Origin of the sequence: Arsukibacterium sp. (assembly GCF_033721375.1) — a bacterium.
GTDB lineage: Bacteria > Pseudomonadota > Gammaproteobacteria > Enterobacterales > Alteromonadaceae > Alishewanella.
This window is the reverse complement of sequence record NZ_JAWWAP010000004.1, coordinates 115,343-172,199: the sequence shown is the minus strand read 5'-3', so window position 1 is coordinate 172,199 and position 56,857 is coordinate 115,343. Positions and strand designations below refer to the sequence as shown.

Genomic DNA, 56,857 nt, shown 5'->3' with positions numbered 1-56,857 from the left:
ATTCATATGATTGACGAGAAAAAGCTTAATGAGCTGGACAATGAAGTGTTTCTTGAGCTTAGAAAGCTGGGCTTCCTGACCGCTATCTACGCTCATCTGATGTCACTGCAACATACCCAGAAACTGGTGCAAAAGCTGGCTAAACCAGCCTGATAGCCGCCTGTTGATAAAAAACGGCACCTACACAGGTGCCGTTTTTGTTTGTTCTGAAGCGTGGCCGGGCGATACCCGGTCTTTCGCCGGTTCAGAGCTTAATTATTCTGCTGCTGACTTTGCCAAGCCTGCTGCGCAACCATATTTGCTGTGCCGTGACTGGCAGTGGTTGTTGATAATGCTGCCAGCTTTGGCCCTGATTGACACTGTACTCGATGGTTAAACCTGGCCAGGCTGCGTTAGCCATTATTTTGCCTTGGTTGCGGATGGCTCCGGGAGGCGGCAAATAATGACCGCTATTGCTTCGTTGTAACCTGGGTAGTTCATAACTGACTAAACGTTGACTGAAATGTTGCCAGTCAGCGCGAGCTGCAGTGCTGGCTTTATCCGGCTCCCAGCCGGCTTTATGCCAGGCCCGCTCTGCCAGGGCAATCAGCCGCGGATAAAGCATCTGCTCCAGTTGCGCCGGGGTACGAATGGTTTCACTCCATAATTGCCCCTGAATACCCAGCATATTTTCCGGTTTTTCCAGCTGCGGTAATTCGCGGCCAAGCAGCGCTGCTAAGTCAGTAATAGCGGTGCCATCGCGGGTAAAGTCAGCATTGTGATACAAATGATCCGGCCGGTAGAAAAATACTTTCTCGGTGTCGGTGGAACGCGCTGCCCAGTAGTAGCCACGCTCGGCCGGGTGTGCTTCCTGTGGGTGATCAAAATACAGATTAGTGCCAGGCGATTGCACTACGTCATAACCGGCATTAGCAAACAGATAAGCTCTGTCACCATAGCCCCATTCCCAGATATTATCCCAGGCATTGACCACTATCTGAGGATTCTGAAATTGCTTGCGGGCAAAAGGCTGGGCTGCGGTTGCCATTAAGCCATCTTCCCAGGCGGCCAGTGCCAGGCCACGCTTAGCAGTCAGCTGTGCGACCCGGTTAATAAAATAGGGCTTTAAATTATCAATGCTGTTAATGTCGTTGTCTGGCATGGCAATCAGCTGCTGGCAAGCCGGTGACCCCTGCCATGAACCTTTCGCCACTTCATCACCGCCCATATGAAACAGCGTTAACTCAGTGCCGGCATCAAGATACATTTGCTGCAGTTCGCTGATTACTTTGTCAATAAACTGATAGCTTGATTCCAGACAAACATTTACTGAGTTGTCGTTATAATTCTGCACGGTCAGATATTCGGACAGATCGTGATCTTCTGTCAGCCGGTAGTGTGCCGCCTGCTCTGGCTGTTCGGCCAGATTCAGCCGCTGATACCGTGCTTCCATTGCTTTAATGGCAGCACGGGCATGGCCGGGCAGGTCAATCTCCGGGATCACGTCAATATGATGAGCCTTCGCATAGCGTAGTAGCTGGATAAACTGCTGACGGCTGTAATAGCCGTTACCTGAACCTGACGTATGCGGGCCGGTGCCAAGCTGGGTCAGCAGACAGCGCTGCTCGGTTAAATCAAAGCAGCGATATGCGCCCAGCTCTGTCAATTCCGGTAAGCCCGGAATTTCCAGGCGCCAGCCTTCATCCTCTGTCAGGTGAAGATGCAGCTTATTCAGCTTATAGCGGGCCATTTGTTCAATCAGCCGCAGGGTAACTTCAATACCATGAAAATTACGCCCCATATCGTAGTGCATACCACGCCAGCGATAGCGGGGCTGGTCGCTGATTAACAGCTGTGGCAACTGGACGCCGCTAGTTGCCTCTTCTTTGACGGGAAGCAGCGCCAGCAAACTCTGAATGCCGTAAAACACGCCCGCTTTGTCAGTACCGGTAATCTCGATGACATCCTGGCTAATCTGTAGCTGATAGCTTTCAGCCCCGTGGGATGCCTGGCTATCCGTTAATTTCAGCCGGATTTGTTGGCTGCCCGTTGCCGTGGCAAGCGCGATATCAGTTCCAAAATATTGCTGTAGTTGTTGCTGCAGATATTGTCCTTCCTGCTGCAGTTCAGCACTGATATTCAGTTGCCATTTGTCGCTTAATGCCGCGCTGCCTTTACCTGGCTGCAGCTTGGCTGGCGATGGTACAATACGTTGTTGCAGCAGAGAACTGGTTAGCGGCGGGCCGTTAGCTGCCTGATTATCCCGGTAGCGCTGCTCATTGGTCATAGTGGTAAATTTATCGCCAGCGCCAATATTGCGCAGCAATTGCCGGGGTTCGGTCATTGGCCGGACAAAGTGGCTGAATTCTTCAGTATCGGTATTGGCGAATATTTCGGGCATTAAACCGGCTGCAACAATAAATGCCCGTGGCATAAAATCACTGTAGCTGATGATCCAGGGTGCAGACTGAAAATTCAGTTGTAACGTCTGACCTGCTGCCAACCCTTTAAAGTCGGTGGTAGGTGCAATGCGATGCAAATCGCCCTGAATATGCTGTAATGTCAGGCCAGCCTGCTCAGTGCTGTTAAGCCGCCGTACCATATGCAGATATATCTGCCAGTCAGCCTTACCGGCCGGCAATGCCTGTGCTGACTTGTTGATAAGCTCGATGCTACCGCTAAAGCTAGAGGGTTCGGCCAGTAAGTTTGATTCAACGGCAAACCAGAGCTCAGCGCCCTGGGCAAAGTCAGCCAGTTCACTTTGGCTGCTAATGGCTGCTTTGCCATACCAGCTGACAAACCCCAAAAAAAACAATATGTAAATGTAACGCATGCAGCTGCCTCCGGCGGCGCCGGAAAAATTCCGGCTGAAATATAAACAAGCCTCTTGTTATTTGTCAGATTTATTATATGCTGAAAAACAAAATGACAACGCTGTCAATTTGGCAAAGACTTATGCTAAAGTCAAGTTTTAGCCAATTACACCGCTTACTTTACAGCACAGCTTGCTGAGTGAACCACGCCGACTCAGAAAAGAGGATGTAGGATGACGACTGAGGTACTAACACAACAACCCCTGTATTTGGGCGTCGATGGCGGCGGTAGCAAATGCCGGGTTGTGCTGATGACGGCTGATAATAAGCTGCTGGGTGAGGGATTATCTGGCCCGGGCAATCCGCTGCGCGGTATGCAACTGGCTACGGCCTCAATTCTGGATGCTACCGCTCAGGCGTTAACCAGTGCCGGCTTACCGCAGAGCACCATGTCGCAGCTTATAGTAGGTGCAGGTCTGGCAGGGGTGAACTTGCCAGAGTATTATCAGTTATTCTCAGCCTGGCAGCACCCGTTTGCCAGCTTACATCTGACCAGCGATTTACACATTGCCTGTATTGGGGCGCATAACGGCCAGGACGGCGCCGTGCTTATCTGTGGCACCGGTTCCTGTGGGCTGGCAGCGGTGAAAGGCCAGCTGCTGGAAGTGGGGGGCCATGGTTTTCCCTATGGTGACAATGGCAGTGGGGCCTGGTTCGGCTTGCAGGTATTGCAGCAGGTACTGCGCAGCCTCGATAAACTGATTGAGCCAACGATACTGACAGAGTTATTGCAGACAGAAGTGCCGTTCAGCAATACCCTGCAACTGGTATCGCATTTTATGAATGCCAGCCCTACCGACTATGCCGGGCTGGCACCATTGGTGTTTTTAGCAGCGGAGCAGGGCGATTCGGTTGCCCGGCAAATTGTTGAGCAGGGGGCAGGTCACATTAATGCCATTGCTGAGCGGCTAATGACTATTCAGCCTGCAGCCTTGTGTTTAATCGGTGGTCTGGCATATAAAGTAGAACCTTATCTGACATCGGCAGTGCGCCAGTTAGTAGTACCGGCGTCTCAACCGCCTGAATATGGCGCGGTGTGGTTTGCCAGGCAAGCTGCTGCAAACCGTATTGCAACCGGAACAATATGATGAATACCGATACAAAACATGACAGCAACTCCGGCAGCATTGCGGTTGCCTCGCTGTTTGATGGCAGCCACTGGCACAGCAATGTGGAACTAAGCTGGCAGCACGGAAGGATTTCCGCTATCAGGCCGGCAACCGGCGCGGTTCAGGCCGGTACGCTGGTACCGGGTTTTATTGATTTACAGGTTAATGGCGGCGGTGGAGTGTTATTTAATACTGCTCCATCGTTAGCAACGTTACGCCAGATGATGCAAGCCCACGCCCGTTTTGGCACCAGTGCTATGTTACCCACTGTTATTACTGATTCTGTTGCGACAATGCAACAAACAGCCGATGTCGTAGCGCAGGCTATTGCTGCAAAGCAACCGGGAATAATTGGCTTGCACTTTGAAGGGCCGCATTTATCGGTACCGAAAAAAGGGGTACATCCGGCGGAGCATATCCGGCCGCTGTCAGCAGCAGAGCTGGCACTTTATCAGCGCACTGATATCGGCATCAAGTTGATTACCGTGGCACCGGAAAACGTCACACCGGATCAAATAAAGCAATTAATCACGGCGGGCATGCAGGTCTGGCTGGGGCACTCAAATGCCGATGCTGCAACCGTGCAACAGGCACTGGCCGCCGGGGCTAAAGGATTTACGCACTTATATAATGCCATGTCGCCACTGACCTCGCGCGAACCGGGAATGGTCGGGGTGGCGCTGACCGATGCTGACAGCTGGTGCGGGATTATTCTGGATGGTCTGCATTTGCATCCCACTGCTGCCAGGCTGGCATTAGCTGCCAAACCCAGAGGTAAACTGCTACTGGTAACCGACGCCATGTCGCCGGTTGGCACGGATGACACTGAATTTGCTTTTTTCAGCGGTAAAGTGGTGCGTGACGGCAATAAACTGACTAATGAAGCCGGTGCACTGGCGGGCTCGGTGCTGGATATGGCCAGCGCGGTACGATATGCCATACAAACCCTTGCTGTTGAGCCGGGCGAAGCATTACGGATGGCATCACTTTATCCGGCCGAGGCATTGGGCTGCGCTGATAACCGTGGCCGGCTGGGCCAGGGATATCTGGCCGATATGCTATTGCTGGATGCGCAGTATCAGGTGCAGCAAAACTGGGTTGCTGGCAGCAGTATTTATCAGATAAAACAGCACAAATAACTCATATGATGATAATAACAGAGGAATAAAAAAACATGGATACATCCCTTGCCCGGCCGGCAGGTCACAGCAGTGTGCTGCCAATGATCATTATCGGTATTTTATTTTTTATTTTTGGTTTCGTAACCTGGTTAAATGGATCTTTGATCCCGTTTTTAAAAATTGTTTGTGAGCTGAATGAGTTTCAGGCGCTGCTGGTTACTTTTGCGTTCTATATTGCCTATGTGGTGATGGCGCTGCCGATGTCGTTTGTGTTGAACAAAGTAGGCTATAAAAATGGCATGGTACTGGGGTTATTAATTATGGCCATTGGCGCCATCCTGTTTATTCCCGCGGCGCAGACTTCTCACTATGCAATGTTTCTGGCGGCCTTGTTTATTCTCGGCACCGGCCTGACCATTTTGCAAACGGCGTCAAATCCTTACATTGTCTGCATTGGTCCGCGCGAAAGTGCGGCGATGCGGATCAGTATCATGGGGCTGGTGAATAAGGGCGCTGGCTTTGTAGTGCCTATTATTTTCACTGCCTGGGTATTAACCGGTATGGAACAGTTTTCAGCAGAGGCCCTGGCTGTGCTGACAGCAGCTGAGCGGACGGTACAACTTGCCGAGTTATCTAACCGGCTGGTTACGCCTTATATTTATATGACGGTTGCACTGTTGCTGTTGGCGGCATTTGTTAAATTTTCACCTTTGCCCGAATTGAATTTAAACGACAGCGACGAAACCCATACTGCCAACACGTCCTGGACAGCCGTTTTCAGCCACCCGCAACTGATTTTGGGGGTGTTAGCGCTGTTTGTGTATGTCGGGGTTGAGGTTATTGCCGGTGACACCATTGGTTTATATGGCCAGGGGCTGGGTGTAGCCCACTTCGGTGCCTTAACCTCTTATACGATGGCGTTTATGGTATTGGGTTATCTGGTGGGGGTATTCTGTATTCCTAAGTATTTATCGCAGGATCGTGCCTTGCAGGGATCGGCGGTGTTTGGTTTATTATTTACCCTGGGCGTGATGTTTGGCAGCACTGACAGTAGTCTTATAGCGGATATACTGTTCGGCTGGAGTGGTATTCCGGTCGTGCCGGATACGGTAATGTTTCTGGCATTGCTGGGTTTTGCTAATGCCTTGGTATGGCCGGCGGTATGGCCCCTGGCATTGCAAGGGCTGGGTAAGCTCACCAGCACCGGCTCGGCTTTGTTGATTATGGGCATTGCCGGAGGCGCTATTTTACCTATGGTTTATGGTTACCTGGCTCATGACTCAGGCAATAGCCAGTTTGCTTACTGGATAATGTTGCCTTGCTACGGCTATATCCTGTTCTATGCGTTTAAAGGCCATAAACTCCGGCAATGGCGCTGATTGATTTCAGGTTTTACTGAACTTAGCTTGTAACGCCTGCTCAACATGAGCGGGCACAAAGCTACTAATATCACCGCCATGCCGGCACACTTCTTTGACTAAAGTTGACGAAATAAAGGTGTTTTTCTCTGACGGTGTCATAAACAGGCTGTCCAGCTCCGGATTTAACTGCCGGTTCATGCTGGCCAGCTGGAACTCATATTCGTAGTCGGCAACAGCGCGCACCCCCCGCAGCAGTACCTGGGCATGCTGCTCTTTGGCAAACTGCGCCAGCAGGCCGGAAAAACCGATGACCTGCACATTGGCGCAACCGACGAATGCCTGCTCAGCCAATTGTACCCGTTCCTCCAGGCTGAATAGCGGCTGCTTACTGGGATTTGATGCTACCCCCACGACTACCGAGTCAAACAACCGGGCGGCCCGCAAAACTAAATCGCTGTGACCATTGGTTAACGGGTCAAAGGTGCCGGGATAAATGGCTTTTATTTTCATATGGCTGTTCTTTTAATTAGTATGTTTATGTTATCGCCATCTGCCACCATGCCGGCGCAAGCGACTAGAGTTTTTAGTCAGTTTGGCGTTACTATAGCAAACTACTATACCAACAAAGAAGCTTAGCTGCCGCCATGGAAAAAAAGCTCAGAACCAAAGATAAAATTTTGCAGGCCAGTATCGCCTTGTTTAATGAAGTAGGCGAGCGTCAGGTTACTACCAACCATATTGCCGCCCATCTGGGGATCAGCCCGGGCAATTTGTACTATCATTTTCGTAATAAAGAAGACATTGTCCGCCAGATATTTAAAGAATATGCCAAGTTACTGGAAACCAGAATTAAACCGCCTTCAGCTCAAACTGAGGCGCTGGATGCGCTGGCCGAATATCTGGATGTGGTGTTTGAGCTGATGTGGCGGTTTCACTTTTTCTACGCTAACCTGCCGGATATTCTGGCTCGCGACAGTGCATTACAGCAGGATTATGCCCGGGTACAGCAGGGCGTGCTGGATCGGGTGATCTCAGTGTTAAAGGCGCTGAAAGCGAAAGCCGTGATTGAAATTGCTGACGAAGATATCAGCGGTTTTGCTCACAATATTAAGCTGTTAGTGACATTCTGGATTAGTTATCTGAAAACGCAGGCGCCAGAGAAAGCGATAAATCAGGCCAGTGTGTATCAGGGCGTATTAAAAGTATTATTGCTGTTTAAACCGTATGCTACCGCTCAGGCGTTACCGCGGATCAGCAAGTTGCAACAGCACTATGCCTCTTTGGCCGGTGCAGATCAGACCAGCTACTAAAAATCAGCCAGCTTGTATCTGATTATTTACAGCTACCAGACTGCCAGCCACGATACTTAGTGACGAAACGCTGCATGGCAGCGCCTTAACCTTTACAATGTACATCTTTAAAATTCGCTCAGACCATCGCCAACCAGGAGGCCGCATGCGCAACAGCGCTTTTCTGCAACATCTACAGCATCAAATCGAAGACGTAACCGCCGAGGGGTTATTTAAAGCAGAGCGGATTATCTCCTCTCAGCAACAAGCTGATGTGACTGTGGGCGGTACTCAGGTACTGAATTTCTGTGCTAACAATTATCTTGGTTTAGCCAATCACCCGGATTTGATTGCAGCGGCAAAACAGGGCCTGGATAGTCATGGCTTCGGCGTGGCATCGGTACGTTTTATTTGTGGTACCCAGGATATTCATAAAACCCTTGAAGCGAAAATCAGCGAGTTTTTGGGCACCGAAGATACTATTCTGTATTCCTCCTGTTTCGATGCTAACGGTGGTTTGTTCGAAACCATTTTAAGCGCTGAAGACGCGGTTATTTCTGATGCGTTAAATCATGCTTCAATTATTGATGGTGTCAGGTTATGTAAGGCGAAGCGCTATCGTTACGCCAACAACGATATGGCTGATTTAGAGGCCCAGTTAAAGCAAGCCGATGCTGACGGCGCCCGGTTTAAACTGATTGCCACCGACGGTGTGTTTTCAATGGACGGCGTCATTGCGGATTTAAAAGCGGTTTGCGATCTGGCAGATAAATACAATGCACTGGTGATGGTGGATGACAGTCACGCGGTCGGTTTTGTTGGTGAAAACGGCCGTGGTACGCATGAATATTGTGATGTGCTGGAGCGGGTAGACATTATCACCGGCACGCTGGGCAAAGCTTTAGGTGGGGCGTCAGGTGGTTATACCTCGGGCAAAAAAGAAGTGATTGCCTGGCTGCGCCAGCGCTCGCGGCCCTACTTGTTTTCCAATTCATTGGCGCCGTCCATAGTTACCGCATCGATTAAAGTACTGGAGATGCTGGCTTCAGGCGCTGAACTGCGGGCGCGGTTATGGGAAAATGCCAATTATTTTCGCGAAAAAATGTCTGCGGCCGGCTTTACCCTGGCAGGAAAAGACCATGCCATTATTCCGGTGATGCTGGGCGACGCTAAAGTTGCCGCCGAGATGGCGAAACGGATGCTGGCCGAGGGCATTTATGTAGTGGGCTTCTCCTTTCCGGTAGTGCCCAAAGGTCAGGCCCGGATCCGCACCCAGATTTCGGCAGCACACAACAAAGCACAGCTGGATAAAGCGATCGATGCGTTTATCCGGATAGGTAAAGACATGGGCGTGATCGCATAAGGGCGGGACGTAGAATGAAAGCATTAGCAAAGTTAAAAGCAGAACCGGGCATTTGGCAGACCGAGGTGGATAAGCCGGAAGTTGGTCCGAATGACGTGTTGATTAAGATTAAAAAAACCGCGATTTGTGGCACCGACGTCCATATCTACAAATGGGATGAATGGGCGCAGAATACCATTCCGCACGGTATGGTGGTAGGCCATGAGTATGTTGGTGTTATTGAAGGGATGGGCTCTGAAGTCCGCGGCTTTAAAATAGGCGACAGGGTGTCCGGGGAAGGTCATATTACCTGCGGTCACTGCCGTAACTGCCGGGCGGGCCGGGTGCATTTATGCCGTAATACGACTGGCGTTGGGGTGAACCGGCCGGGCTCTTTTGCTGAGTACCTGGTTATTCCGGCGTTTAATGCTTTTAAATTACCGGACAATATTCCGGATAATATTGCTGCTATTTTTGATCCCTTTGGTAATGCGGTACACACCGCGCTGTCGTTTGACCTGGTTGGTGAAGACGTGTTAATTACCGGTGCCGGCCCTATCGGTATTATGGCGGCGGCAGTGGCACGCCACGTCGGTGCCCGCCATGTGGTGATTACTGATGTTAATCAGTACCGGCTCGACTTAGCGCTGAAAATGGGCGCCACTAAAGCAGTTGATGTCAGCAAGCAAAATTTAAAAGACGTAATGCAAGAGCTTGGCATGACAGAAGGCTTTGATGTCGGGCTGGAAATGTCCGGCGTGCCATCTGCGTTTCGGAGCATGCTTGATACGATGAACCATGGCGGTAAAATTGCCATGTTAGGCATTCCGCCGTCTGATATGGCGGTAGACTGGAACAAAGTTATCTTTAAAGGCCTGGTAATCAAGGGTATTTATGGCCGCGAAATGTTTGAAACCTGGTATAAAATGGCCAGTTTAATTCAGTCTGGTTTGGATCTGACCCCGATGGTAACCCATGAAATGCCGATGGCGCGTTTTCAGGAAGGGTTTGACATTATGTGTTCCGGTCAGTCAGGTAAAGTGGTGCTTAACTGGTAAGGCTGATTTACATCAAGCTATTCGGAGCAGGTATGACAGCTTATGCCTGCTTCGACAAAATATCTGATTTGGCGAGTTCCGCTAGTAGTAATGCCAGAATATCGCTGCTGGTTCGCAGCAACCGCAGTTGCTGAAATAAGTATGCGGCTTGCGGGTACTGCAGTTTTAAGTAACTGAACCACTGTTTAACCCGGTTCGCATAGTATTTGCCCTTATCACCGGCCATTTCAAACTCTGAATAGCGCATCAGCAGCTCAAGCACCTGCTGCCATGGCATTATTGGGTATTGTCGCTTAATTGTCTGCGCCAGGTTTGGCATGGCCAGCGCGCCGCGGCCAAGCATAATGTCCTGGCAACCGCTTTGCTGCTGGCAGAGCAGAGCATCGCTGGCCGTCCAAATTTCGCCATTGGCAATCAGCGGAATAGTGACATGTTGTTTAATCCGGGCAATCCAAGGCCAGTAGGCAGGTGGCCGGTAACCATCGCTTTTAGTCCGGGCATGCACTGCCAGGCTGCTGGCGCCGGCAGCACAAATGGCTTCGGCATTCGCCAGGGTCAGGCTGGTGTCATCATAGCCAAGCCGGATTTTGGCACTGACTGGAAAGGCCGGAGGCACAGCGTCCCGCACCGCTTTAACGATCCGGTACAGCTGCTCTGTTTCTTTTAGCAGTACTGCACCACCACGGCTTTTGTTCACAGCTTTCGCCGGGCAGCCGAAATTTAAGTCGACCCCTGGCGAGCCAAGCTCAACCGCCCGCACCGCGTTCTCTGCCAGCCAATGGGGTTCCTGCCCCAGCAACTGGACCCGCACCGGGGTTCCTGCCGCCGTTTTACCGCCTTGAAGCAGCTCTGGACAAAGCCGGTAAAATACCCGGGCAGGTAAACGCTGATCGACCACCCGGATAAACTCGGTGATACATAAATCATAGCCACCAATTTGGGTTAACATCTCCCGCATCAGATGGTCTACCACACCTTCCATCGGTGCCAGTACAATTTGCATATCCCGGTCCTACTTTAAGCTGCAGCTGAGTTGCCATGATTTCAGGGCGCTATTGTAGCCGGAACGGAGGGTATTGGATATTACTGGCCGGATAAACGTTTCAGTAACGCCTGATTTTCCCGCTCAATATGCCGGTAAAACTCAATATCAGCCAGCTCTGCCGCTGCCGCATCATCCAGTACCACAACAGCCTGCTGATGCAATTGCAAAGCAGAGGCCGGACAGGCGGCAGTAAGCGGACCTTCAATCATCGCCTTTACGGCACTGGCCTTACTGGTTCCGGTTGCCAGTAACAATACTTTACCGGCATCCAGAATAGTGCCTATGCCCATGGTGATTGATAAATGAGGTTGATATTCACCGGGTTGAAAAAACCGGGCATTGTCAGCGATAGTAGCCGGAGTCAGAGTTTTAATTCTGGTACGGGAACGCAGTCCGGACGAGGGTTCATTAAAACCGATATGGCCGTTGCGGCCAAGCCCCAGCAATTGTAAATCAATACCACCGGCATCGGCTATTTGCCGTTCATACTGCTGACATGCTGCAACGGGATCAGTGGCGGTCCCGTCAGGAACCGCGGTATTCTCTGGCAAAATATCGATAGCATTAAACAAATGCTGCTGCATAAAATAGCGATAGCTTTGCGGATGATCGCCAGCTAAACCGAGATATTCATCAAGATTAAACGTTTTGGCTCTGGCAAAAGAAACCTGTTGCTGCCGACAGGCGTTTACCAGCAGCTGATACAAGGCAAGAGGGGTGGAACCCGTGGCCAGACCCAGCACAGATCCCGGCTTATCGGTAAGCTGCCGGATGAAAAGGTTTGCGCCATACTCTGCGACAGCGTCTGCTGAGGGTAAGATAACAATTTGCATTGGGGCAGCCCTGATTTAATTAATGCGATACATTATTTTGCTTTATTGCTAATGCAGTAAAGGTAGCAGATAAAAGCGTTAATGACAACGCTGTCATTTGCTGTGGTAAAGTGCATGTCGTTGCTTCAGATCCCGGTTACAGTATTTGTTGAACCCGCTTTAGTGCGGCGGCAGCGTTCAGAGCAATAGACAACCTCGGGCCAGTTCAGTTGCCATTTTTTGCGCCAGCTGAAAGGTCGCTGGCAACGAGGACATATTTTTTGTGGTAAAAGCGGTTTACGATGAACCACTGCTCAGCCTCAGCTACGGTTAGTTAAGGCTGTATACGGTATGAATATTCTGACGGTGCAATAGTTCGGCAAAATCCGGCAGACTCAGACTGTCCAGCTCCAGTACATCCAGGATTGCGCCGCTGTAATTCTGCCATTCGGGGTCGACGTTGACGTTATATAACAAGCGGCTTTCACCACTGAAAAACTCAGCCAGTTTAAGCAAGGCAAATAACTGTTGCTCGTAGTCGTTATCGGATTGCAGAATAAGCGCCGGGCTGTGATGGTAGGCGATAACATTACAGAGCTCTGCTGTCAGTCCCCAGGACTGGGCAATTAAATAGCCCAATACTTCATGGCAGGTCTGAAAATGCTGCTCTTCAATTTCGCTGTAGCCCCGGCCAAGTTGCAGGCCTTGTTGCATAATGGCAGCATATTGGGGTGCCTGCTCGCTAATCAGTGCTATGCCAGCATTATGGAATAAGCCAAGGCTATAGCAGTCGTCCTGCGCCGCCTGGTTAAGATTAAACTGTTTTGCCAGTGCCATCGCGATAGTGGCAGTATGCAGGGCGCTGCTCCATAAACGCTGGCTAAAAGGATCCTGCCTCCCCTCGGCCAGGGTAAAACGCAGCAAGATGCTGCGAACCAGCGCAATGACCCGGTTCAGGCCAAGATATTTGCAGGCATGTTCTATTGAAGTGATTTTCTGGCGCAGACCAAAAAAAGCGGAATTGACGACCTTTAAGGTAAAACCGGCGATGCCAACATCCAGATTAATCAATGCCGCTATCCGGCTGATGTTAGGTTCGCCATTAGCCAGTTGTTGCTGAATATGTTGCAGGATCTCTGGTCGCGGCGGAATAGTAAAACCGCTTAAAGCCCGCTCAATCATCGCCATATCTAAGGCAGTTGTCATCACGGTTTCTCCACCTGCTGGGCCATATATTTACCGATATTCGCTATAGTAAAAGATCAGCAATAAATTGCAATCAGCGATATTGGCCCGATCAGTTCAATAATTTTATGAATCCAGATAGGGCCGGCCGGCCATCAGCTGCTGAGCCAGCATTAATTCACTCTGCTTATCTTTAAGCTGCAAATCATTAAACTGGACATCAAACTGAATAAGATCCTCATCAGGCAGGTTTAATGCCACCAACTTGTCTGGCACCTGGCCTACCTGGCGAAAGGCATTTACCGCAACCTGAGCGGCTTGCTCCATCAGGGTTAGAAACTGACCCAGCGGATATTGCTGGAACACGTCTGCGTCTAAATGCGCCCAACCCAGCAGATCGCCACTGATGCTGCCATCGGCATGGTCGGTAAATAGCATCGATACTGCAGGGCAAGCTGGGTTCTCACCGGCAGTAAACTGACCCACATCGGCTTCATTAAACAACAACACGAAGCCAAAGCCCGGGCAGCCCTCCGCATCCATATCGTCGAACGAGGAATCGTACAATAAAAATAAGCGATTATCTGACGGATTATCGGACACAGAGCCTCCGGTATTAAATATGAACCGGCTATTTTACCTGAGCTGACGCCCGGGCTAAAGCCCTAAAAGCAAATTTTAACGCGGTGCGGCAACGACCAGCGGTTTAACTACTGGCCAGGTCAGGCTGCCAGGGCATTTCCAGCAACAGCGCCAGGGCGGATAGCAGTGCCAGCTCAGTGTCTGTCTCAAGTTTATCTGCTGCCACAGCAGCCAGAATTGCCTGCCAGATATGCTGTTTCAATAGTGGTGCAGCGCCCAGCAGCTGGTCCAGGTGCTGAGCTAAGCCGGTTAAATCACTGGCAGGCATCGGGGTATGGTCTGCCAGTCCCAGCGTTTTTATGCCGGCCTGCCATGCCTGCTGACAGGCTTCGTGATCACCCGCTGCATATGCGACGGTAGCGAGTAGTTGTAAAACCGGGGTTTGTACAGCGGTAAAATCCGTTTGCCTGCTGCCGCGAATGTGTGGTTTTGGTTGAAAGTGGCTGGCAACAGTATGCTCAATAAAGTTGATTATGATCCACTCCGGCAATGACAATTGTTTATCAGCAGCGGACAGTGCCAGAATTAACTGTTCAAAGCTGCGAAACTGAGCCTGACTCAGCGCTTTTAACGCCGGCACGGTACGCTGCAATAATTGCACTTGTGACGGCAGACTCAGAGCCTGCACCGCATCAATTAGTTGATCTACCTGCTGCAATAACTCCAGCGAGCCTTGTTCTTTTATCAGTTTTATTTGTTGCGCTTCATAATCAGGATGCTGTAATAACAAGGCACAAACAATTGCCTGAGCCTGCAGTGGCTGGCGACTATTTTGCACCAGCAGTGCTGGCAAAACGGCCACAGTCTGAATAACCGCCAGCTTATCTGGCATGGCGGAACCGGCAGCTGTTTTCTCTGTGTCGGGCGGTGCGGCTTCTGCCTGGCTTACCGGGCTGGGGAATTTACCATTCCAGTGGGGTTCCAGGCGCTTAATTCGTTTGGAAAGCGGTGGGTGGGTGGCAAAAATACTGGCCCAGCGGGAAATCGCCTCGCCAAAAAACAAGTGACTGTTCTCATCGGCATTCTGGTTTTTAACGCGGCTACCGGCACTGTGAGCGCCGATCCGTTTTAACGCGCCGGCAATACCTCTGGGGTTGCGGCTGAACTGCACCGCAGAAGCATCGGCCAGATATTCGCGTTGCCGGCTGACGGCCGCCTTAATCAGATTACCAAAGAAAGACCCTACATAGCCAATTACCACCAGACCAAGGGCAATTGCCAGGATACCGCCGGCATTTTTATTTTTACCACTGCTGCTGCGGCCGACAGTGCCTCTGGCAGTGCTGCCGGATCGCAGCATGTAGTAGCCGATATGCCCTAAAAACAGAATGCCGTTTAAGACAGCAATCATCCGGATATTCATCCGCATATCACCGTTCAGAATATGGCTGAATTCATGGGCGACTACCCCTTGCAGTTCGTCCCGGTTTAATTGCTCAATGCAGCCCCGGGTGACGCCGATTACGGCATCACCCGGACTGTAACCAGCAGCAAAAGCATTAATGCCCTGTTCGGGTAACAGATAAACCGGAGGTACCGGAACATTTGCTGCTATCGCCATCTCCTCGACTACATTCAGCAAGCGCCGCTCGTGCGGATCGTCGCTGGCAGCATCAATGCGGCTACCGCCCAGACTGGTTGCCACGACTTTGCCGCCGCCTTTCAGCTGCTGCCATTTTACCAGTACAGCAATGCCAACGGCGGCAATTACGGCTAGACTAATAAATGAAACGGTTTGCCAGGGCAGCCCCCGTTCAGCCACGGTCTGTAACTGGACGCTTTGCATATCGACAAATCCCAGCCCGACCAGCACCAGCGCGTTGGTCATTACCAGCAGCAGGATAACGGCCAGGCTGAACAGCGAGATCAGAATGCGGGTATTTCGGCGGGCCAAATCCTGTTGGCTGAAAAAGTTAGTTGCCATGGTTTATCAGAAGCTGACTTTAGGTGCAGCCTGAATTAACTGACTGTCTTCAAATTCCAGCAGGGCGGCATCGTTGGCATGGCCAAAGGTGGCCGCTACCAGTACCGGCGGGAAGCTTTGTTTATAAGTGTTGTATTCAGTAACGGCATCATTGAATGCCTGTCGGGCAAAGGCAACCCGGTTTTCAGTGCTGGTCAGTTCTTCAGACAATTGCATCATGTTCTGATTGGCTTTCAGATCAGGGTATGCTTCCATCACCATATTCAGCCGACCCATTGCACTTTGCAATGCGCCTTCAGCGCCGGCAAGCTGGCTGATAGCACCGGCATCGCCAGGGTTGTTCGCAGCCACTTTCAATCCGGCCATCGCGGCGTTACGGGCACTAATGACTGCTTCCAGGGTTTCCCGTTCATGCGACATATAAGCTTTGGCAGTTTCAACCAGATTAGGGATCAGGTCGTAGCGACGCTTTAACTGCACTTCAATTTGCGCAAAAGCATTCTGAAATCGATTTTTTAATTTTACCAGCTGATTAAAAATGCTGATGACATAAAAAATGATGACTGCAAATATGACTAGAACAATAAGTAGATTCATGGCAAATTCCCGGCGCGCTGTTTGGATGGCGATATTGTTAACAATAGTTTAATTGAATGTCCAGCCTTTATTGTTCAGTCACCGCTGAAACACGCTAAATACCGACAGCTGCTATTTGCGCAGTGCTGCGGTATCATACCGCAATAGTTCAGCAGTAAGATGACAGAGGGTGAACATGACCGATTTTCAACATATTTCAGTTGCGGATACCGCGGCAATGCTAAGCAAGCAACAAGTAATTATTGCCGACATCCGGGATGAGCAAAGTTTTGCTAATGGCCATATTGTCGGCGCTTATCATCTGAATAATGGCAGTTTAAGCCAGTTTATGCAGCAGGTTGAATTTGATCAGCCGGTAATCGTGGTTTGTTATCATGGCAATTCCAGTCAGGGCGCAGCGCAATATCTGGCGCAGCAAGGGTTTGAAATGGTTTACAGCATGGATGGTGGCTTTAGCGAGTGGCAACAATCACAGCCATTTGAGCGCGATAGCGATGCGTAAGCTGGCTGAAGTTAATAACTCTGCTGCTGCGTTGCTGTTTGCAGACTACTGTCAAAGTCAGGGATTGCAGGTAAGTGTAGAGCTGGCAACAAATGGGCCGGCAATACTGTATTGCGATGAGCGTTGTTATCAGCAGGCCACAGCCTTACTGACAGAGTTTATTGAGCAGCCGCAACATCCTCGTTATCAGGCTGCCGCCTGGCAGCGCAGTAAACCTGTTACGGATAGCGGACAGCAAAGCACAGTCACTATTCCGTGGGCGAAAATTGGCAATTGTCCGGTTACCTCGCTTGTGCTGCTGCTATGCCTGCTGGTTTATGGTTGGCAGCAGGTTGACTTTCAAAGTGCAGTAACCGGCTTGCAGTTAACCGAGCCTCATCAGCTTTGGCGATGGTTTACGCCTGCTTTGTTACATTTTTCTGTTACTCATCTGGTGTTCAATTTATTGTGGTGGTTGCTGCTGGGCGCTGCAGTCGAGCGGCGGTTCGGCAGTATTTCGTTATTAAACTTTACCGTATTAACAGCGGTGCTTTCTAATGCCGCACAGTACTTTATGGTTGGCACCAATTTTGGTGGTTTATCTGGTGTGGTCTATGCGTTATTTGGCTTTTGCTGGCTGAATCATAAGCGTTATCCAGAGTCACGGCCGCTGATCAGCGATCCGCTGGCCATGTTTATGCTGGTGTGGCTGATATTAGGCTTTGCCGATGTACTTTGGGTAAGCATGGCAAACTGGGCCCATTTAGCCGGCTTACTGGCAGGGCTGATGATGGCTCTGCTGATTAAGCCGCCTCGCAATGCCAGCAGTCATTGATATAAATATTTGGTAAATAATAGATCTTTAATAATAGCGTTACCGGTTTCTCTTTTCAGTACTTCCTGGAGCTTTGTTAAAATTGCGGTCCGGATTTGTTCTCTGCCGGTCAGCGATTTGACATTATCTTCAGTTTGTTTGCTCAGAATACCAATGATGGTATCGAGGATTAATGGCTCATGATGCTCAATCGCCGGCAGGAAACTTTTGTCGGTAACCATCAATTCAACGGTGACTCTGACATAGCCAAGGCTACGACGGTTGCCGGATACATAGTTGGTAACGATATCAGGATCGAAACCATAATAAACAAACTCCGCTTCCTGCTGCCTGGCACTGGCAGGTGCCATTGTCAGCACTAATGTACAAAGAATAAAAACGAAAAGTTTCATGTTACCAAGCCTTTTGGGTATATCGGGAATACTCTGTTAACCTTAGTGTTTTCCCCGGTTTATTACCAGTTTAATTCTGCGGTAGCCAGTAGTATTTTCAGCTGAAAAGGCCCGCTGTTCTTGTTATCATTCAGCCACATTTTCATTATCTGAGCGTTTTAGTGGCCAAACCTGCTATTTCTTTAGCTGCGACCTGGCAATCTGCCAGCGCTGTAACCCTGCCTCCTCTGCTAAGGGCATGGCTGCTGGAACCCGGCTCATTGACAGCGCGCCTGAAGCAGCGCGCCGATGATTTTCAGTTGCAGGTGTTGCAGCAACAGCAGTTAGATTTACCGGCCTTTTTGCAGCCTCAGCTGCCCGGTATCTCTATCGCCCAGTGTCGTGAAGTGCTGATGTCCTGTAATGCACTACCCTGCGTTTATGCGCAGAGTTGGCTGCCTTTGCCAACATTAGCGGCCTTACAACCGCTTGCCGAACTGGGCGAGCAGCCGCTGGGCGAAATCATATTTCAGCAACCAAATGTTAAGCGCAGTGCGGTTGAGGTCGCCAGAGTGCAATTGCAGCAACCGCTGGCGGCTACCGTAGCAGCAGGTGAATACTGGGCCCGTCGTTCGGTATTCACTCTGGCAGGGCAACCATTACTGGTAGCCGAAGTGTTTTTAGATGGCGTTCTTGCGCTGTGAGCTGGCAACTGAGCTGGCAACACTGGCCTGAGTACCGGCTGTTAATGCGGCTGGATAAACCTATCGGCATTTATTTATTACTCTGGCCAACCTGGTGGGCATTATGGCTGGCTGCAGAGGGTGTACCTGATCTTACTATGCTGCTGGTGTTCAGCCTGGGCGTGATCCTGATGCGTTCAGCGGGCTGCGTAATTAATGATTATGCTGACCGCAACTTTGATGGACTGGTAGAGCGGACCGCTCAGCGGCCGTTGGCACAGGGCAGGGTATCGGCAACTGAGGCACTGCAGTTATTTACCCTTCTGGTCGCGCTGAGCGCCAGCCTGTTGTTTTGGCTGAACTGGCAGACGGTGTTGTTATCCGTTGTTGCGCTGCTACTGGCCGCCGTTTATCCTTTTATGAAACGGTATACCCATCTCCCTCAGCTGGTGCTGGGGGCCGCATTCAGCTGGGGCATGCCGATGGCATTTATGGCTATCCAACTGCAGTTGCCGCCACTGGTCTGGTACTTATATCTGGCTAACTTATGCTGGACCGTCGCTTACGATACCTATTATGCAATGGTAGATAAGACTGATGATCTGGCCGCGGGCATTAAATCTACCGCCATTTTGTTTGGGCGGCATGCCCTGTTAATCATTATCCTGTTGCAGCTGAATACCCTGCTATTGCTGGGCTATGTTGGCGTGCTGGCGCAGTTAACCGCAGTGTATTATATTGCGTTGGCATGCTGTGCAGTGGCGTTTATTTACCAATACCGACTGGCAGTCAGCAGCAGGGCAGGGTGTTTTCAGGCTTTTTTACATAATCATTATGTCGGGCTGTTGATATTCTCTGGTATCGCGCTCCATTATTTCTTTTTCAGTGTCTAGCCGGAAAACCGTGCTGTGACGCATTGCAGGTAGTTATTATGAAAAACCGGATATTTGCGTTGTTTTTGTCACTGGTTGTGGTCAGTGCCTGTGCTGCGCCAGAGCAGGAGCAATTGGTAACCTTCCCGCAGGCAACAATTCAGTTAGCGGACGTGAAAAGAGCGGTACAGCTGGCTGATACCCCGCAATTGCGCGAGCGCGGCCTGATGTTTCAGCAAAGTGCAGATGCTGGCATGTTATTGCTTTACCCTGAGCCCCGGCTGATTAGCTTATGGATGCGCAATACTGACTTAGCGCTGGATGTGGCGTTTATTGATCCGCAATGGCGGGTGATGGTGATAAAGCAGCTGCATCCGCTGGATGAAACGCCGGTATCAGCGCCCTCTGCCGCTCTGGCAGCACTGGAAATGCCAAGAGGCTGGTTTGCTGAGCATAATATTCAGGCTGGTGACAAACTGACCTTACTGCGCTAAGGCTGCAATAAACTGCTGCTTACCCCGGCAACTCAGCGGCTGGGGTCGATGGCACCATTGATACTGTTATTGTGCCGGAACCAGCCGGCGATGCTGTACCTGTCGTCCACCGCCATCAGCACTTCATGGGCAAAGCGTTCGCTTTCAAACAGTACCAGGCTGCCAGCCTGAGGCGTTATCCGGCTTAAAATGCTGTCATCAGCGTCATATAGTACCAGCTCACCGCCCGCGTTGACCTTATTCAGATAACTGACGGTAGTCAGTACCCGGTTGGAGCGGCCACTGAAAGCGTCAAAGTGTTTCTGGTAAAAATCTCCTTGCTGATAGCAGGCATAATGGCACTCGAAATCGAACAACCCCAGAAAAAACTGCCGGTTCAGCTGTTGCTGTAACTGTTGCATCAGCCTAAGGTAGTGTTGCTGGGCATCTGTTTTACCATCAAACCACTGAGTTTTGTCCCGGCGCACTTGCCGGTTCAGAGTATGGTCACGGGCCCGGCCAACACCGGCAGGGGTTAAATTAGCGTCAAAACGGGCTTCATCAAGCAGTTGCCGGTTTAAACTTTCAGGCAGAAAATCGGGTATGACAGTCCAGCCCTGCTGGTAAAATTGGGTCAGCATGACGACATCGCTGATAACAGCGCGGCTATCGTCCAAAGCGATAATATCCGGCATCAAATGCGCCATATATGGTTCCTAACATTAAAGTGGTGCTTTTACGGGGTTAAGGGCAGCTTGTCTAACAAGAAAAACTTGTCTTCAGGATAAGTGATGCTGCAGCCACAGCTTATCCTGACTGAGCTAAAACCTTGCTGACTACGTAGCATCTGCCAAGGTTGAATTAAAAGGAGATTGTTATGCGAAAGTCATTATGGCAGATAGCTGCTATTACAACCAGTCTTGTCCTGATTGCTGGCTGCAGTCAGTCAATATCGGACTACACTGAGCTGAAACCTGAATTGAAACTCGATCGTTTTTTTCTGGGATCCGGTCGGGCCTACGGAGTAATGCACAACTGGCGTGGTCAGCAGGGCGATCGCTTTGTCGCCGATCTATGTGGTGAGTGGCAGCAGGGCCAGGGCGATTTATACGAAGTGTTTTACTTCAGTGATGGCCGGGTAGAGCAGCGCCACTGGCAACTGACACAGACTGCAGAAGGTAAAGTCAGTGGCACGGCCGGGGATGTTGTCGGTGAAGCAAGCGGTCAGCTGGCAGGCAACAGCCTTTATTGGCAGTATGTATTGCGGATCCCTTATGACGGCGATACCCTGGATGTTACCGTTAAGGACTGGCTGCATCTGGTTGATGAAAAAAATGTGATCAACCGAACGACGCTTCACAAATTCGGATTCAAAGTTGCAGAGCTGACGTTATCCATCCAGCAACTTGATGCTAATGCTGACTGCTCAGCGTTAAAGCAACAAGTTGCCGAAATCGCCGCAGATTAACTGCCAGAAACCGGGAACTGTTCAAAAATAAGACCAACTGTGCGTGCGGCGGCCTCGCGCGGTTGCTCCAGATCTTTTTGCTTCAACGTGCCTTCGGCAATACCTTCCCAGACCAACTGACGCTTTTCTGCATCTATAATATCAATATTTACGGTGCCTACCTTGTAGTGAACGGTCGTTACTTCATTGCTGTAAACCGGAAAGCCTGCATAAACAATACCCCGGCGATAGTGATAGTAGCCATAATGATAGCTGGTTGTCGGAACGCTGCGGGTATCGGAACGGGTAGCAACGTTTGAATTGAAGTTAACCAGCAACTGCGGGTCAGACTCAACGAAGCGATACCCTCTTGCAGTAAGCTCTGCCGTGATGGCATTTTTAAAATGCTGGGTCACCAGGGTGGTATACCCGGCACGATCTGTCGCCAAATCTGAAACGAAAGAAAAGGTCTGATAGTTACCTAAGTTAACATCAGGGGCTTGATCAGAGCGAACATTGGGTCCACTGCTGCAAGCAGTCAAAACAAGTGCTAACACTGCGGTGATTATAATTTTACTGTTGTGGATTAATTTCGGTAGCGTCATCATATCTGTCCTCCGGTTACTGCCTGCGTTATCAGACAGGCTGTTTGTCATTAAGTTGCGATAAGTAAAAAGCAGGCCTGCTGGCAATTCGTTTCGGATGTAACTTTTATTTGCCAACTCTGATATTTATTATGGCATGCTAAGTGTGATAAAACAGGTGCTGACAAAATACACAATAGCGTTAGCTATCAGTCTCAAGTCATATTACACTTAATGATAAAGTGCGACAGGGATCTCGGCACAACGATGATAGTATGCAGCCAGGGCGGCTGTTCAATTCGAGACCAGAACATGAATGCAGTGAAAAAAAATAATAATAACAACGAGCAACAACTTGCTGCTGAGCTGGAAAACCAAGCTCAGCAGCAACTTGCTTCCAGTCTGGCTGACTTTGGTAAGCAGCTGATGAATGAACAGCAGCAATTGTTGCAAGGTTACAGCGCCCAAATCCTGGCTAAATCGCAAAGCCAGTGGCAACAAAGACTGATCGAACAGGAACAGGCTTACCAGAAACTGTTTAAAGACTGGCAACAGACCAAACAGCAACTTGATTTAGCGGTACCTGTTGCCAGCGCCGATACTCAGGAGCTGGCTGTTCTGAAACAAAAAACCGGTGAATCCACTAAACAATTGGCGGCACTCGCCGCCGAGTTAAAAAAGGCTCAGCAACATAATTCCGTGCTGAGCGAGCGAGAAATTAATCTGGAACAGCAGCTTGCTGAAGTAGTTAAACAACTGGAGCTTGAACAGCATAAAGCCAGGCATTTTGAACAGGCCCTGCATGAAGCACAGCAGAGCGCCGCAGATCCTGAGCAGCTTAATCAGCTTCGTGCTGAGCTGGAGCAGGCCAGGGCGCAGACCCATGAGAGCAAGTTGGCTTTACAGCAACTGAAGGCTAATGCGCAACAGCAGCAAAACGAGCAACAGCAGACTGAGCAACAACTTGCCGAGCTGAAGGAACGGTATCAGACGTTACAGCAAGATACCGCACAACAAATGCAGGCCCAGCAGGACAAACTGCAGGCACTGGCGAAAAGTCAGCAACAAGTCAGAGATTTAGAGCAACAGCTTGCTGAACGCGACCAGCAGTTAAGTGAGCAGCAACAGGAGCATAGTCAGCTTAAAGAGCAACTGGCTGAGTTGGATGCACATAGTGAGGCATTACAAGCCCAAATTACTGAATTTGAGCAACACCGCAATGAACTGGCCGACAGCAGCGCCGAGCTGGGTTCAGAGCTAACCCGGCTGCAGGCTGAATTCGTTAATATAAATGAAGTATTAGGCCAGAGCCAAAGCCGCGGTAAGAAGCTGGAGTCCCAATTAGAGCATGCGGTGAACCGCCAACATGCTGCAGAGCAGAAACAGCAATCTGAAGCTGATCAGAGTCGTGAAATGATTCGGCAACTCAGGTCGCAACTTGCAGAGCAGGAAGAGGTCAATCAGCAGCATATCAGCGAGCTGGAACAAAAAATTATGGAGTATAAACTTAAGTTTGAATATGCTCAGAAACAACTGGCCGTATCGGGTTAACAGCGGACGTTAATTCGTTCAGGAGTGCTATGAAAGAAAAGGCAAATAACTTCCAGCTAATGCGTGAGCTGGGGTTTTATCAACAGGCTGCAATTGCAGCCTGTTTGCTTGAGCGCATGTTACCTAATTATCAGTTGTTCAGCGAAGTCAGTGAATTTGGTGATGCTGCCGCGTTGCGGCATATGCTGGATTTAAGCTGGGAGTGGCTGACTGTCAAAAAAGCAAAAATTAACTTCCCGCGGCTGGCAGAAGAATTAGAACCGCTGATCCCGGAAGTGAACCACTTCGAAATGTTCGGGGTTTATCCGGCGGTAGATTGTGCTACGGCACTGGATGCCATGTTTAATGGCATCAGTCAGCAGGACAGTAGTGAATTTATTAATGTCGCCAAGATATCTCAGGCTACCGTTGCCCGTTTGATCGAGCATCAAGCTGCAGATGAAGATATAACTTCAGAAAATCAGTTGAAAAAGCACGTCAGAGAACATCCGCTGATGGCTTACGAAATGGAATGTCTGGCCGAACTTATTGAGCTCATCAGCCCGATGAAACAGATAGAGCGTGAGCAAATGCTGCTGTTAAAAGCCTGGGTTCGGGACCAGGGGCTGACCAATCTGGGTATGGAGTATTAATCAGGCAAGGTGAGAATGGCGATTTAAAAACAAAGTACAAGGCCTGCATTAGTTGCAGGCCTTTTGCTATCCGCGGTTAAATTAACGGTTTTGTCTGCGACGCACGGCCATGATCAACATCAAGCCTAAACCAAATATGGCAAATGCATGAGCTTCAGGCACGCTGGTAGGAGGGACAACTATGGTACCACTGCGTGCATTAAAAATATAACGTCCATCAAAATCGCTGTTTAAGCGATTACTGACTAACGAATTACTGCCGCCATCTAACAGCGCACCGTTCACAGCTGAACCTGCCAACTCAAAAAAGCTGCCGCTATCACCGGTACCATTAGAGTAACCTACGCGGGCAGAATTTCCACCAAGGCCGTTAGCATCACCACCGCTTGCTGTACCGGTTTCCCACTGGATTTGATCATAGTTGAAGATAATATCAAAATCGCCGGTGGCGACGTCTGAACGGTCTACCAGTATTAGCTGAAAACTATTGCGGTTAGTATGTTCTGTGTTGCTGGAAAAGTAATCAACGTTCAACCAGTTTACCCCAAAAGCCATCATCCCGGCAAAAGAACCCATACCATAAGTGACCGTGTCGCCAGCATTTCTGGTATCAACATCAGCAAAAAAAGGTGCGATAATTTGTCTACCTGTTGACGTCAAGTCAAACGGAGTAAATGAACTGAGAGTACTATCGAACGTGACATTGCCGTTGTTATTTACGAATAACTGGCTAAATGTAAGACCAAAGAAGTTAACATCAAATCCTATATTAACAGCACCCGTTGAACCATCATCATTCGGTGCCAGAGTTGAGCCATTGAAGCCTGGTTCAATAATACTTGCGTGGCTGGCAAAAGCGGTTGTCAACGTGAACACTGCAGCTAACGCAACATTTTTAATTCTCATTATAAGTAAGTCCTTTTTTACAAATTGGTACAATATTGGAGACTTGCCGCAGCAAATATCAGGCCATATTATAACCATTTGAAAAATATGGATAATTACAGTTTACCGGTAGTTTGGTGTAAGAAAAGTTGACAGTTAGGTCGATTTTAACCATAACCGGTATGCCAGCTGGCCTGCTACTTTTTCTTTCAGTAGCTTCCAGTTGGCAGGCACGCCGGATAGTGGTAATTCTTTTTCAGTTTCAAGATAAATTAACGCATTGTCGCTAAGCCAGCCGTGTTGCTCCAGCAGTTGACAGCAGGGCAGTGCCAGATTTTGCCGGAAGGGAGGGTCTATCAGCACGATTTGATACTGCCGGTTTGCCGGCTGTGCCAGATAACGCAAACAGTCATTGGCAATGACTTCAGCCTGACTTGCCTGAAAAGTGGCCAGTAACGCATGCAGGCGTCTGGCTTGTGCCGGGTCTTTTTCTATAAGGGTGACAAAACCGGCATAACGCGACAGCGCTTCAAAGCCAAGTGAGCCGGAACCGCTGAAACAGTCCAGTACCGCGCTGTCACTGATGTCATGCATTAACCAGTTAAATAAGGTTTCTTTAACCCGATCCGTTGTTGGCCGCAGACCGGCTACGTCGGCAACAGGCAGGCGACGGCCCCGCCACTGACCGCTGATAATCCGGACAAAGCCGGGTTGGCCGGTTTTGCTGCTGGCGGTTTTAGCTTGTTTCATCGTTTCCGTTTTGCCTGTGAGTTAAAGGTGATAGTATTAGCAGCAATTTTATCCTGAATATTGCCTTCGACACAAAAGCTTATGACAAAACAGAAAAATCTTTTCTCCTGGCTTGGCCTGGGTAAAAAAACAGCAGAATCCCAACCTGAGCAGACTAAACCGGCTGAAACGCCAGAGAAAGACGCTGAGATAAAGCCGGATGATCCGCTAGCGCAACAATCAGCAGAGCCAGAAACGGCGGCTGAAGCGCCGGTACTGTCAGAAAAACAGCAGGCTGAACAGGCCGGCACGCCGGTTGCTGCGCCGAATTCGGCAGATGCTGGTGGTTCTGCAGGCAGCACTGAAGTGGTCAGTCAAACGCCCGCCGATGTCGTTAGCCATCAGCCGCCGGCAGCGACGCCCGCTAAAAAAGCCGGTTTTTTTACCCGGTTGAAACAAGGTTTGTCGAAAACAAGCCAGAATCTGGGCGATGGCCTGGCTGGGTTGTTCAGTGGCAAGAAAATTGATGACGAACTGTATGAAGAACTTGAAACCCAGCTACTGATGGCAGATGTGGGTATGGATACCACTCAGAAGCTAATTACTGATCTGACCCAGCATGCCAATCGCAAAGCCTTAAAAGATGCCGGTTTATTGTTTAACCAGTTGCAACAGGATATGGCAGCCTTATTAGCTAAAGTTGAGCAACCACTGGTAGCCAGTAATCCGGCTGGTCCCTTTGTTATTTTAATGGTCGGGGTCAACGGTGTTGGTAAAACTACCACTATCGGCAAAATGGCCCAACAGTTCCGCCAGCAGGGTAAATCAGTGATGCTGGCCGCAGGAGACACCTTCCGGGCTGCTGCTGTAGAGCAACTGCAGGTTTGGGGCGAGCGCAATATGATACCGGTTATCGCCCAGCATACCGGTGCAGACAGCGCTTCAGTTATTTTTGATGCCTATCAGGCAGCGAAGGCCCGTAAAGTAGATATTTTAATTGCCGATACGGCTGGTCGTTTGCAAAATAAAGCTCATTTAATGGAAGAACTGAAAAAAATTGTCCGGGTGCTGCAGAAAATTGACAGTGCGGCACCGCATGAGGTGATGCTGACCCTTGATGCCGGCACCGGTCAGAATGCCCTGAGCCAGGCAAAGTTGTTTAATGAGGCCGTGCCGCTGACCGGTATCACCCTGACTAAACTGGATGGCACTGCCAAAGGTGGGGTTATTTTCGCAATAGCCAATCAGTTCGCGGTACCTATCCGTTATATTGCTGTCGGAGAGGCAATAGATGATTTACGCCAATTCAACAGTCAGGACTTTATTAAAGCCTTGTTTAGTAAGGATCACTAATCATGCTGCAGTTTGATCAGGTCAGTAAGAGCTATCCCGGTGGTTTTGTGGCGCTGGACCGCATCAGTTTCCGGCTGGAGAAAGGCGAAATGGCCTTTCTGACCGGCCACTCTGGCGCGGGCAAAAGTACGTTGTTAAAACTGATCAGCCTGATTGAACGTCCCAGTGCTGGCCGGGTGTTAATTAATGATATTGAGTTAAGCCGGATTAAACGCAGCCAGATCCCCTATGTGCGACGTGATGTCGGGATTATTTTTCAGAACCACCGGCTGCTGATGAACCATACAGTATTTGATAATGTTGCCTTGCCTTTAGTGATAGAGGGCTTTACTGGCAAAGAGATGGTAAAACGGGTACATGCTGCGCTGGACAAAGTGGGTTTGCTGGATAAAGTTCGTTGTTTACCGGCCACCTTATCGGGCGGGGAGCAACAGCGGGTGGGTATTGCCCGGGCGGTGGTTAATAAGCCGCCGCTGTTATTAGCGGATGAGCCTACCGGTAACCTGGATCCGGATTTATCAAAAGACACGATGCGGGTTTTTGAAGCTTTTAATCAGGTAGGGGTATCGGTATTGGTTGCTACCCATGATCTGGGACTGGTCGCAAGAATGAAATACCGCACACTGACGTTGAAGCATGGCCGGATGATTAACGACGGTTTGTTACAATATCAGGAGCCGGTATGAGTATTTTGTTTACCGGCAGAGCAACCGGGGCTGCGGCCAAAAAAATTGGCTTACTGCGTCGCTTTATCATGTTCTGGCTTAATCATGCCCGGCAGGCGGTGGCCAGTCTGGGTGAGTTATGGCGAACCCCTTCTGCTTCGATCTTAACCATTGCCGTGCTGGGCGTCAGTTTAACCTTACCGGCAACGCTGCATTTGCTGGTAAAAAATATGCAGCAAATCAGCAGTAGCTTTACCCAGGCAGCAGAAATCAGTTTGTATATTCGTGAGCAAACTCCGGCTAATCAGGTGCAAAGCCTGGTCGCTATTTTGCAGGCCGATCGCGACATTGCTCAGGTTATTTTTATCAGCAAACAACAGGCTATGACAGAGTTTCAGGAAATATCGGGGTTTGGTGCAGCGCTGAATTATCTGGATACTAATCCGCTGCCTGATGTCATCCGGGTGTTACCCAAAAACACAGCGCCTGATGCAGCTCAGACCCTGTTGCAGCGGCTAAGCAATGAGCGGATAGTAGACTTTGCCAAGCTGGATATTGACTGGTTAACCCGGCTGAACGCTATTGTCAGTATGTTGCAGCAGGCGGTGGCCATTATCGCCCTGCTGCTGTTAAGTGCGGTGCTGCTGATTGTTGGCAACACTATCCGGTTGTCGATTATGAATAAAAAAGATGAGATTGAGGTAATGAAGCTGGTTGGGGCTACTGATGCCTTTATTCAGCGGCCTTTCTTATATACCGGTGTCTGGTTCGGTGTTTTTGGCGGATTGCTGGCATTTCTGGTTGTCGAGTTAATGTTGTGGTGGCTGCAAAGTGCAATCAGCAACGTAACCGCGCTATATCAAAGTGATTTCAGATTAATGGCAATGAGTTTCAATGAGTTTATTGGTTTACTACTGATCGCTATATTCCTCGGCCTGGCAGGGTCCTATTTGTCAGTGCGCCGTCATATCAGCGCGATAGAGCCTACCGGGCCTTAAATAACAATTACATATTAGAGAGTCGTTTTTAGAATAACCCGGTCTGAAAAACTTTTAGTCCACAATTAGCACTCTAGCGTAAAGAGTGCTAATATGGTGGCATTCGATTGAAACAGGATTGGCAAAACATGACAATGAAAGCAGATAAAACAGAATTTATGCCGCTTACCGTCGCTGCCAGCGGCAGTCTTGAGGCTTATACTCATGCTGTTAGCACCATTCCGATGTTAACTGCTGAGCAGGAACGCAGCCTGGCGGAGCGCTTGCAGCAGGATGGTGATTTATCAGCTGCCCGCCAGCTTATTATGTCTCACCTGCGTTTTGTGGTGCACATTGCCCGCAGTTATTCAGGTTATGGTCTGCCTATCAGTGATTTAGTGCAGGAAGGCAATATTGGTCTGATGAAAGCTGTGAAACGCTTTGACCCGACAGTCGGAGTGAGACTGGTGTCTTTTGCGGTACACTGGATTAAAGCTGAAATCCATGAGTATGTGCTGAAAAACTGGCGAATTGTTAAAATTGCCACCACTAAAGCACAGCGAAAGTTATTCTTTAATCTGCGCAAAGCGAAAAAGCATTTAGGCTGGTTTAATCAGGACGAAGTCAGACATGTTGCCGAGTCACTTGGCGTGGCAGAGCATGAAGTGCGGGAAATGGAATCCCGGATGAGTAATTATGACATGCCTTATGATGCGCCGGACGAAGATGACGACGCTGCGTTTACCGCACCTGTTTATTATCTGCAGGACAAAGCATCCGATCTGGCCGTCCAGGTTGAAGATGAGCAGTGGGATAGTGCCGCCGCAGATCGTCTGCAGGCAGCCATGCGAACGCTGGATGACCGCAGTCAGGATATCGTTCGGGCCCGCTGGCTGGACAATAACAAGTTAACCTTGCAGGAGCTGGCCGAGCGTTATCAGGTGTCTGCAGAGCGGGTGCGTCAGCTTGAAAAAAACGCGATGAAGAAATTGCATTCAGCTTTAAGCTGATTAATGCAAAAACCAGATAAAAAAACCTGCCGTGGCAGGTTTTTTTATAGAAATATAACAGGAAATTATTGTGGTGCAGAGATAGCCGGTGCAGTAAAGCCGGCAGCAACAACATCATGCTCCCGTGGCAACAATGCTGAGATCCTGACTAATTCAATACCATGCTTGTTCAGTAACGGTAGATTTTTCTTTAGAAATTCATAAGTTTGCGGATAAGGATGGCCAATGGCAATAGCCACCTGATGGCGCTTAGCTATCTGCAGCAACTGCTGGAACTGACGTTGCAGAGCCGCTTCAGACAGCTCATTATCCAGAAATACATGGCGGCTTAAACTGGCCACCCCATATTGACGGGCATATAATCTGGCTTTGCTTTGCGGGGTCGTCAGACTGTCAACAAAGAATAGCTGACGTTGCCGCAGATATTCCATGGTCCAGGCCATAGGCTGGTCCAGTTCGGTGTACAGGCTGCCCATATGGTTGTTAACGCCGATGGCATAAGGAATATCAGCCAATGCCTGTTGCAGCGCGTCTCGCACTTGCTGGCGGCTCATATCACGGGTAAGGGCGCCAGGTCCCAGACTTTTGTGATTATTGGCTTCCATTGGCATGTGCAGCATAACGTCTTTTTGTTGTGAAAACGCCAGTTGCGCAGATTTTGGACCATAGGGGGTATGGGGTAATACGGATAAAGTGAGCGGATAGGGTAACGATACCATTTTTAAGTCAGCTTTCTGGTAGCCGATATCGTCGATAATAATGGCAATACGGGGTTTCTCTGCCTGGGCTTTTACGCTAAGCAATCCCGCCAATACCAACCAAAATAAAGTTTTACGCACGCTGTTATTATTCCTGTTTACCCGTCCAGTCTGACAGCGGGTAGGGGCAGATCGTCCTGTTATTTGCTGTTATATTGGCGTATGCCATCCCTGGTCGCAAGTCATTTTTACCCTTTGTTTTTACTCAACCAGGACAACGGGTTAACGGCATCGCCTTTTTCTCTGATCTCGAAATACAGGCCGGCATTGGCCTGGCCGCCACTCATGCCAACCAGAGCTATCGTTTCACCTGCAATAATTTGCTCACCCGGCTGCTTTAAAATATTCTGATTGTGGCCATATAAGCTCATAAAACCTTCGCCGTGATCCAACACAATGACCCAGCCATAACCTTTTAACCAGTCAGCATAAATTACCCGGCCATCCGCAATAGCCTGTACCGGATTACCTTCCCGGCCGCCTATTAAAATTCCCCTGGAGCGCATACCGCCCTGCCGGTTTTCGCCAAAACCCTGCAGCAAAGCGCCGTTCAGCGGCCAACGTAGTTTGCCTTTATTGGCAGTTAAGCCCAGCAACTCCAGGCTACGCTCTGCCAGCGCCCGCAACTGGTCAATGGTATTTTGTAAGCTCGCTTCATTCTGGCGCAAATAACTTAACTGATTACCCTGCTCCTTAAGTAACTGTTGCAACTGACTGACTGCAGTTTGTTGCTCAGCTTTTACCGCCAGCAGTTGTTGCTGCTGCTGCTGCTGTTCGTTCAGGGTCATTGTCAACTGCTGCTGCTGTTCGGCCAGTTGCTGTTTAATCTGCTCCAGTTGTAAAACGGTTTTATTTATTTCTGCCAGCTGTTTAACCCTTGCCCGGTTAAAGTACTGATAATAAGTCAGCGCCCGCTCCAGCTTGCTGGCATCCTGCTGATTTAACAGCATCCGGGTATAGTCATGCTGGCCCAGGCTGTAAGCGCTTTTCAATTGTGCGGCCAGCTGACTTTGCTGTTGCTGCAAATCCTGCTGCAATTGCTGTTGCTGTTGAGTCAGCTGCTGGCCACGTTGTTCAATGCCGGCAAGTTGTTGCTCGGTTCGCTGCAGTTCAGCAGATGCTCTGGCCAGTGCCTTGTCCGATTGCTGAAGTTGCTGTTCTGCTTTATTCAGTTGCTGTTGTTGTTGCTTTAACTGGCGCTCTGTCGTTTTAATCTGTTGTTGTACCTGCTCAAGCTCCTGCTGCTGTTCAGCTTGCTGACGGCCGCTGACGGGCATGCTGCTAAGCGTACAACAGAGTACCAGCAGCCATAAAGGCTGGCGGTGAGCTGAAAAGTAAAAGCGGTTTTTCATCAGGTGCCGGGCTAGCGTTGCTTAAGTTGCATCAGCACTTTGCCGGTCATTTCTGGCGGTTTAGGTAACCCCAACAGTTGCAACATGGTCGGAGCAATATCACTTAAAATGCCCCCTTCAACTGCAATGGCCGGCCGGCCGACATAAATCAGTGGCACCGGACCACTGGTATGAGCGGTGTGAGCCTGGCCTGATCCTGGGTCCTGCATCATCTCTGCGTTACCATGATCAGCAGTGATTAAACATTCGCCCCCCACCTGCTGCAAGACTTCGACCACCCGGCCAACGCAATGGTCTACTGCCTCTACTGCTTTGATAGCGGCTGCCATAATGCCGGTATGACCTACCATATCGCCATTGGGGTAATTACAGATGATTACGTCAAAGTCACCGCTATGGATGGCCGCAACCAGTTTGTCAGTCAGCTCAGTTGAACTCATTTCTGGTTGCAGATCATAAGTGGCAACAGCAGGTGATGGCACTAAAATACGACTTTCACCGGTAAACTCCGTTTCCCGGCCTCCACTGAAAAAGAAGGTAACGTGGGCATATTTCTCTGTTTCGGAGATCCGCAGCTGGGTTTTATTATGCTTGGCCAGCCACTCACCCAGGACATTATTCAGTGCTTCAGGCGGGTAAGCGCAGGGAGCATCTATATCGGCTGCATATTCTGTCAGCATAACAAAACTGCTGAGTTTTGGCTGGTACTGCCGGGTAAACCCGGCAAAATCGGCCTCGGTAAAAGCCCGGCTGAACTGACGGGCGCGATCAGCGCGAAAATTCATAAATATTAATGCATCGCCATCGGCCATTTGCACCGGTTTACCATCAGCGGTCAATATGGCGGTGGCTTTTACAAACTCATCGTTCTCGTTCCGCTGATAGGCAGCATGCAGTGCTGCAACGGCATCAGTGGCTGTAAATTCCGCCTTGCCCAGAGTGAGTAAATCGTAAGCATGTTGCACTCTGTCCCAGCGTTTATCGCGGTCCATCGCGTAGTAACGACCAATAACAGAGGCTATCTGGCCACTACCACTAGCGGCAAAATGTTGGGCAACTCTGGCAAGGGACGCTTCGGCACTACGCGGTGGGGTATCTCTGCCGTCTAAAAAGGCATGTAGATAAATCGGGCCGGCACCTTGTTGTTCGGCCAGCTTAATCATTGCCAGAATATGATCTTCATGACTATGAACGCCACCTTCAGACAGCAAGCCCATAATATGTACCGCTTTGCTGTTATTTTTAGCAGCGGTTATTGCATTAACCAATACAGGGTTGTGAAAAAAATCACCGTCCTTAATCGCTTTGGTAATCCGGGTAAAATCCTGATATACCACCCGACCTGAACCCAGGTTAACGTGACCAACCTCTGAGTTTCCCATCTGACCTTCTGGCAGACCGACATCCAGCCCGGAGCCGGAAATAAGACTATGCGGATAGTCCTGCCACAATTTATCCATTACTGGTGTATTGGCCTGCGCAATGGCGTTACTGGCAGTTTGTTCGCGGTATCCCCAGCCATCAAGAATTAATAATACCAGGGGCTTTTTGGGATGACTCATGCTGACTCCGTTTCTGATTTTGCTGAACATTCAAGCGAGGCTAGTATCTTACCGCTTTTTCTAACTTTCTCCAGTCCGGATTGGCCGTTTTAGGGCTGCTTTCTTGCAACAATATCGTTATACTCACGCCACTTTAATTGGTTCTGAGTAAGAATGTAGCACTATGGCGCAGTTTACCGAGTTTGTAACTAATCACCCTTTACTGAGTTTGGCCTGGGTTGTAATTTTTTTATTGATAGTCGGCGGCTGGATAAAATCCCGTTTCTCCGCTATCCGGCAGGTGTCACCGACCGAGCTGACGATGCTGGTAAATCGGCAGGATGGGGTAGTAGTTGATACCCGCAGTGAAGATGATTTTAAAAAAGGCCATATAACCGGTGCCCGGCAGCTGTCTGCCAGCCAGATCACTGAGCAACAGCTTGCCGGACTTGAAAAACAAAAAGATGCTCCCATTATTGTGGTATGTCAGGCCGGGATGACAGCCCAGAAAACGGCTGCTGCTCTGACAAAACAAGGCTTTACTAACGTGGCTGTATTGCAGGGCGGAATGGGTGCCTGGACGGGTGCCAGTCTGCCGGTCGTTAAATCTAAGAGGTAAGCATGGCTGAAGTGATAATTTACACCAAGGCATATTGTTCTTATTGTGTTCGCGCCAAGGCGTTACTTGATCAGAAACAGGTGGCTTATCTGGAAGTGAAAATTGATGAGCAGCCAGAGCGTCGTGCCGAAATGATTGATAAAGCGAATGGTCGCTCAACGGTGCCACAAATTTTTATTGGTACAACCCACATTGGTGGATGTGATGATATGTTTGCGCTGCATGCAGCAAACAAGCTCGATCCACTGTTAAACGCATAACTTAAACTAGGAATTATTCATGGCCGAACAACAGGCAAATGGTGTTGCAAACGAGCAACAGGCACAGGGTTTACAATTTGCTATTCAGCGCATTTTTGTTAAAGATATTTCGTTCGAAGCGCCAAATGCGCCGGCAATCTTCCGCAAAGAATGGAAGCCAGAAGTTAAACTGGATTTAGACACCCGTAGCGAAAAAGTAGAAGACGGTGTATATCAGGTGACGCTGTCATTAACCGTGACCACGATGGTTGGTGAAGAAACTGCATTTCTGTGCGAAGTACAGCAAGCCGGTATTTTCTCAATCGGTGAGCTGGAAGAAGCACAATTGGCGCATATGTTAGCGGCCTTCTGCCCGAACATTCTGTTCCCTTATGCCCGTGAAGCAGTATCAAGTCTGGTTAATCGTGGTACTTTCCCGCAACTGAATCTGGCACCGGTCAATTTTGACGCGCTATTTGCACAGTATCTGCAAAAGCGTCAGGCCGAAGGCCAGGACGTAAGAGCTGACGCTTAAGCTGATGAATACTGCAGCCATAGCAGTGCTGGGGGCAGGGTCTTATGGCACTGCCCTTGCCATTTGTCTGGCCCGCAATGGTAATCCTATTACTCTATGGGGGCGGAATAGTCAGGATATTGAGCAAATACAGCGGCAACGTTGTAATCAAAAATATCTGCCTGATATCCGGCTACCTGACAGTCTGACTGTCAGTGATGATCTGCAGCAGGTAGTGCAAAGTAGTCGCGATATACTGGTCGTGGTGCCCAGCCATGCTTTTGCGGATACCCTGAAGCAAATTAAACCTTTTTTATCTGCTAATGCCAGAGTGGCCTGGGCCACCAAAGGGCTGGAGCCGGAAAGTGGTCGGCTGTTGCAGGATGTTGCCCGGGAAATTCTTGGTGAGCAGGTCGCCCTTGCAGTGCTGTCAGGCCCTACTTTTGCCAAAGAAATGGCCGCAGGTATGCCTACCGCCATCACGTTATCGTCAGTAGATCAGCAATTTATCAGTCGTTTGTCAGATTTGTTGCACTGCGCGAAAAGCTTTCGGGTTTACACAAACCCTGACTTTATCGGAGTCCAGTTGGGCGGCGCCGTTAAAAATGTTATCGCTATTGGCGCTGGCATGGCAGACGGTATTGGTTTTGGTGCCAATGCCAGAACTGCCCTGATTACCCGGGGACTGGCTGAAATGAGCCGGCTGGGCTGTGCCCTGGGTGCTCAGAAAGATACGTTCATGGGCATGGCAGGCTTGGGTGATTTAGTGCTGACCTGCACTGATAACCAATCCCGCAATCGCCGTTTTGGCTTACTGCTGGGTCAGGGTAAAACGGTTGACGATGCGATGGCAACCATCGGTCAGGTTGTCGAAGGCTATCGTAACGCGAAAGAGGTATTTAACCTTGCCCGGCGGGTCGGTATTGAAATGCCGATTTCAGAGCAGATTTATCAGGTGTTGTATCAGAATAAAGACGTCAAACTGGCTGCGGTTGACCTGCTTGGCCGCGAGAAGCGTGACGAAGTTAACTAGCTGCTTTTTTGATCAATTTATTTTCTTTTGCCAGTAGTGCCGGTATCTCACTGGCTGGCACTGCTTTGCTGAACAAATTGCCCTGCAATTTATCACAACCCATCACATGTAACAGATAAGCCTGCATTTCATTATCTATGCCACTGGCCGTAACTTCCAGCTGCAGATAGCCTGCCAACCGGATTAAGCTGGCAGTAATATTGCGCTGCTGCTCTTTCTGTTCCATCTGGTTTATCAGACTGCGAGCAATTTTGACACCATGCAACGGCAACTGGCGTAACGAAGTAAGCGAAGAAACACCATCACCAAAGTTGTCCATCAGCAAATGAAAACCTGCATCGCTAAGCGCATTCAACCTGCTTTGCAGGCCGGCAACAGGTTGCTGGAAAATCCTTTCGTCCAGCTCCAGGGTAAAATGATCGGCCGCTACTTTGTATTCACTCAGACAGTTACTGAGATAATCAACAAAATTGGTTTGCTGAAAATGTTGTACAGAAATATTCAAGCCAATCCGACCCCGAAGTTGATTGGTTTGCAACCAGTGGTTTATTTGCTGACAACTTTGCCGGAATACTAACCTGTCCAGCGTAACAATCATACCGTTCTGCTCTGCCAGTGCCAGAAAACTCTGCGGCTGCATAATGCCCCGTTTTGGGTTATGCCAGCGAAGCAAAGCTTCATAGCCAACAACACGGTTGCTGCTGATACTCAACTGGGGCTGATAATATACAATAAAATCTTCATGATTCAGGCTTTTACTGAGCTCAGCTTGCAGCGTCAGATACTCAGTTGCATGCTGTTGTAGTTTGCTGTCAGCAAAACAGAACTGGCTGGTGCCACTACGAGCTGCTTGCTGTGCTGCCCGCTCGGCACTGTGCATGATAGCTGTGGCATCTGCGCCATCTTCCGGGAAGCGGCTGATGCCTATACTGGCATAGACCTGACTAGTGCTGCTTATAATGTTAAATTGACTTATCTGCAATAATATCTGGTGTGCCAGTTGGTTTAACGGTAGCTCAACCGGCGCAGTACATAAATGGGGGGGCACTAGTATTGCAAAACTGTCACTGCTGTAACGGCCAACAGTAAATTGGGGGGCAATAGCATGGCGTAATCCTTCTGCAGCCTCTGCGATCTGTCTGGCACTGCTTTGGCCGGCAGCTGTCGGTTCAGCGCTCAGTAACTGGTTGAATTTCACCAGTAACAAAGCGGTAGCCGGGTAAAGGGTTGTACAGCAGGCGATATATGCGGCGAGTTGTTCCTCGAGCATAATCCGGTTAGGCAGGCTGGTAAGCGGGTCCCGGGTAAGGTTATTTAACTGTTGCTGGTCAGCTCTTTTGCGTTCTGTGATGTCCTGAGCAACTAATAAATAGCGGGCTGCAGGCCATGCCGAATTATTGCTTTGGGTGATGGTCAGATTGACAGCGAGCAAGTCGTTTTTCAGCTGCCACCATACCTCTCCCTGCCAGCTTCGTTGTTGGTCTAGTACCGGCTGAATATCCTGCCAGGCCTTTTGTTTTGCAACAGGGTCAAAATACATACAGTGACAGAGATTCTGACGCTGGGCAATTTTCTCCAGTACATTACTCGCTACTAAAAGTTGGCAATCCTGATCGAGTACCGCAACCAGCGCACTGGTATCAGTAAGTAATTGTCGCAGAAATTTTTGCTGGGACTTTTGTCTGGCCCGTTGTTGTTGCAAACGCCACCAGCCTGCCGTGCCTGCAACAGCAAAACCCGCCATAAAAGTAAGCAGTAAGGTAACCGGGGGAGCTGGAAGCCCATCGGCAATAGCAGCCCGGACCGAAAAGGCCGGCAACAGGGCAACAAAACACAGCCAACCTGACAGTGGCATAACAAAAACGTCCTTGTAGTGTATACAATACTGCGTAAATATAGCCGTCATACCTGCCTTTAAGCAAATTAAATGATGATATTTTCGCCAGCTCTGTCGTGTTAACTGCTTTAATTTCGTCAGTACAGCGTGTAAATTAACCCCCTTTGTTTCTGTCGCAGCGGCTGTTATGTTTCATATTGCATTGTTTGAACCCAGGATCGCACCTAATACCGGAAATATAATCCGTTTGGCAGCTAATACCGGTTGTCGTTTACATATTATTGAACCGATGGGTTTTGATTTTGAAGAAAAAAAGTTGCGCCGGGCCGGGCTGGATTATCATGATCTGGCCAACGTTAGCCGTTATGCTGATTATCACAGTTTTGCCACTGCGATGGCCGGTAAAAGGATCCTGGCACTAACCACTAAAGGTAGTCAGCCTTATCAGCAACAACAATTTCTGGCGGATGATGTATTACTTTTTGGCTCTGAGACCGCAGGCTTGTCAGATGCCGTGCGTGATAGCATTCCTGTCGGCCAGCGGATCCGGCTGCCGATGCAACCGGGCGCCCGCAGCCTGAATCTGGCCAATACTGTGGCGATCGTCTGTTATGAAGCCTGGCGGCAGCACAATTTTGCCGGCGGTGTATAACGCTTACTCTGTTCGGTTAATGCGGCCAGTTAGCCCCGCCAGAAACTGATTAACAGCAGCAAAGGCTTGCTGACGGATGTTGTCCTGTTCCATCCAGATTTCATGATGCGCCCCCGCCAGAATAGTCCGTTGCTTGTAAAGTGTCGCCGGTAAACGCTGATACCAGCTGTTCTGCGCCCGGTTGCTGACAATCTTATCTGTACCGGCTTGCAACAGTAGCACCGGGACATTGAATTCTGCGGCTTTTCGCTGAATATCAGCCATGGCCGTGATTGCCTGAGAGAGCCAGGCCCAGCTGACACCGCCCAGCTGGCTGTCAGGATACAGCTGATACAGTTGCTGCATCCAGTGATACCGTTCGGGGCAGTGGGTCAGCGGATTACCGGCAAAAGGTTTTTGCTGATAGCGGCTTTGTCCGGGGAAATATTGCCGGTTATCTTGTTTTAGTTTCGTTCTGAACCAGCCATACCCTGTGACCAGCATGCTGGCCAGCACAGAGGGCACTCTGCCGGCATGCAGGCCAAACATCGGAGAGCCGAAAATGGCAGCGCGAAACGGATGTGTATACTGTTGCAGATAGCGACAGGCTATTGCGGCTCCCATTGAGTGAGCGAGCAGCAAATGCTGCTGATGACCAGAGGGCAAAACGATTTCAGTAACAAACTGGTTAAAGTCACAGACATAGTCTGCAAAGTCAGCAACATATCCAAGATGAGGGTCGGGCTGTAACCTGGCAGACCCGCCCTGACCACGATGGTCAAGAATAAACACACTGTAGCCGGCAGTGATAAATTCTTCCATCAGCTCAATGTATTTTACTGCCATTTCAACCCGGCCCGTGCTGAACACTACAGCATGGGCCTTATCGGCAGCCAGATAATAACTGTAGCTCAAACGGGTCTGATCGCGGCTGTACAAATCCGCATGGACAAACTGCTGCCATAGCGGCTGCAACTGCTGTTGCCATCGCTCTGTAAGCGGCTGTACAGCCATGTTTGCCCTAACCGGTAGCATCATATGGGTTGCCTCCCTGCTGCATCTGCTCTGGGTAATGTTACCCGGACAGATAAACCGGGATGGCGGTTTAGTGCCTGTACCGTACCAGCATGCTGACGGACAATTTTAGCAACAATAGCCAGGCCAAGGCCAGTGCCACCGGTTTGCTGGTTACGGCTGTCGCTTACCCGGTAAAAGGGCTGGAACACTGCCGCAAGCTCAGCATCGGGCAAACCGGGTCCCTGATCGGTGATCTCTACAGTCAGATACCCGGCTTGTTGCTCTGCACTGAGATGAATAGTGCTGCCAGCCGGACTGTATTTAATGGCATTTCGCAGAATATTTTCCAGCGCCCGGCATAACAGCCTCCCATCGGCATCAAGCCATAATGGCCCGGGGGCATCGAGTTGCAGCTGTTGCTGCTTGCTGTCCGCTTCTACCCGATTCAGTGTAATCAATTCCGATAGTATTGCCGTCAGATCACAAGGGCTGATGTCCAGCTGATATTGGCCGGCATCAAGTCTGCTGAAGGTCAGCAGTTCGTCCAGCATAGCATCGATACGTTCCAGTTCCTGTTTAAGTCTGGGTAACTGTTGCAGGTTTTGTTGCTGGTCTGCCAGGCCAAGCGCAAGCTGAGCCCGGGTCAGCGGAGAGCGTAATTCATGCGAAATATCACGTAATAATCGTTGTTGGTTTTGCAGTAAATCACTGATCTGTTCGGCCATGGTATTAAAGCTGCGACCAAGCTGGCCCAGCTCATCGCGTCTTTTCGCCAGCTTGCTGACCCGGCTGCTGAGTTTGCCAGAGGCGAAAGCCAGGTTCTGCTGTAACAGCTCGCGAAGAGGTCTTGAGATAGATACAGCCAGAATAAAACTGGCCGAAGCAGATATCGCCAGCAGCAACAATATTAATACTGGCTCGGACAGCGCCCGCATGCTCCACCAGGGCCGCTGTGGTCTTTGACGTTGCTGATAGAGTGCCAGTTCCTCGCCGGCCACTTCAATAAGAAAGGGCCCGGCCAGATAAACATTGCGATGGCGCAGCAAACGGGGCCGGTTAAGCTGAGCAAGTTCTGTTAACCAGTGCGGGTCAAACCCGTCGGGCAACGCCTCCGGGTTCAATAGTTGCTGGTCCACGTTATTAACTACCAGCCAGCTGCTGCGCTTATCAGCAGCCAGTAGTTGTAACAGACGGTTACGGTCAGCACTTTGTGCCAAGGGCGCCAGCTGGCTTTGTAACTGGCGGCTTAGCGGTGACGGTAGTCGGCGAATATCAGTTGGCTCACTCAGACTGCGTGAAATCACTAAGGTTAAAACCACAGTTAACACCAATACCAGCCAGAACCAGACAAAGATCCGCCCAGCCAGTGAATTAATCGGGTTTAACCAGCGCAGCATCTTCAGACCGGCCCTGTTAAGAATAAGTAACCGCTGCCGCGTAGCGTCTGAATTTTTTCATCATTGGCGAACTGACTGAGTTTTTTCCGGATATTACTGATATGCATATCCAGACTACGATCATACAGTTGCAAGCGTCGGCCTAACACCTGCTGGCTCAGCTGTTCTTTGCTTACCAGCTGACCGGCATGGCGCATCAGCATTTCCAGTAACTGAAATTCGGTTGCCGTCAGGCTGACATCCCGCTGCCGGCACTGCACCTGACGATTGCGCGGGTTCAGTGTTACCTGATTTACTTCAAGTAACGGCGTCGTTTGATTAATATCGTGATGGGCCAGCTCTACCCGCCTTAAAATAGCTTTTACCCGGGCTTGCAGCTCCCGTGGGTTAAATGGTTTGGCAAGATAGTCGTCTGCACCCAGTTCAAGACCGATGATCCGGTCAATGTCGTCACCGCGGGCAGTCAGCATCAGGACCGGGCAATAATTATCATGGCGCAGGGCTTTTAACAGGCTAAGTCCATCGAGGCCGGGCAACATCACATCCAGTAATACCAGCTGATAGTGGCCGGTCTGAGCTTGGCTAAGCCCGCTTACCCCATCATGCACCATGTCAATCTGATAACCATCCATCGCCAGGTAATCGGCAACTAACTGACATAATTCAACATCATCATCGATCATTAAAATTGCAGTCATAGCCATTCCTTACCCACTCGTTCTTGTTCAGTGTATTCAATGCAGACCTGGCCACCAGTGTCTTTACCGAATCTTTACCCGGACTTTGCATTACTTTGCAGTTAAGCCGCTATGCTGTCAGGGTCATAACCACGGAGTATAAATGATGAAAGCAATAACGTTACTGTCAGCCGTTGCCGGCTTGCTGTTTGCAACAGCTCATGCCAATGCCGGGCATCATAGCAAGCCTGAGCAGGCAGACAAGTCTTATAAGATGCAACGGGGTAGTTTTTCATACCAGAAAATGCTGGCCGGACTTGAACTTACTGCATCCCAACAACAACAGCTGCAACTGCTGATGAAAGAGCATAAGGCCAGTAAACCTGAGCGCGCCGGCAGTGCGGAAATACGTACTTCCCTGCGCCAGCTGGTCCGGGCTGACTACTTTGATGAAACAGCCGCTACCGAGTTGTTGCAACAACAACAGCAGCAACGCCTGCAGCAGCGATTGGCGCAGCTGCAATTACGCCATCAGGTATACCAGTTACTGACACCAGAGCAGCGCCAGCAATTGGTCAGCGAGCAGCAACAACGTAAACTTAACTGGCGCCAGAAACATAAAATGGCAGCCGACCAATAAGGTTATTCGATTTCCAGTTCCTTAAGTTTACGCGTTAAGGTATTGCGGCCCCAGCCCAGGCAACGGGCCGCCTCCTGTTTGTGGCCGCGGGTAAAGTGCAGCGCCTGCTGCAGTACAATCCGCTCAAATGCAGGGCTGGCTTCGGCCAGGATGTTCTGTTCACCAGCACTGAGTTTATCTTCCACCCAGCTGGCCAGCTGAGTTTGCCAGTCGCCACTATCTGCTGTCGCCGGCTTCTGATTTGTTCTGGCCGGCTGGGTAAGTTCAGGCGGCAGGTCGGCAACCACAATGTGCTTACCGCTTGCCATCACCGTCAGCCAACGGCAGCTGTTTTCTAATTGACGAACATTACCCGGCCACTCCAGCTGACTTAAAAATTGTTCAGCTTCTTTGGTCAGGGTTTTCGCTTCTACATTCAGCTCTCTGGCGGCTTGTTGCAGGAAATGCTGCGCCAGCCTGGCGATATCCTGTTTCCGGTCTTTCAGCGGCGGTAAATGGACCCGGATCACGTTTAACCGGTGGAATAAATCTTCCCGAAACTTACCTTCCTGTGCCAGATGCTCCAGGTTCTGATGGGTTGCGGCAATAATCCTGACATCAACCCCAACGGCCTGATGCCCCCCGACCCGGTAAAACTGGCCATCGGCCAGCACCCGCAATAAGCGGGTTTGCACATCCAGCGGCATGTCGCCAATTTCATCCAGAAATAAGGTACCGCCATCTGCCTGTTCGAAGCGGCCTTTGCGTAAATTATTGGCGCCGGTAAAAGCGCCTTTTTCATGACCAAACAGTTCTGATTCAATTAAATCTTTTGGAATAGCGGCCATATTCAGAGCAATAAATGGCTGCTCACAGCGGGGGCTGTGTTTGTGCAGAGCCCGCGCCACAAGTTCTTTACCGGTGCCTGACTGACCATTAATCAGTACGCTGATACTGGAACGGGCCAGTCGGCCAATAGCCCTGAATACCTCTTGCATCGCCGGGGCTTCGCCGATAATTTCCGGAGTTATACTGCTAACCTGCGGTTTTTGTCTGGCCCGCTGGCTGTTGCTGTGTTGTAACGCCCGGCTGATAAGGGCAACAGCATCATTGACATCAAAAGGTTTTGGCAAATATTCAAACGCGCCCCGTTTAAAGGCATTAACAGCACTGTCCAAATCAGAATGCGCCGTCATAATGATAACCGGTAGCTCCGGGGCGAGCGTTTGCAGTTTGGCCAGTAATGCCATGCCATCAGTGCCGGGCATCCTGATATCGGACACCACAACAGCTGGTTGTTCATATTCCAGCCGCTGCAGCATTAAATCGGCAGATGCAAAGCTTTCGCACTGAATATCAGCGCGGCTTAATGCCTTTTCTAACACCCAACGAATTGAGTTATCGTCGTCAATAATCCAGACGGTATCACTCATTGCGTTATTCCTCCGTGTCTGAGATAGGCAAATATAAGGTAAATTCAGTCTGGCCAGGCCAGCTGTCGCAGTCTATCCAGCCGCCATGCTGGTGGATAAGTGTCTGGGCAATGGACAAGCCAAGACCGGTGCCACCGGCTTTGCCGCTGACCATTGGATAAAACAAGGTATCTTTAATTTCGGCTGGGATCCCGGGGCCGTTATCAATAACCTTGATAAAAGCGACCAGTTTGTAGCGTTTACCGTTCAGGGTGTGCTGATGCAAAATCCGGCTCTGCAGACATATTGCACCGTTATCAGGCAGAACCTGCTGTGCGTTACGGACAATATTAAGTAACGCCTGTTCGATTAATTCGGGATCAAAGCTGAAATCCGGAATGCTGGGATCATAATCCCGGCTGAAGCGGGCTTTCGCCGGGTTATCCATCTGGGCCAGTTGCAAAACCTGTTCAATAACCTGATGCAGGTTAGTAGTAACTTTCTGGGGCGGTCGGTAAGGGCCCAGTAAGCGGTCAACCAGGTTACGCAAGCGATCAGCCTGGGCAATAATTAACTGGGTATATTCTTTCTGCTCCTCATCCAGTGACTCTTCCAACAGCTGGGCCGCACCACGTAAACCCCCTAATGGGTTTTTAATTTCATGGGCCAGACCACGGATCAGCTCCCGCGCTGCCAGATGCTGATGTTGCTGCAGACTCTCCATACTGATTTTTCGCTGTTGGTCTACCTGGCGTAATTCGAGTAGCAAATGGTTGGCCGGATCTTCACTGACCGTCAGCGAAATATCAAACAACAGGTGGCGGCCATCCAGTAATACGGCTTGTACATCACTGACACTAAAGCCTTGTTTACTGCTAAGTGCTGCAGTCAGATGGCTGGCCTTGATATCCAGATGCTGAAATAAGCCGGGAAAGTACTGACCGGTCAAGCGCTTTTCGCCCAGACCCATGACAGCACAACAGGCAGTGTTAAAATAACGCAGCATTAAATCACTGTCGAGCAGCAACACCGCGGTGGTGAGCTGTTCGGCAAGAGCCATAAAGTCAGGTTGTTTGCTTTGGATTGTCACACTGCCACCTCTGTTGCACCAAATTAGTGCAGGTGACTGGCAGTGTAATCGGTTTTGAGCCGAAATACAGCCTGGGCTGCCCTAATTGGGGTTAATTACCGACGCTCTGTGAAGATAGAAGGTTGTGACAGGACTGGTTGCAATAAGCTTGCCGCTTTGATCAAACAATTCCATTTGCAAGGTATGCTCACCGCGGTTTACATCCCGCAGGATAAAAGTGGCTTTATTCTGCGGCTCACTAAGGGGGGTACCATCTACAACCAACCGCACTTGCAAGCCACGTTTAAACATCGGGGTGATACGGCCAGATACATATACAGAGCCGGTGTTATCACGCACAGTGCCGTGGTTTTCCGGCTGGACAATCTCAATTTTAAAGGGTTCGGGTTCTACTGGTTTTCTGTCGGGCAGATTAGTACCGGTCGACTCCATAATATTTGGACGACTGGTCAGGTTGACTTCTTCTGCACCTGGTTGCGGGCTATCAGAAAATACTAAAACACCATTTGCGTCTTTCGTGACAAAAATGCGCTTTTCCTGCGCCTGCAATGGCAGCATGATTATCAGCAAAGTTAATAACAACAGTAACTTATTCATGTGCTTGTCAAATCCATTGATGTTGCATTTTATTAATTGTCATCACACTTTAGCGCGCTTTAATAAAGAATTCTACAAAAAAAAGGCCCACACAAGTGGGCCTGATTTCAGTAAGCGTTGATTAGACGCTGTAATACAGTTCAAACTCCAGTGGATGCACTGCTACCGACACGCGACGAGATTCTGCACGCTTAATCGCAATATAGGCATCGATCATCGCATCAGACATCACGCCGCCTTTGGTAAAGATAGCGCGGTTTTTGTCCAGCTCGTCCATCGCCTCATCTAACGAAGTACAAACCTGTGGAATATTTGCTGCTTCTTCAGCCGGTAAGTCATACAAATCTTTATCCATCGCATCGCCAGGATGGATCTTGTTTTGGATACCATCCAAGCCTGCCATTAACTGAGCGGTAAAGGCCAGATAAGGGTTAGCAGCCGGATCCGGGAAGCGGCATTCAATCCGGCGGGCCTTGGCGCTTGGCACCAACGGAATACGGATAGACGCAGACCGGTTACGGGCTGAGTACGCCAGCATTACCGGTGCTTCGAAATGTGGCACCAGACGCTTGTAAGAGTTAGTTGATGGGTTAGTAAAGGCATTGATCGCTTTAGCGTGTTTAATAATACCGCCAATATAGTAAAGCGCGATTTCTGATAAACCTGCATACTTATCACCGGCAAACAGGTTTACACCGTCTTTGGCCAGTGACTGGTGGCAGTGCATACCTGAACCGTTATCGCCAACCAGTGGCTTCGGCATAAAAGTAGCTGTTTTGCCGTATAAATGGGCTACGTTGTGGATAACGTATTTTAACTGCTGCACTTCATCGGCTTTTTTGGTCAGGGTATTGAAGCGGGTTGCAATTTCATTCTGGCCCGCGGTAGCCACCTCGTGGTGGTGAGCCTCAACCACCTGGCCCATTTCTTCGAGCACCATACACATAGCACTACGGATATCATGACCTGAATCTACCGGTGGTAGCGGGAAGTAGCCACCTTTAACGCTTGGACGGTGGCCTTTGTTGCCGTCTTCATAAACAGTGCCTGAGTTCCAGGCCGCTTCGGTTGAGTTGATCTTAAAGAACGAGCTGGCCATGGTAGTTTCGAAACGAATATCATCGAACATAAAAAACTCTGGCTCAGGGCCAAACAACACAGTATCAGCGATACCGGTCGATTTTAAATATTCTTCAGCACGTTTGGCGATAGAACGCGGGTCGCGGTCGTAGCCCTGCATGGTGCTGGGTTCGATAACATCACAAGTTACATTTAAGGTGGTTTCTTCAAAGAAGGGATCCAGCACTGCTGTACTGGCGTCTGGTAACAGAATCATATCGGAGTCGTTGATCCCCTTCCAGCCGGTAATGGAAGAGCCATCAAACATTTTGCCGTCTTCAAACATCTCCTCAGTGACCTGACTTACCGGAATACTGACATGCTGCTCTTTACCTTTGGTGTCGGTAAAACGTAAATCTACGAATTTAACGTCGTTTTCTTTGATTAGTTTTAATACTTCCGATGCAGACATGCATTCCTCCAATTGACCCGATTTGAACACTGAATTAGTGATTGCCCTGTTAAATGCCAGATGTATGCCAATATATAAGTGTATTGATTTTACTTGTTTTATTGTTGGCTCTTTACCAAGGAATTACTGTTATGCACCAAATTGGTGCCAGGCTGCCCGTTTGTGGTGCGCCGTAATAACTGCCAAGTGTAGCTGAATTTCCGGCCCTGATTAAAAAAAAAACGGCAATGATGATAAGGTCTTTTTCTTTCTGCGAAAAAAAAGAGTAGAATATGCGCCCTTTACTTTTGAAAAGCGTTTGCCTGGTGGTCATTATGGTCATCTAGTGCCACAGAGGATACTGATTCATGAGCGTTACCGCGTCAACTTTAGATAAACTGCGTAATATTGCCATCATCGCGCACGTCGACCACGGCAAAACCACCCTGGTAGACAAATTGTTGCAACAATCAGGCACCTTTGATGCCCGGGCCAAGTTGCAGGAGCGGATGATGGATTCCAATGCTCAGGAGTCTGAGCGCGGTATTACTATCCTGGCAAAAAATACCTCGGTACGCTGGAACGGTTATCACATTAATATTCTGGATACCCCTGGTCACGCTGATTTCGGTGGTGAAGTAGAGCGGGTATTATCAATGGCCGACTCGGTGTTGCTGTTGGTCGATGCTGTCGACGGCCCGATGCCGCAAACCCGTTTCGTTACCCAGAAAGCGTTCTCCCATGGTTTAAAGCCGATAGTGGTCGTAAATAAGATTGACCGTCCGGGTGCCCGTCCGGATTGGGTTATCGATCAGGTATTCGATCTGTTCGACAACTTAGGTGCCACCGATGAGCAGCTTGATTTCCCGATTGTTTACGCTTCAGCATTAAATGGCTGGGCCACGCTGGATTACAATGAGCCGAAGCCGGATATTACCGATTTATTCGAAGCCATTGTTAAGCATGTGGCACCGCCTGCAGTTGAACTGAATGGTGAAACCCAGTTGCAGGTGTCGCAACTCGATTACTCCAGCTACCTGGGTATTATTGGTATTGGCCGGATTAAACGCGGTAGCCTGAAGCCTAACCAGCAAGTCACAATTGTTGGTGCCGACGGCAGCAAGCGTAACGGCAAAGTAGGCCAGGTATTTGGCTACTTAGGGCTGGAACGGATAGAAACCAACGAAGCACAAGCTGGGGATATCGTAGCCTTTACCGGTCTTGGTGAGCTGAAAATCTCTGACACCATTTGCAGCACCACTAAAGTGGAAGCCTTACCGGCACTGCAGGTAGACGAGCCAACAGTGACTATGACCTTTCAGGTAAATACTTCACCGTTCGCCGGTAAAGAAGGTAAATTTGTTACCTCCCGCCAGATTTTAGAGCGCTTAACGCATGAACTGAAGCATAACGTAGCACTGCGGTTTGAAGAGACGGAAGACGGTGACAAGTTTAAAGTATCCGGCCGCGGTGAATTACACTTAGGTGTATTAATCGAAAATATGCGGCGCGAAGGTTTCGAATTAGCTGTTTCACGTCCTGAAGTTATCATGAAAATAGTTGATGGCGCGAAAATGGAACCGATGGAAAACGTCACCATCGACTGTGAAGAGCAAAATCAGGGTGCCATTATGGAGCGGATGGGAGATCGTAAAGCCGATCTGACCAATATGCAGCCAGACGGCAAAGGCCGGATCCGGATGGATTTCAACATGCCAAGCCGTGGTTTAATTGGTTTCCGTACTGAGTTTATGACGATCACTTCAGGCACCGGCCTGATGTACCACACATTTGACCACTACGGTCCGCACAAAGGTGGCAACATCGGCCAGCGAATGAACGGCGTAATGATCTCTAATGCCGTCGGAAAAGCAGCCGGTTACGCTATTTTCTCATTGCAGGAACGCGGTAAAATGTTTATTGGTCATGCCGAGGAAGTGTACGAAGGTCAGGTTATCGGTATTCACAGCCGCAGCAACGACTTAACGGTTAACTGCTTAAAAGGCAAACAATTAACCAACGTGCGCGCTTCAGGTACTGATGAAGCAATTAACCTGGTGCCGCCAATCCGCTATACACTGGAGCAGGCACTGGAGTTTATTGACGACGACGAACTGGTAGAAGTTACTCCTAAATCTATCCGGATCCGGAAACGTCATTTAACCGAAAACGACCGTAAACGTGCCAGCCGAGGCCCGGCTGCGTAAACGTTTTCTGTTATAAAACAAAGCCAGCTTAACGCTGGCTTTGTTGTTTCTGGCTGAAATATTACCAATAGCTGAATGCTGGTCTGTCTTTGATTTTTCAAGTATTCTTGCGCTTATCAGGATTTTAAGGAGCTGCTATGGACAAGCCACAGCTGGGGCGGTATCTGCGCCAGAGTAAAAATTTCATTGCTGCTTATTTTCAGCGCTGTCAGCAGGATCAGATCACGATAGTGGCGGGTTATCTGGCTTATATTTCGCTGTTATCTCTGGTACCACTAATTGCGGTCATGTTTTCGATGCTCGGTATGTTCCCAATGTTTGAAGAGCTGAAATCAGAATTAGAGCAGCTTATTTTTGCTAATGTTATTCCAACCCGTGGCGCAGAAATTCAAAGCTATATTAATACTTTTATCGGCAATACCAGCGGTATGACAACGGTAGGTATTACGGTGCTAATCGTGGTCGCACTGCTGCTAATATATAATATCGATAAAACCTTAAACAAAATCTGGCGGGTTAAGCAGCGGCCGCGGCCGATTATTTCCTTTTCAATCTACTGGATGATTTTAACGCTGGGCCCGGTACTGATTGGCACCTCTATTGCCGTGACATCTTATCTGGCTACTTTTAGCCGCTATGCTGATGATTACACGCCGGGTATTTCCAGCTTTGTTTTATGGTTAACGCCTTATGTCATGTCACTGCTGGCATTTTTTATTCTTTACCAGGTGGTACCCAATCTGAAAGTGCGGGTGCGCCACGCGTTATGGGGCGCACTGTTGGCGACCATACTATTCGAGTTTTTTAAACGCGGCTTTACTTTATATGTCAGCGAGTTTCCGTCTTATCAGGCGTTATATGGCGCGCTGGCGCTGGTGCCTATCCTGTTTATCTGGGTATATTTATCCTGGCTGGTGGTATTACTGGGCGCGGAGCTTACTGCGTTACTGCAACAACGAGCTGAGTTGGATGAAGCTGAAAAATCGGGAGAGTCGCAGGCATGAAGGCGCTTATTCAAAGAGTTAGCCAGGCGTCGGTATCTGTAGCCGGCGAACAAATAAGTGCGATTGGACAGGGCTTGTTGGTGTTATTAGCCGTTGAAGAGACCGACAATGACGCGTCGCTTACCAAGCTGGTGCATAAAGTGGCACATTACCGGCTGTTCAGTGACAATAATGGCAAAATGAATTTAAATGTACAGCAGGCCAGAGGGGCGGTATTAGTGGTCTCGCAGTTTACCCTGGCAGCTGATACTAACAGTGGTCTGCGACCCAGTTTTACCCCTGCTGCCGCTCCGGCCAAAGCTGAGCAGTATTACCTGCAGTTTATTCAGCAATTAGCCCATCATAATATTCCGGTGCAAACTGGTCGCTTTGCTGCTGATATGCAGGTAAGTCTGATCAATGATGGCCCGGTGACGTTTATGCTGAGTAGCTAACCTTTCACTATTGTTTTAATGATGAGCACCCTATGGCAATACCTTCTGACTGGCAGTTAACCCGGCCGCAAACCCCGGAACAATGGCAGGCTTATTACACATTGCGTTGGCAGGTTTTGCGCGCGCCATGGCAACAACCCCGGGGATCAGAGCAGGATGAGCTTGAACACCAGGCGCATCATATGATGTTAACTGATGGCCACGGCGCGCTGCAGGCCGTCGGCAGGTTACATCTGCTTGATAACACCACTGGTCAGATCCGTTATATGGCGGTTGCCGATAGTGCCCGTGGCAAAGGCGCGGGTAGCATGATTTTGCAGGCACTGGAACAGCAGGCGGTTTATCTTGGCTTGCAGCAACTGCAACTGAACGCCAGAGAACAAGCGGTTGGTTTTTACCAGCAGCACGGCTACCAGCAGGCAGGGCAGGCTGCACCTTTATTTGGCATCGCCCATCTGAAAATGAGTAAAATAATCCGGCTATCTGGCAGCGATGATGACTTTAGCCTTTGGCAGCAGCAGCTGACAGAAACCTGGCAGCACACTATCCCGCTTAGCCAGTATATGCAACTTAAGATAACCGGCTTTGATGGCTACCGCTTAAGCTGCAGCGCGCCGCTGGCGCCGAATATAAATTTACATAAGACTATGTTTGCCGGCAGCATTTACACACTGGCGACGCTAACGGGCTGGGGTATGCTGTATATGCAATTAAAGGCGTTTGGATTGCAAGGTGCCCAGGTACTGGCTCATGCCGATATCAGATATCTGCGCCCCGTCAGCACTGAGCCGGAAGCACGCTGTGAATTGCTTAACTGCAGCGGCAATTTGTTGCCCCTGGCTGAGGGTAAAAAGGTTCGGCAACGTATTAAAGTCGGCATCTATTGTCAGCAGCGGTGTTGTGCTGAGTTTATTGGTCAATATGTCGTATTGCCTGAGCCGTCGCCTTAAAAATAAGCATATTCCTGGCGCGGCCAGTATTTATAAAGCATTTATCAAAACTTGGTAAAGCAGCCAGGGCGCCAGCAGCTGATAATACCTCCCAGACAACACAGGTTTGAGGTATTTATGAAAAGCAAATGGCTTTGGGTTTCGTCCATCAGCACATTGATTGGCATTCTGGCTGGTGGCATTTATCTGTTTTTTGCTGAGCACTCACTGCTACTGAACGACAAAGACCTGACATTGTCTGCGTTCTGGTCAACGTTTATGCTCTGGGCGTTTGTGCTGATGTTTGTGGCCGCTTTATTTTGTAATGTGCTGGCATTTATGGAGCTTGATGATGAACACCGTCTGGCGGGTGTTCATCAGCGGTTGCGGGCCTTGCTCAATGGTGGTGATCGTCAGCAACAGTTCTTACTGCAGGCGCAGCGCCTGTTGAGCCGCAACGGGTTGTTATCTGCCAGCGCTAAAGTTGCCGCCGACTATCAGTTATTAAGGGCGCAGCGCGAAACCCTGGTGTTTGTGCAACAGAGCTGTTTGCCAGTCGACATTACTCAGGTGAGGGCAATGTTCCAGCAAATGCTGGCAGTTGATATTACCGATGGCATAGTAGTAAGCAGTGGCGGCTTTTCTAATCAGGCCTGGATATTTGCCCAGGAAGCCAATATTAGTTTGCTTGACAGTAAAAGTTTAAGAAAACAGCAAAAACGGGCAAAAATCCAGCAAGTACCAATAATTCAGAGCTGATATCAAAGTTTCATCAGGATTTTTAGCAGGAAAAAGGCGATATTAAGTCGCGAAAGGAATCAAAATAATAAACATGGACTGCTTCACTTCCTGCATAGCTGGCTTCGGCCAGCTTTTTTATTGCCAGTGTTCTGGCCACCGGTAACGGACTTACTAGTTAATTTTAAAACGGGTAGCGGCTGACTGCAGTTGGGCGGCTAAGCGGGCGACATCATCACTGTGGACCAGGGTGCGCTCTGCTTTACTGGTACTGCTGTTTGCCAGTTGCACCATTTGTTGCATATTGTCATTGATGGCAGCACCTAATTCCAGCTGACTGGCACTGGCCTCACTAACCGCATTACTTATTTGCCGGGTTTGTGCCATTGCCTGATTAACAGCCTCAAGCGCCGTGGCCAGTTGCTGAGTAGTGGCAACGCATTGCTCAGCATCCGTTTTACCGGTGAGCACCGAGTTAACCGCTTGCTGGCTTTGCTGCTGCAAGCTGGCAATCATCTGCCTGATTTCATTCGTCGCTTGCTGAGTGCGGCCAGCCAAAGAGCGGACTTCATCTGCCACTACGGCAAAACCACGGCCTTGTTCACCTGCTCTGGCCGCTTCAATCGCCGCATTTAATGCCAGCAGGTTGGTCTGCTCAGCAATAGCGCTGATGGTGGTAAGTATGCCACCAATATTAGTTGACTGATCATTAACCTTATTCATTACGTCACTGGTGCCGGATAGCTGACTCGCCAGGCCGGTTATCAGTTGTTGGTTCTTGTGGGCAATTTGTTGGATCTGTTGACTTTGCTCCAGTGCCTGACGCATTGCCTCGCCTGCCTGCTGGGCCTGATCTGCCACGGTTTGAGTATTATCAGCCAGCTCACCGGTAATACCATTAACCCGGCTGATTTGTTGCTGTTGTTGTTGCAGAGAAGTACTGATTTCCTGTACTTCACTGCTGGATTGGCTGGCATTAGTGTTCAGATCAGTGGCGTTTTGCTGGATATTGGTGATTAAACTACGCAGCGAGGCTATCAGGCTGTTTACTTTAGCCGACAAGGCACCGAATTCGTCTTGCTGACTTATAGTTAACTCACGGGTTAAATCACCTTTGGCAATGTCGCCAAGCATATGGTTGATACTAGCCAGCGGTTTGAGCATAGCGCTGATGGTAAAATATGCGGCGACCACCGCCAGCACGACTAAAACCAGCATCATTACCAGGGTGCGGTTGCTGCCTGAATTCAACGCGTCTGATACCTGCTGCTGTAACAGATTAAAACGCTGATCTGCCAGTTCAACAACCTGATCCAGCGCCAACACAGCTTGCGCTACCTGCTGCTCTGAGCTGTTTAATTGCCGCCGGGCGGCTTGCTGTTGCTGCAACTGTTGCTGCTTCAGGCCAACCAGACCGGCATCGGCCTGCAGTTGTTCAGTCAGTGCGGCAAATTGTTGTTTAAATTGCGGCCAGAGCCCATCTGTATCAATACCCGTTATCTGACGGTCAAGATAATCAATATTTACCTGAATATCACTAAGGGTAAAGCCAATATTCTGCTGATTTCTCTCCAGCACGGCTAAATCAACATAAGCGGCCACTTCCCGCACGGTGTTCAGTAAACCCAAAATCTGGCCGTCAATCCGGTTGGCATTGCCACTTATCTGCTCCATTAAATCATCATCCAGCGCCAAGTCGGCGTCGGCTAGATCGAGCAAAACGGCACCGGTTTCGTCAATTAATGTTTCAAGCTCGCTAAGTTCGCCAGCAACTGCATTTGCTGCCGCGTTACTCTGGATGCGGGCATTGAACATGTTGTCTACGGCGTCACTGTATTGCTGAAAATGGTTCAGGGCTGCCTGTAGCGGTTGCTGCAAGGCATCATCTTTAGCAGTTAACTGATTAAAATCGGCGATAAGAGACGTGAACTGGTTTCTGTTTGTAGCAAACTGCTGCTGGTAATCGGTTAATTCAGACTGCTGCTCAGCGGTAAAACCCAGGGCAGATAATTTGGCCAGTTTTAACAACTGGATCTGAGCCAGGTTACTTTGTTGCTGGGCAGGTACGGCCAGCTCGTTGACATCGTTACTGTAGCCGGTAACGGTATTAAAGCTGAACAGCGCTAAAATACTGGCTAACAGCAATAATGCTGCAATAAAACCAAAACCCAGAATGACTTTATGCGCAACTTTTAACGTCATAACCTTCGCCAGTAAATGTCTGCTTGTCTTAGTAGAATGACCAAGTCAGGAGTTGGAGTTAAAACAACAAGGTAGCAAACAAAAACAGACTGGTCTAGCCACAAATTGCGGCGGATATGACAAATAAGTGCAAACCTGACGGCAGGCGCACCAAAGTAGTGCGCCTGCATTGTTAAGCTGTATAGCTGTTTAAAAACTACACAGGATAGCGGGCGGAATAAACTGGTTCAGGCTGGCACTGCGAACCAGACTGGCACTTTTTTCAATATCCGGTCCAAAGTAGCGATCCTGATTGTAAAAGCTTACTTCGGAGCGGAGCAGGGCTTTGGCATTTTCCAGTAACGGCGTGGTTTGCAGTGGCGATCTGAAATCCAGCCCCTGCGCGGCCGCCAAGTATTCGACCGCAAGTACCCCGGTGGTATTTTCACTCATATCTGCTAATCGTCGGGCAGCAAAGGTTGCCATCGAAACATGGTCTTCCTGATTCGCTGAGGTAGGCAGGCTGTCAACCGAAGCCGGATGAGCCAGACTTTTATTTTCGGAGGCCAGTGCTGCGGCAGTAACCTGGGCAATCATAAAACCGCTGTTGACCCCGCCATTGGGCACCAGAAAGGCTGGTAACTTACTTAAACTGGCATCAATCAGTAGCGCCATCCGTCGCTCTGACAAGGCGCCGATTTCGGCAATGGCCAGCGCCAGATTATCGGCTGCCATGGCTACCGGCTCAGCGTGAAAATTGCCGCCTGACAAAATATCGCCTTCATCAGCAAATACCAGCGGGTTATCGGTTACGCCATTGGCCTCAACCTGCAGCACCTCTGCGGCCTGGCGGATTTGGGTCAGACAGGCACCCATCACCTGAGGTTGACACCTTAAGCTGTAAGGGTCCTGTACTTTTTCACAATCTTTATGCGACGAACCGACCTCTGAGCCGTCTGTCAGCAAGTGACGATATACGGTCGCGGCATCGATCTGACCCTGCTGGCCGCGGGCCTGATGAATTCGGGAATCGAAAGGGGCGCGGCTGCCAAGCGCTGCCTCAACACTCATGGCACCAATTACCGTGCCGGCAGCAAACAAGTTTTCTGCCCGGAATAAGCCCTCAAGCGCCAGCGCTGTTGAGGCCTGGGTGCCATTTAATAATGCCAGCCCTTCTTTGGCTGCCAGGGTAAGCGGAGCCATGCCCGCCAGCGCTAAGCCTTCAGCTGCATCATAGATCTGCCCGCGGAAACTGACTTCACCCTCACCAATTAATGGTAACACCATATGGGCCAACGGTGCTAAATCACCCGAGGCGCCAACCGAGCCTTTAACCGGAATGCATGGGTACAGCCCGGCATTAACAAGGCCGATCAACGCTTCGATCACGCTCAGCCGAATGCCTGAAAAGCCCCGAGCCAGCGCATTAATCTTCAGCACCAGCATTAAGCGTACCGTACTGTCATCCATAAAGTCACCAAAACCGGCCGCGTGCGACAATACGATAGAACGCTGCAGCAGTTCCAGTTCCTCATTTTTAATCCGGGTATTGGCCAGCAGACCAAAGCCGGTATTGATGCCATATACCACTTTATTCTGTTTAATGACTGCAGCAACACAGGCCGCTGATTTTTCAATAGCCGGTATTGCCGCACTGTCCAGTGTCAACTGCACCGGCCCCTGCTGTACCTGCCGTAACTGGGCCAGCGTTAACTTACCCGGTATTAAATTCAGTGTATAACTCATGTTGTTACTCCGTTACCATTGGTAAGTCTAGGGCTTGTTCTTTAGCGCAGTTAACCGCGATTTCATAACCGGCATCCGCATGGCGCATTACGCCCGTGCCAGGGTCATTCCACAGAACCCGGCTCAGCCGCGCTGCTGCTGCGTCGGTACCGTCAGCAACAATGACCACGCCACTGTGCTGACTGTAACCCATACCCACACCACCGCCATGATGCAAAGACACCCAGGTTGCGCCGCCAGCAGTATTTAGTAATGCATTTAACAATGGCCAGTCTGAAACGGCATCAGAGCCATCAAGCATCGCTTCGGTTTCACGGTTAGGGCTGGCCACTGAGCCTGAATCCAGATGATCGCGGCCGATCACCACCGGTGCGCTCAGCTCGCCGTTTTTCACCATCTCATTAAACGCCAGAGCAATGCGGGCCCGGTCTTTTAAGCCTATCCAGCAAATACGGGCCGGCAACCCCTGAAACTGAATGCGCTCACGTGCCATATCCAGCCAGTTGTGCAGATGAGGGTCATCCGGGATCAGCTCTTTTACTTTGGCATCCGTTTTGTAGATATCTTCGGCATCGCCGGATAGCGCCACCCAGCGAAATGGTCCTATACCCTGACAAAACAGCGGCCGGATATAAGCCGGTACAAAGCCCGGAAAATCAAAGGCATTGGTTACGCCTTCATCTTTGGCCATCTGTCGGATATTATTGCCGTAGTCTGTTGCCACTGCACCGCGTTGTTGCAAGGTAAGAATAGCCTGCACCTGCACTGCCATAGATTGCTTGGCGGCTTTAACCACCCCGGCTTCGTCTACTTTACGTTGCTCGGCCGCGTGCTGCATGCTCCAGCCCTGGGGCAGGTAACCGTTTAGCGGGTCGTGTGCTGAGGTCTGG

Annotated in this window: 58 protein-coding genes (2 of these 58 cut by a window edge); 30 read left to right on the top strand and 28 right to left on the bottom strand. The window is 49.7% G+C overall.

What is annotated here, in order from left to right:
* Positions 1–153, top strand: partial view of a SapC family protein gene (locus tag R3187_RS07665; protein ID WP_318966110.1) — the end only. The gene continues 558 nt to the left of window position 1, outside the view; the window shows 153 of its 711 coding nt (coding positions 559–711); its start codon lies beyond the left edge, outside the window; it ends in the stop codon at positions 151–153.
* 91 nt (positions 154–244) lie between these two features.
* Here R3187_RS07665 and R3187_RS07660 read toward each other — a convergent pair whose 3' ends face one another.
* Positions 245–2,812, bottom strand: a complete 2,568-nt coding sequence (locus R3187_RS07660; RefSeq protein ID WP_318966109.1) for a family 20 glycosylhydrolase — start codon at positions 2,810–2,812, stop codon at positions 245–247.
* Positions 2,813–3,025: 213 nt separating this feature from the next.
* On the opposite strand from R3187_RS07660, the gene nagK reads away from it, so the two are divergent.
* Genes nagK through R3187_RS07645 form a run of 3 tightly spaced genes read left to right on the top strand, consistent with a single transcriptional unit; the run spans position 3,026 to position 6,461 of the window.
* Positions 3,026–3,940, top strand: coding sequence for an N-acetylglucosamine kinase (gene nagK, locus R3187_RS07655; protein ID WP_318966108.1), 915 nt, complete (start codon positions 3,026–3,028; stop codon positions 3,938–3,940).
* Positions 3,937–5,100: an N-acetylglucosamine-6-phosphate deacetylase gene (gene nagA, locus R3187_RS07650; RefSeq protein WP_318966106.1), complete on the top strand. Its 1,164-nt coding sequence runs from the start codon at positions 3,937–3,939 to the stop codon at positions 5,098–5,100. The genes nagK and nagA overlap by 4 nt, the downstream gene beginning before the upstream one ends.
* Before the next feature lie 35 nt (positions 5,101–5,135).
* On the top strand, positions 5,136–6,461 hold the full coding sequence (locus R3187_RS07645) for a sugar MFS transporter (RefSeq protein ID WP_318966105.1): 1,326 nt from the start codon (positions 5,136–5,138) through the stop codon (positions 6,459–6,461).
* Between the two features lie 6 nt (positions 6,462–6,467).
* On the opposite strand, the gene coaD is transcribed toward R3187_RS07645, so the two are convergent.
* Entirely contained in the window at positions 6,468–6,953 is a 486-nt protein-coding gene (gene coaD, locus R3187_RS07640; RefSeq protein WP_318966103.1) for a pantetheine-phosphate adenylyltransferase, read from the bottom strand.
* A 134-nt stretch (positions 6,954–7,087) separates the two neighbouring features.
* Here coaD and R3187_RS07635 point away from each other — a divergent pair, with 134 nt between their 5' ends.
* The 3 genes from R3187_RS07635 to tdh all read left to right on the top strand — a co-directional run bounded on the left by R3187_RS07635 (position 7,088) and on the right by tdh (position 10,132).
* Entirely contained in the window at positions 7,088–7,753 is a 666-nt protein-coding gene (locus R3187_RS07635) for a TetR/AcrR family transcriptional regulator (RefSeq protein WP_318966101.1), read from the top strand.
* A gap of 145 nt (positions 7,754–7,898) precedes the next feature.
* Positions 7,899–9,095, top strand: coding sequence for a glycine C-acetyltransferase (locus R3187_RS07630; protein ID WP_318966100.1), 1,197 nt, complete (start codon positions 7,899–7,901; stop codon positions 9,093–9,095).
* 14 nt (positions 9,096–9,109) lie between these two features.
* On the top strand, positions 9,110–10,132 hold the full coding sequence (gene tdh, locus R3187_RS07625) for an L-threonine 3-dehydrogenase (protein ID WP_318966099.1): 1,023 nt from the start codon (positions 9,110–9,112) through the stop codon (positions 10,130–10,132).
* 40 nt (positions 10,133–10,172) lie between these two features.
* On the opposite strand, the gene dusC is transcribed toward tdh, so the two are convergent.
* The 7 genes from dusC to R3187_RS07590 form a co-directional block, all read right to left on the bottom strand.
* Positions 10,173–11,135, bottom strand: coding sequence for a tRNA dihydrouridine(16) synthase DusC (gene dusC, locus R3187_RS07620; protein WP_318966097.1), 963 nt, complete (start codon positions 11,133–11,135; stop codon positions 10,173–10,175).
* Positions 11,136–11,215: 80 nt separating this feature from the next.
* Positions 11,216–12,010: a glucosamine-6-phosphate deaminase gene (gene nagB, locus R3187_RS07615; protein WP_318966096.1), complete on the bottom strand. Its 795-nt coding sequence runs from the start codon at positions 12,008–12,010 to the stop codon at positions 11,216–11,218.
* 125 nt (positions 12,011–12,135) lie between these two features.
* Positions 12,136–12,300 (bottom strand): DUF2256 domain-containing protein, encoded by a 165-nt coding sequence (locus R3187_RS07610; protein ID WP_318966095.1) that lies wholly within the window; start codon positions 12,298–12,300, stop codon positions 12,136–12,138.
* Between the two features lie 19 nt (positions 12,301–12,319).
* On the bottom strand, positions 12,320–13,195 hold the full coding sequence (locus tag R3187_RS07605; protein WP_318966094.1) for an HDOD domain-containing protein: 876 nt from the start codon (positions 13,193–13,195) through the stop codon (positions 12,320–12,322).
* A gap of 105 nt (positions 13,196–13,300) precedes the next feature.
* Positions 13,301–13,777 carry a hypothetical protein gene (locus tag R3187_RS07600; RefSeq protein WP_318966093.1) on the bottom strand — a complete coding sequence of 159 codons (477 nt, stop codon included), beginning with the start codon at positions 13,775–13,777 and terminating at the stop codon, positions 13,301–13,303.
* A 103-nt stretch (positions 13,778–13,880) separates the two neighbouring features.
* A complete protein-coding gene (locus R3187_RS07595) occupies positions 13,881–15,740 on the bottom strand; it encodes a M48 family metallopeptidase (protein WP_318966092.1) in 1,860 nt (619 codons plus the stop codon).
* Positions 15,741–15,746: 6 nt separating this feature from the next.
* On the bottom strand, positions 15,747–16,337 hold the full coding sequence (locus R3187_RS07590) for a LemA family protein (protein ID WP_318966090.1): 591 nt from the start codon (positions 16,335–16,337) through the stop codon (positions 15,747–15,749).
* A 175-nt stretch (positions 16,338–16,512) separates the two neighbouring features.
* On the opposite strand from R3187_RS07590, the gene glpE reads away from it, so the two are divergent.
* Positions 16,513–16,839 (top strand): thiosulfate sulfurtransferase GlpE, encoded by a 327-nt coding sequence (gene glpE / locus R3187_RS07585; RefSeq protein ID WP_318966088.1) that lies wholly within the window; start codon positions 16,513–16,515, stop codon positions 16,837–16,839.
* The gene (glpG, locus tag R3187_RS07580; protein WP_318966087.1) at positions 16,832–17,653 is read left to right on the top strand and encodes a rhomboid family intramembrane serine protease GlpG; all 822 of its coding nucleotides are present in this window, start codon (positions 16,832–16,834) and stop codon (positions 17,651–17,653) included. Before glpE ends, glpG begins: the two co-directional genes overlap by 8 nt.
* On the opposite strand, the gene R3187_RS07575 is transcribed toward glpG, so the two are convergent.
* Positions 17,647–18,045: a flagellar basal body-associated protein FliL gene (locus R3187_RS07575; protein WP_318966086.1), complete on the bottom strand. Its 399-nt coding sequence runs from the start codon at positions 18,043–18,045 to the stop codon at positions 17,647–17,649. The genes glpG and R3187_RS07575 overlap by 7 nt on opposite strands.
* Before the next feature lie 161 nt (positions 18,046–18,206).
* Here R3187_RS07575 and R3187_RS07570 point away from each other — a divergent pair, with 161 nt between their 5' ends.
* Genes R3187_RS07570 through R3187_RS07560 form a run of 3 tightly spaced genes read left to right on the top strand, consistent with a single transcriptional unit; the run spans position 18,207 to position 20,073 of the window.
* Positions 18,207–18,728 (top strand): chorismate--pyruvate lyase family protein, encoded by a 522-nt coding sequence (locus R3187_RS07570; protein ID WP_318966085.1) that lies wholly within the window; start codon positions 18,207–18,209, stop codon positions 18,726–18,728.
* Complete coding sequence (ubiA, locus tag R3187_RS07565) at positions 18,725–19,600, top strand: 4-hydroxybenzoate octaprenyltransferase (protein WP_318966084.1); 876 nt, start codon at positions 18,725–18,727, stop codon at positions 19,598–19,600. The genes R3187_RS07570 and ubiA overlap by 4 nt, the downstream gene beginning before the upstream one ends.
* A 38-nt stretch (positions 19,601–19,638) precedes the next feature.
* Positions 19,639–20,073, top strand: coding sequence for a DUF192 domain-containing protein (locus tag R3187_RS07560; protein WP_318966083.1), 435 nt, complete (start codon positions 19,639–19,641; stop codon positions 20,071–20,073).
* Positions 20,074–20,105: 32 nt separating this feature from the next.
* On the opposite strand, the gene R3187_RS07555 is transcribed toward R3187_RS07560, so the two are convergent.
* Positions 20,106–20,759, bottom strand: a complete 654-nt coding sequence (locus R3187_RS07555; protein ID WP_318966082.1) for a 2OG-Fe(II) oxygenase — start codon at positions 20,757–20,759, stop codon at positions 20,106–20,108.
* A 170-nt stretch (positions 20,760–20,929) separates the two neighbouring features.
* Here R3187_RS07555 and R3187_RS07550 point away from each other — a divergent pair, with 170 nt between their 5' ends.
* Positions 20,930–21,520, top strand: a complete 591-nt coding sequence (locus tag R3187_RS07550; RefSeq protein ID WP_318966080.1) for a DUF3833 family protein — start codon at positions 20,930–20,932, stop codon at positions 21,518–21,520.
* Here the strand turns inward: R3187_RS07550 and R3187_RS07545 are convergent.
* On the bottom strand, positions 21,517–22,107 hold the full coding sequence (locus R3187_RS07545) for a DUF4136 domain-containing protein (protein WP_318966079.1): 591 nt from the start codon (positions 22,105–22,107) through the stop codon (positions 21,517–21,519). The genes R3187_RS07550 and R3187_RS07545 overlap by 4 nt on opposite strands.
* Before the next feature lie 297 nt (positions 22,108–22,404).
* Here R3187_RS07545 and R3187_RS07540 point away from each other — a divergent pair, with 297 nt between their 5' ends.
* Complete coding sequence (locus tag R3187_RS07540; RefSeq protein WP_318966078.1) at positions 22,405–23,634, top strand: hypothetical protein; 1,230 nt, start codon at positions 22,405–22,407, stop codon at positions 23,632–23,634.
* A gap of 29 nt (positions 23,635–23,663) precedes the next feature.
* Positions 23,664–24,266 (top strand): YjaG family protein, encoded by a 603-nt coding sequence (locus R3187_RS07535; protein WP_318966077.1) that lies wholly within the window; start codon positions 23,664–23,666, stop codon positions 24,264–24,266.
* An 81-nt stretch (positions 24,267–24,347) separates the two neighbouring features.
* Here the strand turns inward: R3187_RS07535 and R3187_RS07530 are convergent, their stop codons facing one another.
* Positions 24,348–25,172, bottom strand: a complete 825-nt coding sequence (locus tag R3187_RS07530; RefSeq protein WP_318966076.1) for a nidogen-like domain-containing protein — start codon at positions 25,170–25,172, stop codon at positions 24,348–24,350.
* Positions 25,173–25,307: 135 nt separating this feature from the next.
* Positions 25,308–25,901 carry a 16S rRNA (guanine(966)-N(2))-methyltransferase RsmD gene (rsmD, locus tag R3187_RS07525; protein ID WP_318966075.1) on the bottom strand — a complete coding sequence of 198 codons (594 nt, stop codon included), beginning with the start codon at positions 25,899–25,901 and terminating at the stop codon, positions 25,308–25,310.
* 81 nt (positions 25,902–25,982) lie between these two features.
* Here rsmD and ftsY point away from each other — a divergent pair, with 81 nt between their 5' ends.
* The 4 genes from ftsY to rpoH all read left to right on the top strand — a co-directional run bounded on the left by ftsY (position 25,983) and on the right by rpoH (position 29,885).
* Positions 25,983–27,233, top strand: coding sequence for a signal recognition particle-docking protein FtsY (gene ftsY, locus R3187_RS07520; RefSeq protein ID WP_318966074.1), 1,251 nt, complete (start codon positions 25,983–25,985; stop codon positions 27,231–27,233).
* Positions 27,234–27,235: 2 nt separating this feature from the next.
* Positions 27,236–27,919, top strand: coding sequence for a cell division ATP-binding protein FtsE (gene ftsE, locus R3187_RS07515; protein ID WP_097112429.1), 684 nt, complete (start codon positions 27,236–27,238; stop codon positions 27,917–27,919).
* Complete coding sequence (gene ftsX / locus R3187_RS07510) at positions 27,916–28,896, top strand: permease-like cell division protein FtsX (protein ID WP_318966073.1); 981 nt, start codon at positions 27,916–27,918, stop codon at positions 28,894–28,896. The genes ftsE and ftsX overlap by 4 nt, the downstream gene beginning before the upstream one ends.
* A 128-nt stretch (positions 28,897–29,024) precedes the next feature.
* Entirely contained in the window at positions 29,025–29,885 is an 861-nt protein-coding gene (gene rpoH, locus R3187_RS07505; protein ID WP_413229016.1) for an RNA polymerase sigma factor RpoH, read from the top strand.
* A gap of 65 nt (positions 29,886–29,950) precedes the next feature.
* Here the strand turns inward: rpoH and R3187_RS07500 are convergent, their stop codons facing one another.
* The 3 genes from R3187_RS07500 to gpmM all read right to left on the bottom strand — a co-directional run bounded on the left by R3187_RS07500 (position 29,951) and on the right by gpmM (position 33,557).
* Entirely contained in the window at positions 29,951–30,724 is a 774-nt protein-coding gene (locus R3187_RS07500; RefSeq protein WP_318966072.1) for a divergent polysaccharide deacetylase family protein, read from the bottom strand.
* A 107-nt stretch (positions 30,725–30,831) separates the two neighbouring features.
* Positions 30,832–31,995, bottom strand: a complete 1,164-nt coding sequence (locus R3187_RS07495; RefSeq protein ID WP_318966071.1) for a murein hydrolase activator EnvC family protein — start codon at positions 31,993–31,995, stop codon at positions 30,832–30,834.
* 11 nt (positions 31,996–32,006) lie between these two features.
* Positions 32,007–33,557, bottom strand: coding sequence for a 2,3-bisphosphoglycerate-independent phosphoglycerate mutase (gpmM, locus tag R3187_RS07490; protein WP_318966070.1), 1,551 nt, complete (start codon positions 33,555–33,557; stop codon positions 32,007–32,009).
* A 163-nt stretch (positions 33,558–33,720) separates the two neighbouring features.
* Between gpmM and R3187_RS07485 the strand changes: the two genes are divergently transcribed.
* Genes R3187_RS07485 through gpsA form a run of 4 tightly spaced genes read left to right on the top strand, consistent with a single transcriptional unit; the run spans position 33,721 to position 35,941 of the window.
* Entirely contained in the window at positions 33,721–34,155 is a 435-nt protein-coding gene (locus R3187_RS07485) for a rhodanese-like domain-containing protein (RefSeq protein ID WP_318966069.1), read from the top strand.
* Positions 34,156–34,157: 2 nt separating this feature from the next.
* Positions 34,158–34,415: a glutaredoxin 3 gene (gene grxC, locus R3187_RS07480; RefSeq protein WP_318966068.1), complete on the top strand. Its 258-nt coding sequence runs from the start codon at positions 34,158–34,160 to the stop codon at positions 34,413–34,415.
* Between the two features lie 19 nt (positions 34,416–34,434).
* Positions 34,435–34,929 (top strand): protein-export chaperone SecB, encoded by a 495-nt coding sequence (secB, locus tag R3187_RS07475; RefSeq protein ID WP_318966066.1) that lies wholly within the window; start codon positions 34,435–34,437, stop codon positions 34,927–34,929.
* Between the two features lie 4 nt (positions 34,930–34,933).
* Complete coding sequence (gene gpsA, locus R3187_RS07470) at positions 34,934–35,941, top strand: NAD(P)H-dependent glycerol-3-phosphate dehydrogenase (protein ID WP_318966064.1); 1,008 nt, start codon at positions 34,934–34,936, stop codon at positions 35,939–35,941.
* On the opposite strand, the gene R3187_RS07465 is transcribed toward gpsA, so the two are convergent.
* The gene (locus R3187_RS07465) at positions 35,934–37,796 is read right to left on the bottom strand and encodes a bifunctional diguanylate cyclase/phosphodiesterase (RefSeq protein WP_318966062.1); all 1,863 of its coding nucleotides are present in this window, start codon (positions 37,794–37,796) and stop codon (positions 35,934–35,936) included. The genes gpsA and R3187_RS07465 overlap by 8 nt on opposite strands.
* 169 nt (positions 37,797–37,965) lie before the next feature.
* Here R3187_RS07465 and R3187_RS07460 point away from each other — a divergent pair, with 169 nt between their 5' ends.
* Complete coding sequence (locus R3187_RS07460) at positions 37,966–38,430, top strand: tRNA (cytidine(34)-2'-O)-methyltransferase (protein WP_318966060.1); 465 nt, start codon at positions 37,966–37,968, stop codon at positions 38,428–38,430.
* 3 nt (positions 38,431–38,433) lie between these two features.
* Here R3187_RS07460 and R3187_RS07455 read toward each other — a convergent pair whose 3' ends face one another.
* The 3 genes from R3187_RS07455 to R3187_RS07445 are packed head-to-tail and all read right to left on the bottom strand — an operon-like array spanning position 38,434 to position 41,521.
* Positions 38,434–39,423, bottom strand: a complete 990-nt coding sequence (locus R3187_RS07455) for an alpha/beta fold hydrolase (protein ID WP_318966058.1) — start codon at positions 39,421–39,423, stop codon at positions 38,434–38,436.
* A gap of 20 nt (positions 39,424–39,443) precedes the next feature.
* On the bottom strand, positions 39,444–40,823 hold the full coding sequence (locus tag R3187_RS07450; RefSeq protein WP_318966057.1) for a sensor histidine kinase: 1,380 nt from the start codon (positions 40,821–40,823) through the stop codon (positions 39,444–39,446).
* A 2-nt stretch (positions 40,824–40,825) separates the two neighbouring features.
* Positions 40,826–41,521 (bottom strand): response regulator transcription factor, encoded by a 696-nt coding sequence (locus tag R3187_RS07445; protein ID WP_318966055.1) that lies wholly within the window; start codon positions 41,519–41,521, stop codon positions 40,826–40,828.
* 142 nt (positions 41,522–41,663) lie between these two features.
* Between R3187_RS07445 and R3187_RS07440 the strand changes: the two genes are divergently transcribed.
* Positions 41,664–42,140 carry a Spy/CpxP family protein refolding chaperone gene (locus tag R3187_RS07440; protein ID WP_318966054.1) on the top strand — a complete coding sequence of 159 codons (477 nt, stop codon included), beginning with the start codon at positions 41,664–41,666 and terminating at the stop codon, positions 42,138–42,140.
* A 2-nt stretch (positions 42,141–42,142) separates the two neighbouring features.
* Here the strand turns inward: R3187_RS07440 and glnG are convergent, their stop codons facing one another.
* From glnG to glnA, 4 genes are all read right to left on the bottom strand, one after another.
* Positions 42,143–43,552, bottom strand: coding sequence for a nitrogen regulation protein NR(I) (gene glnG, locus R3187_RS07435; RefSeq protein WP_318966053.1), 1,410 nt, complete (start codon positions 43,550–43,552; stop codon positions 42,143–42,145).
* A 4-nt stretch (positions 43,553–43,556) separates the two neighbouring features.
* The gene (glnL, locus tag R3187_RS07430) at positions 43,557–44,621 is read right to left on the bottom strand and encodes a nitrogen regulation protein NR(II) (protein ID WP_318966052.1); all 1,065 of its coding nucleotides are present in this window, start codon (positions 44,619–44,621) and stop codon (positions 43,557–43,559) included.
* An 81-nt stretch (positions 44,622–44,702) separates the two neighbouring features.
* A complete protein-coding gene (locus R3187_RS07425) occupies positions 44,703–45,218 on the bottom strand; it encodes a DUF4124 domain-containing protein (protein ID WP_318966051.1) in 516 nt (171 codons plus the stop codon).
* A 121-nt stretch (positions 45,219–45,339) separates the two neighbouring features.
* Entirely contained in the window at positions 45,340–46,749 is a 1,410-nt protein-coding gene (gene glnA, locus R3187_RS07420) for a glutamate--ammonia ligase (protein ID WP_318966050.1), read from the bottom strand.
* Positions 46,750–47,096: 347 nt separating this feature from the next.
* Between glnA and typA the strand changes: the two genes are divergently transcribed.
* From typA to R3187_RS07395, 5 genes are all read left to right on the top strand, one after another.
* Positions 47,097–48,935 (top strand): translational GTPase TypA, encoded by a 1,839-nt coding sequence (gene typA / locus R3187_RS07415; RefSeq protein WP_318966049.1) that lies wholly within the window; start codon positions 47,097–47,099, stop codon positions 48,933–48,935.
* Positions 48,936–49,072: 137 nt separating this feature from the next.
* Complete coding sequence (locus tag R3187_RS07410; protein WP_318966048.1) at positions 49,073–49,939, top strand: virulence factor BrkB family protein; 867 nt, start codon at positions 49,073–49,075, stop codon at positions 49,937–49,939.
* Entirely contained in the window at positions 49,936–50,373 is a 438-nt protein-coding gene (gene dtd / locus R3187_RS07405; protein ID WP_318966047.1) for a D-aminoacyl-tRNA deacylase, read from the top strand. The genes R3187_RS07410 and dtd overlap by 4 nt, the downstream gene beginning before the upstream one ends.
* 32 nt (positions 50,374–50,405) lie before the next feature.
* Positions 50,406–51,323, top strand: coding sequence for a bifunctional GNAT family N-acetyltransferase/hotdog fold thioesterase (locus R3187_RS07400; protein ID WP_318966046.1), 918 nt, complete (start codon positions 50,406–50,408; stop codon positions 51,321–51,323).
* A 117-nt stretch (positions 51,324–51,440) separates the two neighbouring features.
* Complete coding sequence (locus R3187_RS07395; protein WP_318966045.1) at positions 51,441–52,061, top strand: restriction endonuclease; 621 nt, start codon at positions 51,441–51,443, stop codon at positions 52,059–52,061.
* A gap of 153 nt (positions 52,062–52,214) precedes the next feature.
* Here R3187_RS07395 and R3187_RS07390 read toward each other — a convergent pair whose 3' ends face one another.
* The 3 genes from R3187_RS07390 to hutU form a co-directional block, all read right to left on the bottom strand.
* Positions 52,215–54,242 (bottom strand): methyl-accepting chemotaxis protein, encoded by a 2,028-nt coding sequence (locus R3187_RS07390; protein WP_318966044.1) that lies wholly within the window; start codon positions 54,240–54,242, stop codon positions 52,215–52,217.
* A gap of 189 nt (positions 54,243–54,431) precedes the next feature.
* The gene (gene hutH, locus R3187_RS07385; RefSeq protein WP_318966043.1) at positions 54,432–55,967 is read right to left on the bottom strand and encodes a histidine ammonia-lyase; all 1,536 of its coding nucleotides are present in this window, start codon (positions 55,965–55,967) and stop codon (positions 54,432–54,434) included.
* 4 nt (positions 55,968–55,971) lie between these two features.
* Positions 55,972–56,857, bottom strand: the 3' portion of a protein-coding gene (hutU, locus tag R3187_RS07380; protein WP_318966042.1) for a urocanate hydratase. It continues 788 nt past the right edge of the window; only the last 886 of its 1,674 coding nucleotides appear in the window; its start codon lies beyond the right edge, outside the window; its stop codon occupies positions 55,972–55,974.

Excerpts from the sequence above, each read along its gene's own strand:
- R3187_RS07660 (WP_318966109.1), bottom strand. The coding sequence starts at position 2,812 with ATGCGTTACATTTACATATTGTTTTTTTTGGGGTTTGTCAGCTGGTAT.
- nagK (WP_318966108.1), top strand. The coding sequence starts at position 3,026 with ATGACGACTGAGGTACTAACACAACAACCCCTGTATTTGGGCGTCGAT.
- nagA (WP_318966106.1), top strand. The coding sequence starts at position 3,937 with ATGATGAATACCGATACAAAACATGACAGCAACTCCGGCAGCATTGCG.
- R3187_RS07645 (WP_318966105.1), top strand. The coding sequence starts at position 5,136 with ATGGATACATCCCTTGCCCGGCCGGCAGGTCACAGCAGTGTGCTGCCA.
- coaD (WP_318966103.1), bottom strand. The coding sequence starts at position 6,953 with ATGAAAATAAAAGCCATTTATCCCGGCACCTTTGACCCGTTAACCAAT.
- R3187_RS07635 (WP_318966101.1), top strand. The coding sequence starts at position 7,088 with ATGGAAAAAAAGCTCAGAACCAAAGATAAAATTTTGCAGGCCAGTATC.
- R3187_RS07630 (WP_318966100.1), top strand. The coding sequence starts at position 7,899 with ATGCGCAACAGCGCTTTTCTGCAACATCTACAGCATCAAATCGAAGAC.
- tdh (WP_318966099.1), top strand. The coding sequence starts at position 9,110 with ATGAAAGCATTAGCAAAGTTAAAAGCAGAACCGGGCATTTGGCAGACC.
- dusC (WP_318966097.1), bottom strand. The coding sequence starts at position 11,135 with ATGCAAATTGTACTGGCACCGATGGAAGGTGTGGTAGACCATCTGATG.
- nagB (WP_318966096.1), bottom strand. The coding sequence starts at position 12,010 with ATGCAAATTGTTATCTTACCCTCAGCAGACGCTGTCGCAGAGTATGGC.
- R3187_RS07605 (WP_318966094.1), bottom strand. The coding sequence starts at position 13,195 with ATGACAACTGCCTTAGATATGGCGATGATTGAGCGGGCTTTAAGCGGT.
- R3187_RS07595 (WP_318966092.1), bottom strand. The coding sequence starts at position 15,740 with ATGGCAACTAACTTTTTCAGCCAACAGGATTTGGCCCGCCGAAATACC.
- R3187_RS07590 (WP_318966090.1), bottom strand. The coding sequence starts at position 16,337 with ATGAATCTACTTATTGTTCTAGTCATATTTGCAGTCATCATTTTTTAT.
- glpE (WP_318966088.1), top strand. The coding sequence starts at position 16,513 with ATGACCGATTTTCAACATATTTCAGTTGCGGATACCGCGGCAATGCTA.
- glpG (WP_318966087.1), top strand. The coding sequence starts at position 16,832 with ATGCGTAAGCTGGCTGAAGTTAATAACTCTGCTGCTGCGTTGCTGTTT.
- R3187_RS07575 (WP_318966086.1), bottom strand. The coding sequence starts at position 18,045 with ATGAAACTTTTCGTTTTTATTCTTTGTACATTAGTGCTGACAATGGCA.
- R3187_RS07560 (WP_318966083.1), top strand. The coding sequence starts at position 19,639 with ATGAAAAACCGGATATTTGCGTTGTTTTTGTCACTGGTTGTGGTCAGT.
- R3187_RS07555 (WP_318966082.1), bottom strand. The coding sequence starts at position 20,759 with ATGGCGCATTTGATGCCGGATATTATCGCTTTGGACGATAGCCGCGCT.
- R3187_RS07550 (WP_318966080.1), top strand. The coding sequence starts at position 20,930 with ATGCGAAAGTCATTATGGCAGATAGCTGCTATTACAACCAGTCTTGTC.
- R3187_RS07545 (WP_318966079.1), bottom strand. The coding sequence starts at position 22,107 with ATGATGACGCTACCGAAATTAATCCACAACAGTAAAATTATAATCACC.
- R3187_RS07535 (WP_318966077.1), top strand. The coding sequence starts at position 23,664 with ATGAAAGAAAAGGCAAATAACTTCCAGCTAATGCGTGAGCTGGGGTTT.
- R3187_RS07530 (WP_318966076.1), bottom strand. The coding sequence starts at position 25,172 with ATGAGAATTAAAAATGTTGCGTTAGCTGCAGTGTTCACGTTGACAACC.
- rsmD (WP_318966075.1), bottom strand. The coding sequence starts at position 25,901 with ATGAAACAAGCTAAAACCGCCAGCAGCAAAACCGGCCAACCCGGCTTT.
- ftsY (WP_318966074.1), top strand. The coding sequence starts at position 25,983 with ATGACAAAACAGAAAAATCTTTTCTCCTGGCTTGGCCTGGGTAAAAAA.
- ftsE (WP_097112429.1), top strand. The coding sequence starts at position 27,236 with ATGCTGCAGTTTGATCAGGTCAGTAAGAGCTATCCCGGTGGTTTTGTG.
- ftsX (WP_318966073.1), top strand. The coding sequence starts at position 27,916 with ATGAGTATTTTGTTTACCGGCAGAGCAACCGGGGCTGCGGCCAAAAAA.
- rpoH (WP_413229016.1), top strand. The coding sequence starts at position 29,025 with ATGACAATGAAAGCAGATAAAACAGAATTTATGCCGCTTACCGTCGCT.
- R3187_RS07495 (WP_318966071.1), bottom strand. The coding sequence starts at position 31,995 with ATGAAAAACCGCTTTTACTTTTCAGCTCACCGCCAGCCTTTATGGCTG.
- gpmM (WP_318966070.1), bottom strand. The coding sequence starts at position 33,557 with ATGAGTCATCCCAAAAAGCCCCTGGTATTATTAATTCTTGATGGCTGG.
- R3187_RS07485 (WP_318966069.1), top strand. The coding sequence starts at position 33,721 with ATGGCGCAGTTTACCGAGTTTGTAACTAATCACCCTTTACTGAGTTTG.
- grxC (WP_318966068.1), top strand. The coding sequence starts at position 34,158 with ATGGCTGAAGTGATAATTTACACCAAGGCATATTGTTCTTATTGTGTT.
- secB (WP_318966066.1), top strand. The coding sequence starts at position 34,435 with ATGGCCGAACAACAGGCAAATGGTGTTGCAAACGAGCAACAGGCACAG.
- gpsA (WP_318966064.1), top strand. The coding sequence starts at position 34,934 with ATGAATACTGCAGCCATAGCAGTGCTGGGGGCAGGGTCTTATGGCACT.
- R3187_RS07465 (WP_318966062.1), bottom strand. The coding sequence starts at position 37,796 with ATGCCACTGTCAGGTTGGCTGTGTTTTGTTGCCCTGTTGCCGGCCTTT.
- R3187_RS07460 (WP_318966060.1), top strand. The coding sequence starts at position 37,966 with ATGTTTCATATTGCATTGTTTGAACCCAGGATCGCACCTAATACCGGA.
- R3187_RS07455 (WP_318966058.1), bottom strand. The coding sequence starts at position 39,423 with ATGGCTGTACAGCCGCTTACAGAGCGATGGCAACAGCAGTTGCAGCCG.
- R3187_RS07450 (WP_318966057.1), bottom strand. The coding sequence starts at position 40,823 with ATGCTGCGCTGGTTAAACCCGATTAATTCACTGGCTGGGCGGATCTTT.
- R3187_RS07445 (WP_318966055.1), bottom strand. The coding sequence starts at position 41,521 with ATGACTGCAATTTTAATGATCGATGATGATGTTGAATTATGTCAGTTA.
- R3187_RS07440 (WP_318966054.1), top strand. The coding sequence starts at position 41,664 with ATGATGAAAGCAATAACGTTACTGTCAGCCGTTGCCGGCTTGCTGTTT.
- glnG (WP_318966053.1), bottom strand. The coding sequence starts at position 43,552 with ATGAGTGATACCGTCTGGATTATTGACGACGATAACTCAATTCGTTGG.
- R3187_RS07425 (WP_318966051.1), bottom strand. The coding sequence starts at position 45,218 with ATGAATAAGTTACTGTTGTTATTAACTTTGCTGATAATCATGCTGCCA.
- glnA (WP_318966050.1), bottom strand. The coding sequence starts at position 46,749 with ATGTCTGCATCGGAAGTATTAAAACTAATCAAAGAAAACGACGTTAAA.
- typA (WP_318966049.1), top strand. The coding sequence starts at position 47,097 with ATGAGCGTTACCGCGTCAACTTTAGATAAACTGCGTAATATTGCCATC.
- R3187_RS07410 (WP_318966048.1), top strand. The coding sequence starts at position 49,073 with ATGGACAAGCCACAGCTGGGGCGGTATCTGCGCCAGAGTAAAAATTTC.
- dtd (WP_318966047.1), top strand. The coding sequence starts at position 49,936 with ATGAAGGCGCTTATTCAAAGAGTTAGCCAGGCGTCGGTATCTGTAGCC.
- R3187_RS07400 (WP_318966046.1), top strand. The coding sequence starts at position 50,406 with ATGGCAATACCTTCTGACTGGCAGTTAACCCGGCCGCAAACCCCGGAA.
- R3187_RS07395 (WP_318966045.1), top strand. The coding sequence starts at position 51,441 with ATGAAAAGCAAATGGCTTTGGGTTTCGTCCATCAGCACATTGATTGGC.
- R3187_RS07390 (WP_318966044.1), bottom strand. The coding sequence starts at position 54,242 with ATGACGTTAAAAGTTGCGCATAAAGTCATTCTGGGTTTTGGTTTTATT.
- hutH (WP_318966043.1), bottom strand. The coding sequence starts at position 55,967 with ATGAGTTATACACTGAATTTAATACCGGGTAAGTTAACGCTGGCCCAG.